Annotated in this window: 57 protein-coding genes and 1 pseudogene (1 of these 58 cut by a window edge); 30 read left to right on the plus strand and 28 right to left on the minus strand. The window is 60.8% G+C overall.

All coding sequences use genetic code 11. The annotated features are described in order from the left end of the window. Window positions 1–968 (minus strand): OprD family outer membrane porin (locus AAIL66_RS20095; protein ID WP_343497583.1); only part of this gene is annotated, 968 nt, incomplete at its 3' end. Between AAIL66_RS20095 and AAIL66_RS20100 the strand changes: the two genes are divergently transcribed. Both AAIL66_RS20100 and AAIL66_RS20105 read left to right on the plus strand, forming a co-directional pair. Next, window positions 958–2,055: a heparan-alpha-glucosaminide N-acetyltransferase domain-containing protein gene (locus AAIL66_RS20100; protein WP_034393006.1), complete on the plus strand. Its 1,098-nt coding sequence runs from the start codon at window positions 958–960 to the stop codon at window positions 2,053–2,055. The two genes, AAIL66_RS20095 and AAIL66_RS20100, sit on opposite strands and share 11 nt — an antisense overlap. 67 nt (window positions 2,056–2,122) lie before the next feature. After that, window positions 2,123–2,521, plus strand: a complete 399-nt coding sequence (locus AAIL66_RS20105) for a transcriptional repressor (protein ID WP_034385118.1) — start codon at window positions 2,123–2,125, stop codon at window positions 2,519–2,521. Window positions 2,522–2,761: 240 nt separating this feature from the next. Here AAIL66_RS20105 and AAIL66_RS20110 read toward each other — a convergent pair whose 3' ends face one another. Beyond that, a complete protein-coding gene (locus AAIL66_RS20110) occupies window positions 2,762–3,841 on the minus strand; it encodes an SDR family oxidoreductase (RefSeq protein WP_343497584.1) in 1,080 nt (359 codons plus the stop codon). 73 nt (window positions 3,842–3,914) lie between these two features. Here AAIL66_RS20110 and AAIL66_RS20115 point away from each other — a divergent pair, with 73 nt between their 5' ends. The 5 genes from AAIL66_RS20115 (at window position 3,915) to AAIL66_RS20135 (ending at window position 7,270) form a co-directional block, all read left to right on the plus strand. Beyond that, window positions 3,915–4,304 carry a MerR family transcriptional regulator gene (locus tag AAIL66_RS20115; RefSeq protein ID WP_012839044.1) on the plus strand — a complete coding sequence of 130 codons (390 nt, stop codon included), beginning with the start codon at window positions 3,915–3,917 and terminating at the stop codon, window positions 4,302–4,304. Between the two features lie 391 nt (window positions 4,305–4,695). After that, window positions 4,696–5,100, plus strand: a complete 405-nt coding sequence (locus AAIL66_RS20120) for a group III truncated hemoglobin (protein ID WP_343497585.1) — start codon at window positions 4,696–4,698, stop codon at window positions 5,098–5,100. Then, entirely contained in the window at window positions 5,093–6,358 is a 1,266-nt protein-coding gene (locus AAIL66_RS20125; RefSeq protein ID WP_063664213.1) for an NnrS family protein, read from the plus strand. Before AAIL66_RS20120 ends, AAIL66_RS20125 begins: the two co-directional genes overlap by 8 nt. A 13-nt stretch (window positions 6,359–6,371) precedes the next feature. Continuing rightward, window positions 6,372–6,833 (plus strand): Rrf2 family transcriptional regulator, encoded by a 462-nt coding sequence (locus AAIL66_RS20130; RefSeq protein WP_343497616.1) that lies wholly within the window; start codon window positions 6,372–6,374, stop codon window positions 6,831–6,833. After that, window positions 6,830–7,270, plus strand: a complete 441-nt coding sequence (locus AAIL66_RS20135) for a membrane protein (protein ID WP_034379846.1) — start codon at window positions 6,830–6,832, stop codon at window positions 7,268–7,270. The genes AAIL66_RS20130 and AAIL66_RS20135 overlap by 4 nt, the downstream gene beginning before the upstream one ends. 81 nt (window positions 7,271–7,351) lie before the next feature. Here the strand turns inward: AAIL66_RS20135 and AAIL66_RS20140 are convergent, their stop codons facing one another. The 4 genes and pseudogenes from AAIL66_RS20140 to AAIL66_RS20155 form a co-directional block, all read right to left on the minus strand. Further along, window positions 7,352–8,077, minus strand: a complete 726-nt coding sequence (locus AAIL66_RS20140) for an FAD-dependent oxidoreductase (RefSeq protein ID WP_034356273.1) — start codon at window positions 8,075–8,077, stop codon at window positions 7,352–7,354. A 275-nt stretch (window positions 8,078–8,352) separates the two neighbouring features. Beyond that, window positions 8,353–9,279 (minus strand): annotated as a pseudogene (locus tag AAIL66_RS20145) (IS5 family transposase). 65 nt (window positions 9,280–9,344) lie between these two features. Further along, window positions 9,345–10,508, minus strand: a complete 1,164-nt coding sequence (locus AAIL66_RS20150; protein WP_343497586.1) for a GGDEF domain-containing protein — start codon at window positions 10,506–10,508, stop codon at window positions 9,345–9,347. 341 nt (window positions 10,509–10,849) lie between these two features. After that, window positions 10,850–11,125 carry an oxidative damage protection protein gene (locus AAIL66_RS20155; RefSeq protein WP_003053502.1) on the minus strand — a complete coding sequence of 92 codons (276 nt, stop codon included), beginning with the start codon at window positions 11,123–11,125 and terminating at the stop codon, window positions 10,850–10,852. Window positions 11,126–11,269: 144 nt separating this feature from the next. On the opposite strand from AAIL66_RS20155, the gene AAIL66_RS20160 reads away from it, so the two are divergent. The 9 genes from AAIL66_RS20160 (at window position 11,270) to AAIL66_RS20200 (ending at window position 20,083) form a co-directional block, all read left to right on the plus strand. Further along, window positions 11,270–12,301 (plus strand): sulfate ABC transporter substrate-binding protein, encoded by a 1,032-nt coding sequence (locus tag AAIL66_RS20160; protein ID WP_003066547.1) that lies wholly within the window; start codon window positions 11,270–11,272, stop codon window positions 12,299–12,301. 68 nt (window positions 12,302–12,369) lie between these two features. After that, window positions 12,370–12,966: an NADPH-dependent FMN reductase gene (gene ssuE / locus AAIL66_RS20165; RefSeq protein WP_034392970.1), complete on the plus strand. Its 597-nt coding sequence runs from the start codon at window positions 12,370–12,372 to the stop codon at window positions 12,964–12,966. A 221-nt stretch (window positions 12,967–13,187) separates the two neighbouring features. Then, complete coding sequence (locus AAIL66_RS20170) at window positions 13,188–14,210, plus strand: sulfonate ABC transporter substrate-binding protein (protein ID WP_343497587.1); 1,023 nt, start codon at window positions 13,188–13,190, stop codon at window positions 14,208–14,210. 20 nt (window positions 14,211–14,230) lie between these two features. Continuing rightward, window positions 14,231–15,313, plus strand: a complete 1,083-nt coding sequence (locus AAIL66_RS20175; RefSeq protein WP_343497588.1) for a sulfonate ABC transporter substrate-binding protein — start codon at window positions 14,231–14,233, stop codon at window positions 15,311–15,313. Window positions 15,314–15,336: 23 nt separating this feature from the next. Then, a complete protein-coding gene (gene ssuD / locus AAIL66_RS20180) occupies window positions 15,337–16,560 on the plus strand; it encodes an FMNH2-dependent alkanesulfonate monooxygenase (RefSeq protein ID WP_034379833.1) in 1,224 nt (407 codons plus the stop codon). A 10-nt stretch (window positions 16,561–16,570) separates the two neighbouring features. After that, on the plus strand, window positions 16,571–17,416 hold the full coding sequence (gene ssuC, locus AAIL66_RS20185) for an aliphatic sulfonate ABC transporter permease SsuC (protein ID WP_343497589.1): 846 nt from the start codon (window positions 16,571–16,573) through the stop codon (window positions 17,414–17,416). 112 nt (window positions 17,417–17,528) lie between these two features. Next, entirely contained in the window at window positions 17,529–18,518 is a 990-nt protein-coding gene (locus AAIL66_RS20190) for an ATP-binding cassette domain-containing protein (protein ID WP_343497590.1), read from the plus strand. 69 nt (window positions 18,519–18,587) lie between these two features. Further along, window positions 18,588–19,520: a CysB family HTH-type transcriptional regulator gene (locus tag AAIL66_RS20195; protein WP_343497591.1), complete on the plus strand. Its 933-nt coding sequence runs from the start codon at window positions 18,588–18,590 to the stop codon at window positions 19,518–19,520. 347 nt (window positions 19,521–19,867) lie between these two features. Next, the gene (locus tag AAIL66_RS20200; RefSeq protein ID WP_003053517.1) at window positions 19,868–20,083 is read left to right on the plus strand and encodes a molybdopterin-binding protein; all 216 of its coding nucleotides are present in this window, start codon (window positions 19,868–19,870) and stop codon (window positions 20,081–20,083) included. Between the two features lie 300 nt (window positions 20,084–20,383). Here the strand turns inward: AAIL66_RS20200 and putA are convergent, their stop codons facing one another. Then, complete coding sequence (gene putA / locus AAIL66_RS20205; protein WP_343497592.1) at window positions 20,384–24,232, minus strand: trifunctional transcriptional regulator/proline dehydrogenase/L-glutamate gamma-semialdehyde dehydrogenase; 3,849 nt, start codon at window positions 24,230–24,232, stop codon at window positions 20,384–20,386. 115 nt (window positions 24,233–24,347) lie between these two features. On the opposite strand from putA, the gene AAIL66_RS20210 reads away from it, so the two are divergent. Together AAIL66_RS20210 and AAIL66_RS20215 are read left to right on the plus strand one after the other, a co-directional pair. After that, the gene (locus AAIL66_RS20210) at window positions 24,348–24,824 is read left to right on the plus strand and encodes an Lrp/AsnC ligand binding domain-containing protein (protein WP_343497593.1); all 477 of its coding nucleotides are present in this window, start codon (window positions 24,348–24,350) and stop codon (window positions 24,822–24,824) included. A gap of 196 nt (window positions 24,825–25,020) precedes the next feature. Further along, window positions 25,021–26,565: a methyl-accepting chemotaxis protein gene (locus AAIL66_RS20215; RefSeq protein ID WP_343497594.1), complete on the plus strand. Its 1,545-nt coding sequence runs from the start codon at window positions 25,021–25,023 to the stop codon at window positions 26,563–26,565. Between the two features lie 108 nt (window positions 26,566–26,673). Here the strand turns inward: AAIL66_RS20215 and AAIL66_RS20220 are convergent, their stop codons facing one another. From AAIL66_RS20220 to AAIL66_RS20235, 4 genes are read right to left on the minus strand one after another with little or no spacing between them, the layout of a single operon-like run. Next, window positions 26,674–27,150 (minus strand): DUF2269 domain-containing protein, encoded by a 477-nt coding sequence (locus AAIL66_RS20220; RefSeq protein ID WP_343497595.1) that lies wholly within the window; start codon window positions 27,148–27,150, stop codon window positions 26,674–26,676. Then, entirely contained in the window at window positions 27,147–27,584 is a 438-nt protein-coding gene (locus AAIL66_RS20225; protein ID WP_343497596.1) for a DoxX-like family protein, read from the minus strand. Before AAIL66_RS20225 ends, AAIL66_RS20220 begins: the two co-directional genes overlap by 4 nt. Further along, window positions 27,577–28,461: an NAD-dependent epimerase/dehydratase family protein gene (locus AAIL66_RS20230; protein WP_343497597.1), complete on the minus strand. Its 885-nt coding sequence runs from the start codon at window positions 28,459–28,461 to the stop codon at window positions 27,577–27,579. The genes AAIL66_RS20225 and AAIL66_RS20230 overlap by 8 nt, the downstream gene beginning before the upstream one ends. Window positions 28,462–28,508: 47 nt before the next feature. Next, window positions 28,509–29,060 carry a MarR family transcriptional regulator gene (locus tag AAIL66_RS20235; protein ID WP_003075187.1) on the minus strand — a complete coding sequence of 184 codons (552 nt, stop codon included), beginning with the start codon at window positions 29,058–29,060 and terminating at the stop codon, window positions 28,509–28,511. A 230-nt stretch (window positions 29,061–29,290) separates the two neighbouring features. Between AAIL66_RS20235 and AAIL66_RS20240 the strand changes: the two genes are divergently transcribed. Both AAIL66_RS20240 and rlmD read left to right on the plus strand, forming a co-directional pair. After that, window positions 29,291–29,602: a hypothetical protein gene (locus AAIL66_RS20240; protein ID WP_012838997.1), complete on the plus strand. Its 312-nt coding sequence runs from the start codon at window positions 29,291–29,293 to the stop codon at window positions 29,600–29,602. Between the two features lie 152 nt (window positions 29,603–29,754). Beyond that, window positions 29,755–31,254, plus strand: a complete 1,500-nt coding sequence (gene rlmD, locus AAIL66_RS20245) for a 23S rRNA (uracil(1939)-C(5))-methyltransferase RlmD (protein ID WP_034358953.1) — start codon at window positions 29,755–29,757, stop codon at window positions 31,252–31,254. Between the two features lie 36 nt (window positions 31,255–31,290). Here rlmD and AAIL66_RS20250 read toward each other — a convergent pair whose 3' ends face one another. The 6 genes from AAIL66_RS20250 to AAIL66_RS20275 all read right to left on the minus strand — a co-directional run bounded on the left by AAIL66_RS20250 (window position 31,291) and on the right by AAIL66_RS20275 (window position 35,393). Further along, the gene (locus AAIL66_RS20250; RefSeq protein ID WP_034407547.1) at window positions 31,291–32,208 is read right to left on the minus strand and encodes a ZIP family metal transporter; all 918 of its coding nucleotides are present in this window, start codon (window positions 32,206–32,208) and stop codon (window positions 31,291–31,293) included. Window positions 32,209–32,211: 3 nt separating this feature from the next. Continuing rightward, window positions 32,212–32,847: a superoxide dismutase gene (locus AAIL66_RS20255; RefSeq protein ID WP_343497598.1), complete on the minus strand. Its 636-nt coding sequence runs from the start codon at window positions 32,845–32,847 to the stop codon at window positions 32,212–32,214. A gap of 31 nt (window positions 32,848–32,878) precedes the next feature. Next, window positions 32,879–33,328 (minus strand): hypothetical protein, encoded by a 450-nt coding sequence (locus AAIL66_RS20260; protein WP_343497599.1) that lies wholly within the window; start codon window positions 33,326–33,328, stop codon window positions 32,879–32,881. A 62-nt stretch (window positions 33,329–33,390) separates the two neighbouring features. Further along, entirely contained in the window at window positions 33,391–33,891 is a 501-nt protein-coding gene (locus AAIL66_RS20265; protein WP_034379823.1) for a DUF2325 domain-containing protein, read from the minus strand. Between the two features lie 310 nt (window positions 33,892–34,201). Beyond that, window positions 34,202–34,555, minus strand: a complete 354-nt coding sequence (locus AAIL66_RS20270) for a hypothetical protein (protein WP_003064119.1) — start codon at window positions 34,553–34,555, stop codon at window positions 34,202–34,204. Window positions 34,556–34,700: 145 nt separating this feature from the next. After that, window positions 34,701–35,393 carry a Bax inhibitor-1/YccA family protein gene (locus AAIL66_RS20275; protein ID WP_003053535.1) on the minus strand — a complete coding sequence of 231 codons (693 nt, stop codon included), beginning with the start codon at window positions 35,391–35,393 and terminating at the stop codon, window positions 34,701–34,703. A gap of 192 nt (window positions 35,394–35,585) precedes the next feature. Between AAIL66_RS20275 and AAIL66_RS20280 the strand changes: the two genes are divergently transcribed. Beyond that, window positions 35,586–35,993, plus strand: a complete 408-nt coding sequence (locus AAIL66_RS20280) for a heme-binding protein (protein ID WP_343497600.1) — start codon at window positions 35,586–35,588, stop codon at window positions 35,991–35,993. 203 nt (window positions 35,994–36,196) lie between these two features. On the opposite strand, the gene AAIL66_RS20285 is transcribed toward AAIL66_RS20280, so the two are convergent. The 8 genes from AAIL66_RS20285 to AAIL66_RS20320 all read right to left on the minus strand — a co-directional run bounded on the left by AAIL66_RS20285 (window position 36,197) and on the right by AAIL66_RS20320 (window position 43,579). Then, on the minus strand, window positions 36,197–36,406 hold the full coding sequence (locus tag AAIL66_RS20285) for a hemin uptake protein HemP (RefSeq protein WP_003069932.1): 210 nt from the start codon (window positions 36,404–36,406) through the stop codon (window positions 36,197–36,199). Between the two features lie 250 nt (window positions 36,407–36,656). Beyond that, entirely contained in the window at window positions 36,657–37,073 is a 417-nt protein-coding gene (locus tag AAIL66_RS20290) for a biopolymer transporter ExbD (protein WP_034358920.1), read from the minus strand. A 3-nt stretch (window positions 37,074–37,076) separates the two neighbouring features. Beyond that, window positions 37,077–37,799, minus strand: coding sequence for a MotA/TolQ/ExbB proton channel family protein (locus tag AAIL66_RS20295; protein ID WP_003069935.1), 723 nt, complete (start codon window positions 37,797–37,799; stop codon window positions 37,077–37,079). A gap of 23 nt (window positions 37,800–37,822) precedes the next feature. Beyond that, entirely contained in the window at window positions 37,823–38,551 is a 729-nt protein-coding gene (locus tag AAIL66_RS20300; protein WP_034379817.1) for an energy transducer TonB, read from the minus strand. Window positions 38,552–38,695: 144 nt separating this feature from the next. Next, window positions 38,696–38,989: a (2Fe-2S)-binding protein gene (locus tag AAIL66_RS20305; RefSeq protein WP_034358951.1), complete on the minus strand. Its 294-nt coding sequence runs from the start codon at window positions 38,987–38,989 to the stop codon at window positions 38,696–38,698. A gap of 95 nt (window positions 38,990–39,084) precedes the next feature. After that, entirely contained in the window at window positions 39,085–40,212 is a 1,128-nt protein-coding gene (locus tag AAIL66_RS20310; RefSeq protein ID WP_034379816.1) for an alpha-hydroxy acid oxidase, read from the minus strand. A 121-nt stretch (window positions 40,213–40,333) separates the two neighbouring features. Next, on the minus strand, window positions 40,334–41,014 hold the full coding sequence (locus AAIL66_RS20315; RefSeq protein WP_343497602.1) for a Fe2+-dependent dioxygenase: 681 nt from the start codon (window positions 41,012–41,014) through the stop codon (window positions 40,334–40,336). A gap of 312 nt (window positions 41,015–41,326) precedes the next feature. Continuing rightward, a complete protein-coding gene (locus AAIL66_RS20320; protein WP_343497603.1) occupies window positions 41,327–43,579 on the minus strand; it encodes a TonB-dependent siderophore receptor in 2,253 nt (750 codons plus the stop codon). Between the two features lie 371 nt (window positions 43,580–43,950). Here AAIL66_RS20320 and AAIL66_RS20325 point away from each other — a divergent pair, with 371 nt between their 5' ends. The 5 genes from AAIL66_RS20325 (at window position 43,951) to AAIL66_RS20345 (ending at window position 48,708) form a co-directional block, all read left to right on the plus strand. Then, a complete protein-coding gene (locus AAIL66_RS20325; RefSeq protein WP_343497604.1) occupies window positions 43,951–44,601 on the plus strand; it encodes a PepSY-associated TM helix domain-containing protein in 651 nt (216 codons plus the stop codon). A 28-nt stretch (window positions 44,602–44,629) separates the two neighbouring features. Further along, a complete protein-coding gene (locus tag AAIL66_RS20330; RefSeq protein ID WP_012838986.1) occupies window positions 44,630–45,151 on the plus strand; it encodes a DUF2271 domain-containing protein in 522 nt (173 codons plus the stop codon). 150 nt (window positions 45,152–45,301) lie between these two features. Beyond that, complete coding sequence (locus tag AAIL66_RS20335) at window positions 45,302–46,102, plus strand: DUF4198 domain-containing protein (protein WP_003069955.1); 801 nt, start codon at window positions 45,302–45,304, stop codon at window positions 46,100–46,102. 87 nt (window positions 46,103–46,189) lie between these two features. Next, window positions 46,190–47,308: an FAD:protein FMN transferase gene (locus AAIL66_RS20340; RefSeq protein ID WP_343497605.1), complete on the plus strand. Its 1,119-nt coding sequence runs from the start codon at window positions 46,190–46,192 to the stop codon at window positions 47,306–47,308. Then, window positions 47,305–48,708, plus strand: a complete 1,404-nt coding sequence (locus tag AAIL66_RS20345; RefSeq protein ID WP_343497606.1) for a sulfite reductase subunit alpha — start codon at window positions 47,305–47,307, stop codon at window positions 48,706–48,708. The genes AAIL66_RS20340 and AAIL66_RS20345 overlap by 4 nt, the downstream gene beginning before the upstream one ends. A gap of 104 nt (window positions 48,709–48,812) precedes the next feature. Here the strand turns inward: AAIL66_RS20345 and AAIL66_RS20350 are convergent, their stop codons facing one another. After that, window positions 48,813–49,208: a helix-turn-helix domain-containing protein gene (locus AAIL66_RS20350; protein WP_343497607.1), complete on the minus strand. Its 396-nt coding sequence runs from the start codon at window positions 49,206–49,208 to the stop codon at window positions 48,813–48,815. Between the two features lie 105 nt (window positions 49,209–49,313). On the opposite strand from AAIL66_RS20350, the gene AAIL66_RS20355 reads away from it, so the two are divergent. Next, window positions 49,314–49,574 carry a helix-turn-helix domain-containing protein gene (locus tag AAIL66_RS20355; RefSeq protein ID WP_012838982.1) on the plus strand — a complete coding sequence of 87 codons (261 nt, stop codon included), beginning with the start codon at window positions 49,314–49,316 and terminating at the stop codon, window positions 49,572–49,574. 589 nt (window positions 49,575–50,163) lie between these two features. Here the strand turns inward: AAIL66_RS20355 and AAIL66_RS20360 are convergent. After that, on the minus strand, window positions 50,164–50,472 hold the full coding sequence (locus AAIL66_RS20360) for an SWIB/MDM2 domain-containing protein (protein ID WP_343497608.1): 309 nt from the start codon (window positions 50,470–50,472) through the stop codon (window positions 50,164–50,166). 278 nt (window positions 50,473–50,750) lie between these two features. On the opposite strand from AAIL66_RS20360, the gene rraA reads away from it, so the two are divergent. Beyond that, complete coding sequence (gene rraA / locus AAIL66_RS20365) at window positions 50,751–51,266, plus strand: ribonuclease E activity regulator RraA (protein ID WP_034379811.1); 516 nt, start codon at window positions 50,751–50,753, stop codon at window positions 51,264–51,266. A gap of 16 nt (window positions 51,267–51,282) precedes the next feature. Here the strand turns inward: rraA and AAIL66_RS20370 are convergent, their stop codons facing one another. Continuing rightward, window positions 51,283–52,194: a DMT family transporter gene (locus tag AAIL66_RS20370; protein ID WP_343497609.1), complete on the minus strand. Its 912-nt coding sequence runs from the start codon at window positions 52,192–52,194 to the stop codon at window positions 51,283–51,285. A gap of 521 nt (window positions 52,195–52,715) precedes the next feature. On the opposite strand from AAIL66_RS20370, the gene aceA reads away from it, so the two are divergent. Both aceA and thrS read left to right on the plus strand, forming a co-directional pair. Further along, the gene (gene aceA / locus AAIL66_RS20375) at window positions 52,716–54,047 is read left to right on the plus strand and encodes an isocitrate lyase (RefSeq protein ID WP_003053566.1); all 1,332 of its coding nucleotides are present in this window, start codon (window positions 52,716–52,718) and stop codon (window positions 54,045–54,047) included. Between the two features lie 320 nt (window positions 54,048–54,367). Continuing rightward, a protein-coding gene (gene thrS, locus AAIL66_RS20380) for a threonine--tRNA ligase (RefSeq protein WP_034396897.1) crosses the window boundary here: on the plus strand, window positions 54,368–54,496 show its beginning. It continues 1,791 nt past the right edge of the window; the window shows 129 of its 1,920 coding nt (coding positions 1–129); it begins with the start codon at window positions 54,368–54,370; its stop codon lies off the right edge, out of view.

The following is a 54,496-nucleotide window of genomic DNA, read 5'->3' on the forward strand; positions in this document are numbered from 1 at the left end:
GTGTTCCAGTTGTCCGCGTATTGCCCGTAGTAGCTGCTGAGCGTCAGGTGGGTGATGGGAGTGACCCATGTACCGCCTATAAAGCTGAAGGAGCTGCTGGTCACGCCCGAGTAGTTGGCCAGCAGGTCGGCACCGTTCTTGCGGGCGTTGCGGTCAGCCCAGCCGGTAAAGCGTCCGGCCTGCAGTGTGAGCGCAGGGATGTCTGTGCTGATGACTTGCCAGCCTCGATTGCTTTCAGGCAGCAGTCGAGTATCGGACGAACTGAAGAGCAGGGACCTGGTCCGCATCTCGCCCACTTTCAGTTCGGTGGCTGATATTCGGATTTTCAGCGCAGCGCCGGCGCGCCCAAAACGATCGGCAATCTCTTGTCCATTCCTGGCCATGTAGCGAGGTGTTGCGCGTGCATGGTTCGCTTCGGTGCCTAGATTGAGGGCCCCATAGGCATGCGCATCAAGCCCCACTCCAACAAGGCCACGTGTGTAGCCTGATTCGTAATTGAGCATGAGCCCGTAGGCCGATTCGCGAGCAAGGGTTTGGCCTCTCTGTCCGCTTGCGGCGCGAAAGCTGCTGCCATTTTGATAGTCGAGTTGCTCTGAAAGCATGCGGTTTTGCATGATGAGGGAACTGCCCTCGGCAAAGCCTTTGGCTTCGTCCTTTCCAATGGCGAAGGCCTTGCCGCTGGCCAGGAGCAAGGCCGCGACGATTGCAGGGCAGCAGAGGGTGGGGCGGGAGGTCTCGATAGGTTTTTCAGGGAAGACAGCGTGCATGTGCTCCTGCGTTCTTGGACACATGGTTTGCTTGTTGGAAGGGAAGAGCTGAAACCATGTGCGGGTAAACATAGAATTGATATGATAGTGATAATTCAATATCAATAAAGTAAGCAGCTTGTCACCTTCTCCATTTTCGCTAGCGAGTGCTGGCCGTCTGCAATCGATCGATGCGCTGCGTGGTCTCGTCATGCTGTTCATGCTGCTCGACCATGTCCGTGAAACCTTTTACCTGCATCTGCAAGTACCGGACCCGATGGTGGTGGCAGACACTGCGCCCGGCCTGTTCTTTCCGCGCATGCTGGCCCATTTGTGTGCGCCTGTGTTTGTGTTTCTGACAGGCTTGGGGGCATATCTGTATGCCAGCCGCCATGCCGAGGCGGGTCAGGCGAGTGCAGCGTCAGGCTTCCTTTGGCGGCGCGGCCTGTTCTTGGTGCTGCTGGAGGTGACGGTAGTCAACTTCGCCTGGACTTTCCAATTTCCCCCCGCCAAGATCTTCCTGCAAGTGATCTGGGCCATTGGTCTTTCCATGCTGGCCCTGTCGGTGCTGGTGTGGCTGCCACGCAAGGCCTTGCTGCTATTGGGCCTGGTGCTGGTAGCAGGCCACAACCTGTTCGACAGCCTGCATTTCCCGGCGGATCACGTGATGCATATTCCCTGGGCAATCTTGCATGATCGTGGCTGGCTGGAGCTGGCGGGCTTGCAACTGCGCACGTCCTATCCCTTGCTGCCCTGGATTGGTGTGATCGCCCTGGGCTACGGCATCGGACCGTGGTTTGGCAAAGCCTGTGACCCGGCACGGCGCAGACACCACCTGCTCGTTGCAGGCATTAGCTGCCTGCTGGGCTTTGCGCTGCTGCGCACGCTGAACCTGTATGGCGATGCACCTTGGCTGGCCGGTGCGGATACGCTGCGGACGGTCATGTCCTGGTTCAACGTCACCAAGTATCCGCCCTCACTGCTGTTCCTGCTGTTGACGCTCGGCATCGGATTGCTGCTGCTGGGAGCGTTCGAGAAAGCCACAGGCCGCCGCTGGCTGCTGCTTCTGGCCACGCTGGGGGCCGCGCCTATGTTTTTTTATGTGCTGCATCTGTACGTGCTCAAGTTCATGTACTTGAGCGCAATGGCGGTCTGGGGGGCCAACCAGGGACAACTGTTCGGGCTGAGCAGTTTGCTTTGGCTATGGGTGATCTCGGCGCTGCTGGCCGTGACCTTGTATCCCGTCGTTCGCTGGTTTGCTGCATTCAAGCAGCGTCGACGCGACATCACTTGGCTCAAGTACCTGTAGGGGCCGCTCAAGGGGCGAGCCAGGGCACAATATCGCATCCCCGCTTCCATGACATAGCCTCGCCACAATGACCCCCTCCAAGCAACGATCCACGAAGCAGCGCGCGGCTATTGAGCAGGCCATGACGAAGGCCGACAGGCCGCTTGCGCCACAGGAGGTGCTGGAGTTGGCGCAGGCAACGCTACCTGGGCTGGGGATTGCGACCGTGTACCGAGCGCTCAAAGCGATGGCTGAAGAGGGTTTTCTTCATGAAGTCCACTTGCCTGAGCGCACGCCCATGTACGAGGTAGCTCACCACGGCCACCACCACCATTTTCAGTGCACCGTCTGTCAGCGGGTTTTCGATGTACATGCCTGTCCCGGCAACCTGGCGGGCTTGGCGCCACCTGGTTTTCTGGTAGATAGCCATGAAATTACGCTGTATGGCCGCTGTCGTGAGTGCGCGTCCAATTTGTCGGGGGGATGACCTCTCTTGCCGGTAGCCGTCTTGTCGGTCAGCCTTGAATACCGATTCCATCCCAGACCGGCCATGCGATCTGTTGTCATGTCCGACATCATCTGGATGACTGCTTCTGCGTGTGCCGAAATGGTGCAGCAGACCCTTGCGGGCGTATGCAAGCGCATCTGCGACGAGCCCGAGACCGCGCCGTACTGCTCCGTACGACCACCTTGGATCTTGATGTTGTTTGCTGCCCCAAGGAATATGTCAGGCAGTCCTGTCCTTGGCCATGCAATATGAGTTGACGAACATTGCAGTGTGCTGCAAAGCCTGACGTATATCCGGTTTGGCTATTCCATGCCTATTGGCAAATTGCTCGACCGCCGCCGTATCAAAGCGAGTGGTCTGGATAAAGTCCAAGGCTTCAGCGTCTGTATTCAAGAACCGCGCGACGGGCGGAATACTCAGTAGCAACTTCAGCAATCGCAGTGAAATGTGATGCCTGGGAGGCTTCAGGCCCATGGGTTGTGCTACCTGTCCCAGGAGCTCCCGCAAGTTGGGACTTTGGTCATCAAGTGCCAGTAGTTCTTTGCCCACCATGGCAGGATCGAAAGCACAAGCCGCCACCAACTCAACCAGGTAATCCACGGTGACCAGTGGCAGCCAATGCTCGGCAGTGCCGGGCACTGCAGCCAGCTTTCCCTGCGCAAGATTGCGCATCAGTGCAACCAGCGGCTGACCGTCAAGGATATGTCCGGTACGGCTATGGCCGCAGACCGTCGCGGGGTGAACTACGGTAGCTTCCCCACCCTTGGTGGACATGACCTGCAGGGTCGCAAAGTGCGCTTCCAGCTTGCTCGCCTCGTAAGCACCGACGTGTCGGTAGACGGCAGGCCAATCGGTCAGCTCTGGATGACGAGGATCAATTCCGATGCGAAGCAGATGTTCATGATTCTTCAGCATGTAGCCGCCGATCATTACCAAGCGGCTATTTAGCTCAGCCGCCAACAGCGCCACGCGCTTTGCCCCTTCTACATTGACCGCACGAGAATGCTCCAATGAAAGCCCCCAAGCGAAGTGGGCACCCAGGTGGAATACGACTCTGGCCTGCCTTAGCACTGCTTGGTCGGCAGGATTCAGCCCGAGGTTGTCCCACTCAAGGTCGCCTGCAACGGCAAATATCCGGGTGGCAATTCCTCCCAGATTGTCGACTTGCTCTCGCAGTGCAGCCAGCCGTTCTGGGCGGCGCATCAACACCCGGACGGTGTGACCTTTGGCACTCAGGTTTGCCAGCAAATGTTGACCGATGAAGCCGGTCCCTCCCGTGACAAAGCACTCCACGTTCATTCTCCTGCTCCTTGGTAAGGTGAGAAATCAAATGTAGAGTGTCGACCTAACTCTATAGTCAAGCGGTATTTTGATGAGAATCGGCGAACTTGAAACCCGCAGCGGCGCCAGCCGTCATACTTTGCGTTACTACGAGCAAATCGGTCTGATCTCGCCGACGCGACGAACCAACAACTATCGCGTCTACACCGCACAAACCCTGCAGGATCTGACCTTTATCCAGCGCGCGCAAAGCATGGGTTTTTCGCTGGGGGAAATAGGCCAGATCCTGGATGCGCAGCGGAACAAGACGATCGATTGTGCTGACGGCGCCAAACTCATTGAAAAGAAGATGGCGGAGATCAGGCAGAAAATCGCCGACCTGAAAAGCATTTACCGCTATCTGGATGAAGAGCGTGCAAACCTCGAAGCCAGTGCTGCCAGGCAACTTGAGCTGCAGCAACTGGCCAAGGCTTCGAGCTGAGCTGTCGGTGCCCAGGAACGGAAGCTGCCGCCGGCTTCCGGTTTCAAGCCCCCGCGCAGGTATTTTCTGGAGCATAGCGGCCGGACCCTGTCTGGTTCAGTGCAGGCTTGCGCGTCCTCTCTACGAGATTTGAATGGAGCCCTGCTGCGCGGTTTGTTTCTGGGGGCACACACCTCATGCCTAACCCCGTCTGTAGATGGGCAGTCTGTTCCTCGTTTCAAGCACCTGGATCGTCTTGGCAGACAGGTCCGTCAAAAGTTACTGATCCGCGCTTGCATTGAAGGGAAGTCTCTGTAATGCAACAACACCATGCACCTAGAGACATGTCTAGCTATAAGATACATAATTAATGAATCTTATGTGCAGTAACGACAGCGAAAGGAATTGTGCAATGAGGATTCATGAGCTTTGCACTGAAGAGGAGGTCGTCAGCTTGGTGCACTCCTTCTATGCGCGAATACGCCAGGACGAGGTGCTCGGCCCCATCTTCGATGCACGTATAGAGGACTGGGACCATCATCTGACCAAGCTGGTGGATTTCTGGTCGGCCATTTTGCGACGCACAGCACGCTTTTCAGGGGCCCCTATGCCCAAGCATGCTGCGCTACCGGGTCTAAGCCTAGAGCTGTTTGAGCGCTGGCTGGGCCTGTTCGAGATCACGCTGGCAGAGCAACCCAACCGCGCCATGGCCGATCAAGCGTGGCAGGCGGCGCGCCGTATTGCACAGAGCCTGTGGTCGGGCTACCAGATGAGCCGTGATCCCAAGGCACTACCGGCGGTGGTGAGCCATGTCTGAGCTGCTGCAGATCGAGGAGCCGATGGGGTCTGTGCCCCAATCCAAGGATCCTGCCCCCCAGTGGAAAGCCTTACTGGAGCTTGGCTTCAGGCCCTTGTACATGGCCGGTTGTCTGTGGGCTGCGGTGTCGGTCACGTTGTGGGTGTTCGCGCCACAGTGGCTTGCGGGGCGTTTGGGCGGCGTGCAGTGGCATGCGCACGAGATGTTGTGGGCCTTTGTGGCGACGATTGCCGTGGGCTTTCTGCTCACGGCGGCTAGTAACTGGACTGGAAGCAACCCTATTCAGGGCCGGGCGCTGGGCGGGTTGTGCGTACTGTGGCTGCTGGCGCGCGTGGGTTTCCTGGTGGTGGGTGATACAGCTTTTGCTTTTGCCGTAGTGTGTGAACTGCTGTTTTTCGCCGCCGCTGCCGTAGTGCTGGGCCGGGTGATCTATGCAGCACGCAGCCGACGCAATTACGGCCTGCCGATGCTGGTGTCAGGTCTGGGCGTGGCCGATGCACTCTTTCTGCGCTCGGTATGGCAAGGCAGCGACTACGCAACGCTGATGCATTACCTTTATACAGGGCTGCTGTGCATGGCTGTGATTGCACTACTGGTTGCGCGGCGCGTTATTCCATTCTTCGCAATGCGGGCGGTGACGGATCTGCAGATTCCCATGCATACGGCCAGCGGGCAGTGGCAACTCTGGGCTGGCGTGCTTGGCATTGTCTGCCTGTTGCTGGGATGGGTGTCGGGTATGGTGACCGCATTGGCTGTCACGGGACTAATCACCCTATGGCAGGTGTTGGCCTGGAAACCCTGGGCTGTGCGTCAGGTGCCGTTGCTGTGGATTCTGTATCTGGGTCATGCGGCCTTGGGCACGGGCCTGCTGGTGGCAGCGTTCCAGGCGAGCGGCTGGGTACTGCGCTTGGCCTGGCCGGTCCATGTGATCGGTGTGGCCGGCTTTGCGGTGCTGATAATCGGCATGGTGACACGTACGGCTTTGGGCCATCTGGGGCGACCATTGCGCGCCGATGGGAGCATCGTGGTGATGTATGTGCTGGTGCTTGCCGCCGCTTTGCTGCGCCTGCTGGCACTTCTGCCTGCGGGGCTCCCTCAAGCCGCGCTGCATGCCTCGGCGCTTGCATGGGTGCTGGCCTTTGCTTTGTACCTATGGCGATTTGCGCCCTTGCTGATTCGGCCGCGCCTGCCACCAGCTGGACTCTCAGCGGCTCAACCATCAGGATATGTCGCCAGCAAGTCCAGAAAATCTGTTTGAACGAGATCACTCAATGCGTCTAACCCTGATGACCGACTATGCGCTGCGGCTGCTCATGCATGTGGCCCAGCGGCCAGAGCGCCTATGCACGATTTCCGAGGTGGCGCAGGCTTATAGCATTTCCGAGGCAAATCTGATGAAAGTGACGCATCAACTGGCCCTGCTGGGCTGGATAGAGACGGTACGTGGCAAAGGAGGCGGCATGCGCCTCGCCCGTGAACCTAAGCAGATCCATATCGGTACAGTGATACGTGGACTAGAGTCCGACTTCACGCTGGTGGAATGCTTTGGCAACGACAACCGGTGCACGCTGACCGGCGACTGCCGCCTCGCTGGCATGCTGCAAGGAGCTTTGCACAGCTTCATGGCGCATCTAGATGGCTTCACTCTTGCGGACCTGATACCGCCAACATCTGTCAGCGCAGTGCCGTTGGTTCCTGCCATACGACTGTCAAGAGAGAAGGCCCAGACATGAGCTATGGCCTGCTGATCACACTACACCTGCTGGCCGCCGTGGCGTTTGCAGGCACAGTGTTCTTCGAAGTCGTGCTGCTGGCCAACGTGCACAGCCGAGTGCCGAAGCAGCACATGCTCCCCGTGGAGCAGGCGCTGGGGACACGCGCCACCGCCGTCATGCCCTGGGTGTTGCTAGTGCTGTATTTTGCGGGAGCGGGCTTGGCCTGGCAGCACCGCTCGGTACTGGCGCACCCATTGGCCAGCAGTACAGGCATGCTGATGGTGCTCAAGATTGCGCTTGCGCTTAGCGTGCTTGCGCACTTCGCCAGCGCCATGTGGTGGCGCCGCCAAGGACAACTTAATGGGCGACGCTCGCACCGATTGCATCTGAGCGTGTTCTGCCATGTGCTGGTCATTGTCTTGCTGGCCAAGGCCATGTTCTATCTGCACTGGTAAGAGTCTGGCCAGGTATGCCAAGCGGCTGCATCCAAATGCGTCATGGCAGACTTTCCCCTTGATCAGGGTGAGTCTGCCAAATCAATATCCAAAGAACTCCTCACTACGCACATCGTCCTCATCAATGCCGGCTGATAACAGCAACTGCTGCATTGCCGCCACCATGGAAGGTGGGCCAGCAACATAAAAGATCGGATTAGCCAAGCCCTCAATGGCCTGTTGGAGCCACTCTCTATCGATCGTTTGTGTATCACCACTCCAATCCACGGCAGAGTGCTCCATATCCGTCATGGTGGCTTTGAGCCGGAATTTTGGATTCTTCTTTTCGAGAGCTTGAAGCTCAGAGAGAAACGCCGAATCTTCTGGACGACGATTGGAATACAGCAGAAGCAAATCCTGCTGTGACTGCTGCACTGCAGCGTTTCGCAGCATGCTCATGAACGGCGTCACGCCAATCCCACCGGCGATGAGCACACCCGCTCGCGCCGTGTTTTTATGCAAGGTCAGCGAACCAAATGGTCCATCAATATCCAACTCTGCACCTACGGGTAGAGCTCCCAAAGCGCGTTTGTAAACGCTGTCCCTCATCCGCGTGGCAAACACCAATTCACTCTCGTGTGGCGCGCTGACAATGGAGAATGCGTGACATCGCTCCTCTTTGCTTTCCCCTGGGAGCGCGCCCGGCAGCTGGATTTCAAACGCCTGTCCAGGGCGGAAATCAAACCCCGCCGGTTTGGCGAGATGGAATGCCATCGTACCCTGTGCAACCTCTTCGCACTCGAGGATTTTGCTGTGCTCTATGCCCATGATTCACTCCTTCGCAATCGATGGATCTACACATTGGATGTGTCCAATGGAGCAAATATTCCCGCCAATCGATACCCACCGTGAGAAACGGGTCGAATTGGGTGTTCTCATTGAACCGACCACCTCAGCCTGTTATGGCGGCGTTTGGCCAGAAGCAGCCCCGTTCAGCACAAGGCCGCGAACGGGAGGTCTAGGCTGGCTGTAGCCGTTTAACTCAAAGAGGCGTTGTTGCATAAATCCAGTTTGAGGCGAGTGACCCCATACCCCGGCCGTGGCTATGCCACGGCTGCCGTCTGAGGACGGCCCAGTTCAGTAAATCGATTCAATATGGCTGCTCGGATGTGCAGCTCGTTGACTTGGCGTTCAAAGGTGCGAGACATCACTCGCTCACCCAGTCTTTTGATGCAGTTCATCTTCGTTTCCACCAGACTTCGCCGGTGGTAGCCAATCCAGCGTTTCCAGGTACTGCGTCCCAAGCGCCTGCACACAGCAATAGCTGCATTGCGGTGTTCAAAAACTGTTCCCCTGCGCACTCGTGCATTCTTGCGTGGAGGAATGAGGGGTATAGCCCCGCGCCTGATGATCGCTTCGTAGGCGGGCTGTGTATCGTAAGCACCATCACCAGTAAGACTTTTAAGTGCTTCATCTGGTGGCAATTGTTCCAACAAATCGCAGAGCACTGAGGCATCGCTGACGTTGTTGCTCGTCACACAGATTGCCCGAATCTGCAAGGTGTCGGCATCGATGCCTATGTGCAACTTACGCCACTGACGGCGATATTCGGCACCGTGCTTTTTGCACTTCCATTCGCCTTCACCCAGAAACTTGATTCCTGTTGAGTCAACCAGAAGATGCAAGCCTGCTTTGCTGCGAGAGTACGGAATCTGGACATTCAAATCTCGCTGTCGCCTGCACAGGGTGCTGAAGTCGGGCACTGGCCATGCAAGGCCGCACAGTTGAAGCACCGACTCCACCAAACCAGTGGTTTGCCTCAGCGCCAAGCCAAACAAGTTTTGAAGGGTCAAGCAAAACTGGATGGCAGCATCAGAGAACTTCGGACTACGTCCGCGTTTGCCGCTGCCAGCGGCAAACCAGGCCATGTGCTTGTCCAATCAAACTGACAGTGAACCACGTGCCTTGAGTGCCGCGTTGTACTGTTTCCAGTTCGTGGTTTGGTAGCGAGGTTTGTTGGCTGGGATCATGCAGCAAGCCGACGGCTGGCGGCATAGCTATTTATGCAACAACGCCCTGTCGAGGCTAGGGTGCATCATTGCGACCGCCCTGGCGGAAGCGGGGCGAGTTCCATCCGGTCCCGTCCCTTGCGCTTCGATGCGTAGAGGGCTTCGTCGGCCCGCTTGAGCCAATGTGACAGCTCGGTCTCGGGCTGGTCGAACAAGGTTGCACCGATGCTCAGGGACACTGGCTCCGGCGTTGCGAACATGGCGCGCGCCTGCTGCGCGAACGACTCGCGCAGGTTCTGTCCCAGCTCCTGTGCGACGGTGCCGGAGACACTGCGCAGCAGAATCACGAACTCGTCCCCGCCCAGTCGCGCGGCCTGTGCGCCGTGGGGCAGCAAGCCTCGGATGAGGTCGCTCAGGGTCACCAGCAGGCGGTCGCCGGCATCGTGACCGTGCAGGTCGTTGACCTGCTTGAAGTGGTCAATGTCGATCAGCAGCAGGGCGCCTGGGCTGGCTGGCGAGGCCTGCCGCAGCAGCTCGGGTGCGCGCAGATAGAGCGCTCGGCGGTTGTCCAGGGCTGTCAGCGGATCGCGGGCGGCGATCTGTGCGATGCGCTCTTCGCGGCGATGGCGCTCGGTGCCGGTCATGGACATCGCGAGCAGCATGATCGCCATTACGCCTTCTACCAGCGAGACCAGAATCACCGCGCCTCGGAAACTGGCCAGGTTGACGAAAGCGTCCGGTGCCACGGCCGAACCGGCCTTGGCCAGGTAGAACAGGCCGTGTGCCAGCAGGACGAAGCGCAGCTGCGCCGCACCCACACTCAGTGCTGCGCCATGCGGGCGCAGCAGCAGGCCGGCGCGCAAGGTGATGATGGCAATCATCAGCGACTGGATGCCCAGCATCGTCTTGGACCACCAGGGCCCGTCGGGCAGAAACAGCATCGCCAGCCAAACGACGGCCAGCAGCCACCAGGTGCGCGGCAGCCTAGTGCGTGTGAATCCGGCAACGCCAACCAGGAACAGCCAGTGGGCTGAGATCAGCAAGCCGTTCGGGAACCAGATGCCGAACAACACATAGCCACTGGAACGCAGCAGGGCCAGCACGCTGCCCACGGCGATGATCGCAAACCCCGCGCTCCAGAGCAGCAGCGATCGTTCGCGGACGCTGCTCCATTCCGCAGCCAGGTACAGCGCCGAGGCTGCGGCCATGGCCGCGGAGAGGACGAGCAGGGTGAAGGGATCGAGAACCATGGACGATGGATGTGTCAGCGGGGGAGCCGATCAGCTGCTCGGGGGCGACGGTCGGGGCCGTGGCATTGATTGAAATGGAACGGGCCGCACGCGAGGCGAATTGTCGCAGGATGCGGATTTTCAAGTATCTCTTGTGGGCTGGGTCACCGGGAGGAATTAACGGATGGAGCCGGGCATAAGGAGAGGATGTCCGACGCAGCTCCCGCCGCGATCGGCAGGCCGTCCTCGGTGACCCGGGCACACGCGGAGCGGCCGTGCGACATCGCCGCTACGGCTGCGAATTCACACATGAAAAAGCCCCGGGGCAGGGCCACGGGGCTTGGTGTCCGAGTCAGAAGAACTTACTCGGCGCTGGGAGGCACATAGCCGGCAGCAGCATCGGCTCCGCCGCCAAAGAAATGGTTTTCCATCTGACGAGCCAGATACTGGCGGGCGCGGGCATCGGCTAGGTTCAGACGGTTTTCATTGATCAGCATGGTCTGGTGCTTGAGCCAGTCGGCCCAGGCCTGCTTGCTCACGCTTTCATAGATACGCTTGCCCAGCTCGCCAGGGGCAGGAGGGAAATCCAGGCCTTCAGCGTCTTGACCAAGCTTGATGCAGTGAACGGTACGTGCCATGTGTAGGGTCCTCTTGGTTGATTTCAGATGTTTAGGTAATAACAAACTGAAATCTTAGTAGTTTGAGTTTTAAGAATGCGGCTCAAGAATGCACAGCAACGGGGGCAGAAGCCCGTTAACCATTCACTCCAAGAACACAGTCCAATGAAAAATCGTCGCAACTTTATCAAGTTTCCTCTGGCTGCCGGTCTGATTGCTGGCTTGACCCTCTCGGCTCTGCCCACATTGCCTGCTTTTGCACAAACCGGCGTGCAGCTGCTCAACGTTTCTTACGACCCCACACGCGAGCTGTATGTGAACTACAACCAGGCGTTTGCCAAGCACTGGAAGGCTGCGCAGAACCAGGATGTGACCATCAAGCAGTCGCATGGCGGCTCGGGCAAGCAGGCGCGTTCCATCATCGACGGCATTGAGGCCGATGTGGCCACGCTGGCCCTTGCAGGCGATATCGACGCCCTGGTCAAGAACGGCAATGTCAAGGCCGACTGGCAAAAGCGCCTGCCGCACAACAGCGCGCCCTACAGCTCCACCATCGTGTTCCTGGTCAAAAAGGGCAATCCCAAGGGCATCAAGGACTGGGACGATCTGGTCAAGCCCGGCATCCAGGTGATCACGCCCAACCCCAAGACCTCGGGTGGTGCACGCTGGAACTATCTGGCGGCCTGGGAATTTGCCAAGCGCAAATACGGCGGCGATGCACAGGCCAAGGATTTCATCACCAAGCTCTACAAGAACGTGCCCGTGCTGGATACGGGCGCGCGTGGCTCCACCGTGACCTTTGTGCAGCGCGGTCTGGGCGATGTGCTGCTGGCCTGGGAGAACGAGGCCTATCTGGCGCTCAAGGAGTTCGGCCCAGAAAAGTTCCAGATCGTCGCACCTTCGCTGTCCATCCTGGCCGAGCCTTCGGTGGCCGTGGTCGACAAGGTGGTCGATAAAAAGGGCACGCGCACCGTGGCCGAGGCCTATCTGAAGTATCTGTACTCCGAGGAGGCCCAGCGCATCGCCGGCAAGAACTTCTACCGTCCGACCGATGCCAAGGTGGCCGCCGAGTTTGCCGGCCAGTTCCCCAAGCTGGAGCTGTTCACCATCGACAAGGCCTTTGGCGGCTGGGCAGCGGCAGACAAGGCTCACTTCGCCGATGGCGGCAGCTTCGACCAGATCTACACCAAGAAATAAGCGAAACGCAGGATGGGAGCGCGATGAGTGCTCCTGTCTTTGCAATGACAAAAAGATAGAGCCAAGCCATGTCGATTTTGCTGATTGCCGGTAGTCCCTCGCAGCCTTCGCGCTCCAGTGCCTTGCTCAATGCCGTGGCTGCCCGCCTGCAGGCACAGGGCCTGAGCACCGAGCCCGTGCTGCAGCTCAACCAGCTGGACCCCGCAGCCCTGTTGCATGCCCGCTTCGATCACTCCGAGATTCGTGCCGTGACCGATAGAGTGGCCCGTGCCGACGCGGTGGTGGTGGCCACACCCGTTTACAAGGCTGCCTACAGCGGCCTGCTCAAAGTGTTTCTCGATGTGCTGCCACAGACGGCGCTCAAGGGCAAGCTGGTCCTGCCTCTGGCCACTGGCGGCAGCCCTCACCATATGCTGGCGCTGGACTACGCGCTGCGCCCCGTGCTGCAGTCGCTTGGCGCGCGCCACATACTGCCGGGCATCTATGCCACCGATCAGGGGGTGCCACTGCTGCCTGAAGGCGGTTATGGCCTGGCCCCCGAGATTGCCGAGCGCGTCGAGGATGCCGCCCAGTTGCTGGCCACCGATCTGCGCCGCAGTGCCCAATGGGCCGCAGCCAATGACTTTGAAAGCATCGCGTTTGCCGACGTGCGATGTAGCGTTTGAACTAGCGCCCCCCTGAGCCGCTACGCGGCTTCCCCCGAGGGGACGGCAGCATCGCTGCGGGGCGCCCCTTGCTTGCTGCCTCACTGATGGGGCGGTGCCCATTTCTCCATGTCTCTGTTTTTGATAGCAGTTCCCGCACTGCGAAGGCTGAGTTGCGCCTGAAATCAGGCCAAAGGTGCGCCTGAAGTGTGTGGACTGCAAGCTCCAAGGATTGATTTCTCATGACCGATCGCAACAACACTTCTGTCGTCATTTCGTCGCAATTGCTGAACACCACACGCCGTCAGTGGCTGGCGGGTACGGCAGCTTCGGCGCTGGCGCTGGCCTCGGGCGGACTGCATGCGCAGCAGAGCAATGGCACGGCAGGCGGGCAGCGCGTGCTGCGCGTGGGCCATCAAAAAGGCTGGCTGTCGATTCTCAAGAATCGCGGCACCCTGGAAAAGCGCCTGAGCCCGCTGGGCGTGGCCGTGCGCTGGGTTGAATTCAATGCCGGACCTGTGCAATTGGAAGCGCTCAATGTCGGCTCGATCGACTTTGGCGATGTGGGCGAGGCACCGCCCATCTTTGCCCAGGCCGCCGGTGCGCCCCTGGTCTATGCGGGTGCCACGGTGGCGCGCCCCGGCCTGGAAGCGGTGATCGTGCCCAAGGGCTCGGCGATCCGCAGCGTGGCCGACCTCAAGGGCAAGCGCATTGCCTACAACAAGGGCTCCAACGTTCAATACTTCCTGGTCAAGCTGCTGGAAAAGCATGGCCTCAAGTACGGCGATGTGCAGTCGGTCTTTCTGGCCCCTCCCGATGCGCGGGCCGCGTTCGAGAAGGGCTCGGTCGATGCCTGGGTGATCTGGGACCCGTTCCTGGCCTCAGCCCAGAAGGCTCTGGATGCACGCCTGCTGGCCGATGCCAAGGGCGTGGTCAACAACCGTGCCTACTACTTCACCTCGCGTGACTATGCGAGCCGCAATGCCGATGTGCTGCGCATCGCGATCGAGGAAATTGCCGCCATCGATGCCTGGGCCAGCAAGAACAAGAGCGCAGCAGCGGCCGAGCTGTCTCAGATCCTGGGCCTGGACACCGCGGTGACCGAGCTGTACCTGAGCCGTACCGAGTTCGGCACCAAGGCCGTGAATGCCGAAATCCTGGGTGAGCAGCAAAAGATTGCAGACACCTTCTTCGATCTCAAGCTGATCCCCAAGAAGCTCAATTTGCTGCATGCCGCGCCTGTGGACTTGCTGGCCAGCCGCTGATTCATGAAAAGGTCATTGCCATGAGTTCAGCATCCTCTTCACCCCGTTTCCATCGCGGCCGTCGCCAGGCACTGCAACTGCTGGGCACCACGGCTTTCAGCTGGACCCTTGCCGCGCATTACGCCAACGATGCACTGGCCCAGCCTGGGCCGGTTATTGCGGCTCCGGCCCAGTTGCGCATCGGCTATCAGAAGTCGGCCGTCAATCTGGTCGTGCTCAAGCAGCATGGCATTCTGGAAAAGCGCTTTCCAGGCACCAAGATCAGCTGGCTGGAGTTTCCAGCCGGGCCGCAGTTGCTGGAGGCGCTGTCGGCCGGAAGCCTGGACTTTGGCCTGACCGGCGATTCGCCGCCCGTGTTTGCCCAGGCCGCGGGCAAGGATCTGCGCTATGTAGGGGCCGAGCCGCCCAAGCCTGAAAGCTCGGCCATTCTGGTGCTCGCCGATTCGCCGCTGAAAACCCTGGCCGACCTCAAAGGCAGGCGCGTGGCGCTGCAAAAAGGCTCAAGCGCCCATTACCTGCTGGTGCGTGCGCTGGACAAGGCAGGTATTGCCTGGGCCGACATTCAGCCCGTGTATCTGGCACCGGCCGATGCGCGTGCCGCTTTCGAACGCGGCAGCGTCGATGCCTGGGCCATCTGGGACCCGTTCTATGCGGCCACCGAGCTGAGCATCCGGCCGCGCGTGCTGACCAGCGGTGAAGGGCTGTCGGGCAACAACTCTTTCTATCTGGCCTCGCGCGGCCTGGTTGAGCACCATCCCCAGCTCATCAAGGCCTTGTTCGACGAGCTCACGCGCGCCGATCAGCTGGTGCAGACCTCGCGCAAAGAGGCCGTGCAACTGCTGGCTGCTTTCAGCGGGCTGGATGCGAATGTGGTCAGCCGCTTTATCGGCCGCAGGCCCAGCTCGCCGACCACGCTGCTCAATCCCGCCATCGTGGTCGAGCAGCAGCGCGTGGCCGATACCTTTTTTCGTCTGGGCGTGATTCCACGCCAGGTGAAGGTGGCCGACATCGTCTGGCAGCCCACGGCGGCTGAATACGCCGGCCATGGCCAGGCGAGCCCCGCCGCTTCATCCATCACGCCCTCCGTGGCATCCAGGTTCTAAGTCAGGTTCAAGGAGATTTCGTCATGCAAGTGTTCTGGTTCATTCCCACCCATGGTGATGCCCGCTACCTGGGTAGCAGCGAAGGCGCACGCCAGCTGAGCCATGACTATGTCAAGCAGGTGGCCGTGGCGGCCGACAGCCTGGGCTACGAAGGCGTGCTGATTCCCACGGGCCGCTCCTGCGAAGATCCCTGGGTGGTGGCGTCCAGCCTGTTGCCCGTCACCAAGCGCCTCAAGTTCCTGGTGGCCGTGCGTCCCGGCCTGCATCAGCCCAGCCTGGCTGCTCGCATGGCAGCCAGCTTCGACCGGCTTTCCGGCGGGCGGCTGCTGATCAATCTGGTCACCGGCGGCGATCAGGCCGAGCTGGAGGGCGATGGCGTGTTTCTCGATCATGCGACGCGCTATGAACAATCGGCCGAGTTCATCGAGATCTGGCGCGAGATTCTGGCACGCAGCCATGAGGGAAAGTCGCTGGATTTCGAAGGTCGGCATCTGCAGGTCAAGGGTGCCAAGCTGCTGTTCCCGCCACTGCAAAAACCCTATCCACCTGTCTATTTCGGCGGTTCTTCGCCTGCCGCCCACGAGCTGGCGGCAGAGCAGGTCGATGCCTATCTGACCTGGGGCGAGCCACCGGCCGAAGTCGCCAAAAAGATTGCCGATGTGCGCGAGAAGGCCGATCGCCGTGGCCGCCAGGTCAAGTTCGGCATCCGTCTGCATGTGATCGTGCGCGAGACCGATGAAGAGGCATGGGCCGACGCCGAACGATTGATCAGCCGCCTCAAGGACGAGACCGTGGTGCAGGCCCAGGCTGCGTTTGCACGCATGGATTCCGAAGGCCAGCGCCGCATGGCCCAGCTGCATGCGGGCGGCACCAAGCGCAGCCGCAAGGACCTGGAGATCAGCCCCAATCTGTGGGCCGGTGTGGGTCTGGTGCGTGGCGGTGCGGGCACGGCCCTGGTGGGCAGCGCCCAGGCTGTGGCCGACCGTATCAAGGAATATGCCGATCTGGGCATAGACACCTTTGTGCTCTCGGGCTACCCGCATCTCGAGGAAGCCTATCGCTTTGCCGAGCTGGTCTTCCCGTTGCTGCCCGTCAACGTGCAGGAAAAGCTCGGCGGTGGCAACCCCGGCGGCCCGTTTGGAGAAACCGTGGCCAATCTGTACTCGCCGCGAGCCGCCGCTTCGGAAGCCGCTGCTTCGGGAGCCGCCGCTCCAGAGCGCGAGCAGGTCCGAGTGTCGCAAAGCTGAAGGAGAGTGTATGAGTGATGTTCAAACGCTGACCTTGCAATCCGCTGCCCAGCCTGCAAGCCCGCCGGTGCCGCGCCTTGAGTTGCTGGCGCGTCAGTTCGCTTTGCGGCTGCTGCCCTGGCTGTTGCCGGTCGCGCTGATCGCTGCCTGGCAGGCCGCATCGGCTTATGGCTGGCTGTCCACACGGGTGCTGCCCGCACCGCTGGATGTGTTGCGTGCAGCCTGGGCTCTGGCAGAGTCGGGCGAGTTATGGACCCATGTCAAGGTCAGTGCCGGGCGTGCGCTGGCGGGGCTGGCCATTGGTGGCAGCCTGGGCTTGCTGCTGGGGCTGCTCACAGGCTCGCTGCGCTGGGCCGAGACGCTGCTCGATTCCACGATCCAGATGGTGCGCAACATCCCTGCGCTGGCGCTGATTCCGCTGGTCATTCTGTGGTTCGGCATCGACGAATCGGCCAAGCTGTTTCTGATCAGCGTCTCGGTGTTCTTTCCCATCTATCTGAACACCTTTCACGGCATTCGCAACGTGGACCTTGGTCTGATCGAGATGGGCCGCAGCTACGGCCTCACGCGCTGGCAGCTGTATCGCGACATCGTCTTGCCGGGAGCGCTGTCTTCCATCCTCGTGGGCTTGCGTTTTTCGCTGGGGCTGATGTGGGTGATTCTGATCGTGGCCGAGACCATCTCGGCCCAGGCGGGCATCGGCTACCTGACCATGAATGCGCGTGAATTTCTGCAGACCGATGTGGTGCTTGTGGGCATCTTGCTCTACGCAATTCTGGGCAAGCTGGCCGATGTGTTTGCCCGTTCGCTGGAGCGCTGGTGGCTGCGCTGGCATCCGAGCTATGGAGCCCCCTGAGCCGCATTGCGGCTTCCCCCAGGGGACGACAGCCTCGCTGCGCGGCGGCGCTTGCTCGCTGTCACGCGCATGTGCTGCGCCAGTTTTGAACAGACAAAGACGGGAGTTGGTGATGAGCAGTTTGTGGAGTCGTTTGACGCAGTCGCTGGTGGGTGCAGGTGCGCTGAATGCGCGTCAGCCGCTGGTGGCCTGGGAGGCTTCCTGGGACGAGGCCGAGGCCTTGCAGGCGAGTGGAAAGCTGTGGCAGCGGACCAAGGATGTAGAAGAAGAGCAGCAGGGCAGCAGCAAGCAGCCGGATGTGCAGCAGAAAGCGGCCCAGGGTGTGCATCTGCAGACGCTGCAGCTGACCAAGCGCTATGGCGAGCGGGAAGTGCTCAAACAGGTGCAGCTCGATGTCCGGCCCGGCGAGTTCATCGCCATCGTTGGGCGCAGCGGCTGCGGCAAGTCCACCTTGCTGCGCCTTGTGGCCGGGCTGGAAGAGGCCAGTGCCGGGCAGCTACTGATCGATGCGCGCGAGCAGCGCCGGCAGAACAGGGATACGCGCATCATGTTTCAGGACGCGCGTCTGCTGCCCTGGAAGCGGGTGCTGGACAACGTGATTCTTGGGTTGCCCGATTCGGCACGCGAGCGCGGCCGCAAGGTGCTGGCGCAGGTAGGACTGGCTGACCGCGAAAACGAATGGCCGGCGCGGCTGTCTGGCGGCCAGCGCCAGCGCGTAGCCCTGGCCCGAGCCCTGGTTCACCAGCCACGGCTGCTGCTGCTCGATGAACCGCTGGGCGCTCTCGATGCGCTGACGCGCATCGAGATGCACCGCCTTATCGAAGGTCTGTGGCGCAGCCATGGCTTCACGGCCTTGCTGGTCACTCACGATGTGCAGGAAGCCGTGGCCCTGGCCGACCGCGTGGTGCTGATCGAGGATGGGCGCATTGCGCTCGACGAGCGTATCGATTTGCCGCGCCCGCGTGTGCATGGCGATGCCCGCTTTGCTGCGCTGGAGACGCGCATTCTGGATCGCGTGCTGCAAAAGCCCGAGTCAGAACAGGCAACCGGACTGCCGAGCTGGCCTGGCGTGCCGGCTACGGGCCTGCGCTGGGCGATTTGAGCATCCAACGAAAACCAAGAGAAACAGGCGGCTGGCGCAGCCACAAGCTGTGCCGCCTGCCATCAAGATATGAATTTTCAGCAACTGCGTTCGGTCCGGGAAACGGCAAGGCGTGGCTTCAATCTGACCGAAGTGGCGGCCATGCTCCACACCTCGCAGCCCGGTGTGAGCCGGCAGATTCGCGAGCTCGAGGAGGAGTTGGGCATCGATATCTTTGTGCGCGCCGGCAAGCGCCTGACGGGGCTGACGCCGCCCGGCACGGCCTTGCTGCCTATTGTCGAGCGCATGCTGCTCGAGGCCGACAATCTGCGTCGCGCGGGCGAGGACTTCCACGCCAGCGAGCGTGGTGGCCTGTCGATTGCTGCCACGCATTCCCAGGCACGCTATGCCTTGCCCCAGGTGGTGCGCGATTTCCGCAGGCTCTACCCCCAGGTTTCGCTGCATCTGCATCAGGGCTCGCCACGCCAGGTGGCCGAGATGCTGCTCTCGGGTGAGGCCGATATCGGCGTGGCCACCGAGGCGCTGGGCAGCTATGAGAATCTGGTGACCCTGCCTTGCTACCGCTGGTCGCACAGCGTGGTCGTGCCGCCCGGCCATGAACTGCTCGATACGGACGGAGCACTGACATTGGAGGCGCTGGCGCGCCATCCCATCATCACCTACGAGCAGGGTTACACGGGGCGTGCCCATATCGACAAGGCGTTTGCGGCGACCGGGCTGGTGCCCGATGTGGTGCTCACCGCCATGGATGCCGATGTGATCAAGACCTATGCGGAGTTGGGCATGGGCGTGGGCATCATTGCCTCCATCGCTTTCGATGTCGAGCGCGACCGCCATCTACGCGCTATCGATGCCCGCCATCTGTTCGAGGTCAATCTCACGCGCCTGGCTCTGCGCCGCGATGCCTGGCTGCGTGGCTATGCCTATGCCTTCATCGAGAGCTTTGTGCCTACGCTGACCCCCGAGGTGGTGCGTGCGGCACTGCAATCTGCCGAAGACTGAATTTCAACTCGAATCTCCCGCAAGAGCTTCAAGCCCCTGATATTGCACTACATGGGGCGACTGTGCAGCAGGGGCTGGCACAGGTGGTGCTCAATGCCTCGAACTTTTTGCGCAGCCATATCGTAGTGCAGGGCGTCCTCGTCATTCGCGCGATTGGACTGCTGCGCGAGGCATGGCCGCGCAGGCTTGTGCCACGCTACGGTCGCTTATTTTCATAAGATGTTTTTGATATAAAAATTTTTGTTTTTATTCTTTTGAGTTTTTTGGAGAAGGTTTCAGAATTGTTTTCGTGCAGTGCAGCAAACACTGTTTTTCAGAACCTTCATGACTTCTCAGGAGAATTTTGTATGTCCATTCAAGCCATCAACGTACGCAATCAGTTCAAGGGCAAGGTCAAGGAAATCATCCGCGGTGACGTGGTCTCGGAAGTGGATGTGGAAACGCCCTGGGGCATCGTCACTTCGGTGATCACCACGCGCTCGGTCAATGATCTGGGTTTGGCGGTGGGCTCGGAGGTTGTCGCTCTGGTCAAGTCCACAGAGGTGTCCATCGCCAAGCTGTAAATCTCATTTGCTCTCAAAAGAGCACCCAGCGCAGGTACTGCTTGCGCTGGGTGTTTTCTTTCTTGGACCCGCTAATACCGCCCTTGATATGTCGTTGCTTCGCCTTGCGGCTTCGCGCCTGGTCTCAATGGCAAGCCTGCGGTTTGCTCGGTGGTGTTGGCGGTTCTGAGGGACATGGTGAGCATCGGGCGCACAGTGCCAAACAGGCATGGCCTAAGCAGTGGACAGCAAGCAAGGGCCTCGGCGGCCCCGCCGCGAAGCAGAGAGGGGGGAAGGCGCAAAGCGCCTCAGGGGGCTTGCCTATTCCAGCGTCATCAATGCCGCATTGCCGCCCGCTGCCGCCGTGTTGTGCGATAGAGCGCGTTCATGCCAGAGCCGCTCCAGCCGGACGGGTTGGCCTGTCACACAGCGTGTGGGCAGTACCAACGGGCCTGGACGTCTTGCCAATGCCTGCGCCCAGCGCAGAAATTGGGGGGCGTCGCATTCCAGCAGTGCTGCATCCATGGGCTCGGTTTCTGCAATTTCCTCGACGCTGAGCTCGGCAGGCAGCAGCCGCACATGGAGGCGCAGTGCATCTGGCAGCTTGCCGTGAACTGCGGTGCCTAGCGGGCCGGGTAGCCACAGCGCTTGCGAGCCGCAGGCCAGTGCGGCAGCCAGTTGCTGCAGCAGCATGGTTCTTTCCTGCGCCAGGCACAGTGTGCGCGGCTTGCCAAGCAGCTGGTAGAGATTGCGCTCGCCTGTGGGGCCGGGCAGCAGGCGCGCAGCATGCAGATCGGGCAGGGCCGATTGCAGGCGCTCGCAATCGTGGCTGACGATGGCTTCGCCATGCTGCCTGGCCCAGTGGCCCAGTTGCTGCAAGGCGGTCGCCGCTGCTGCCGTGACGGGCGCGGCGCTTGCCTGTGCCTCTCCGCATTGATGCAGCAGCAGACTGAGCAAACGCAGGGGCGAGCCGGGTGTCTGCTGCAGGCGCGGCAGATACAGGGGGCCGCCGGCCTTGGGGCCGGTGCCCGACAGCCCCTCGCCGCCAAAGGGCTGAACACCGACCACGGCCCCCACCATATTGCGATTCACATACAGATTGCCAACATGTGCCGCCTGGGCGACCTGCTGCACGGTTTCGTCGATGCGCGTGTGCAATCCCATGGTCAGGCCGTAGCCCAGGGCATTGATGCGCTCCAGCAACTGCGGCAACTCGCGCCTTTGATAGCGCAGTACATGGAGTACGGGGCCGAAGACTTCGCGCTTGAGCTGATGCAGATCGGGCAGCTCGATCAGCGTGGGCGCCACAAAATGCCCTTGTGCGGCAGTTTCTGGGCTCAGCGGCGATTGATAGATGCGCAGACCCAGAGCCCTGAGTCTGGCGATATGTCGCTCGATACCAGTCTTGGCATCGGCATCGATCACGGGTCCCACATCGGTGGCCAGCTCGGCCGGGTTGCCGCAATGCAGCTCTTGCATGGCACCGCGCAGCATGGCCAGCAGCCGGTCGGCGCAGTCGTTTTGCACGCACAGCAGGCGCAGAGCCGAGCAGCGCTGGCCCGCGCTGTCAAAGGCGGATGCAGCAATGTCCTGCACGGCTTGCTCGACCAGGGCGGATGAGTCGACCAGCATGGCGTTCTGGCCGCCGGTCTCGGCCACCAGCACCACAGGCTGGCCGTCGGGGCGCAGCCTGGCGGCGGTCTGCAGAGCCAGCAGTCGCGCCACCTCGGTGGAGCCGGTGAACAGCACGCCTGCCACGCGCACATCGGCCACCAGCGCGGCGCCCACGGTCTCGCCCCGGCCGGGCAGCAATTGCAGCACGTCTGGCGCAATGCCGGCCTGATACAGCAGGCGCACGGCTTCAAGGGCGATCAGCGGGGTTTGCTCGGCGGGCTTGGCCAGCACCACATTGCCAGCGCCCAGGGCGGCTGCGACCTGGCCAGTGAAGATGGCCAGTGGAAAATTCCAGGGGCTGATGCAGACCACAGGGCCTATGCCGGGGGCGAGCAGATCCGCATCGGCCTGCCGCAGAATCTGAGCCGCGTAATAGCGCAGAAAGTCCACGGCCTCGCGCACCTCGGACACGGCATTGGCCGCAGTCTTGCCGGCTTCGCGCATCAGCAGGCTCATCAGCGGCTGCATCTGCGTTTCAAAGAGCTCGGCTGCGGTCTGCAGCAGACTGGCGCGCAGCTCGGCCGGGCTGGCTTGCCAGGCGGGCTGGGCCTGTGCGGCCGCCTGCATTGCCTGCTGAATCTGCGCGGGCCCGGCATCGCTGACATAGCCCAGCAACTCCTGATGGCTGGCCGGGTTGATTATGGCTGTGCCGATGGCGTCGGCGGCATGCACGGCATGGACACCCTGGCGAAGTTGTGCGGGCCGGCTTTGCGCAAGCGCTTGAGTCAGAGCGCCCAACACACCGTCATCGCTCAGGTCCAGACCAGAGGAGTTGCGGCGCTGTTTGCCCAGCAGCTCGCGCGGCAGCACTATACGCGGGTGGGGCAGGCCTATGTCATCGACCGCAATCAGTGTCTCCACCCCGGCTCGGGTTTGGGGATTCGGTTGACCCTCAGCCCACGTTTGGTCTGCAGGGGCTGCTATCAAATCAGAGATGGGCCAGTCGGGGTTGGCGATGCGGTGCACGAATGAGCTGTTGGCGCCGTTTTCCAGCAGGCGGCGAACCAGATAGGCCAGCAGTGTCTCGTGCGTACCCACGGGAGCATAGATGCGGCAGGGGCGGCGTGCGGCCTTGTCCTCGGCCTCGACCACATGCAGGTAGAGCTGCTCGCCCATGCCGTGCAGGCATTGAAACTCGTAACGTCCGGCGCTGTAGGGCTGGGCACCGGCCAGGGATTCGATGCTGGCCACTGTCTGGGCGTTATGGGTGGCGAATTGCGGGTAGATGGCGCTGGATGCTGCCAGCAGCTTGCGAGCGCAGGCAATATAGGCCACATCGGTGTGGTGCTTGCGGGTGTAGACCGGGTAGTCGCTCAGACCGTCGACCTGGGCGCGCTTGATTTCGCTGTCCCAGTAAGCGCCCTTGACCAGGCGCACCATCAGACGGCGCTCGCTGCGACGGGCCAGGTCGATCAGATAGTCGATCACATAGGGACAACGTTTTTGATAGGCCTGAATCACAAAGCCCAGGCCGTTCCAGCCTGCCAGGCCAGGGGCGTGGGCCAATTGTTCCAGCAGGTCCAGCGACAGCTCTAGGCGGTCGGCTTCTTCGGCGTCGATATTGAGTCCTATGTCGTAGCTGCGTGCCAGCTCGCACAGTTGCAGCACGCGTGGCAGCAGCTCGCTCATCACGCGCTGCCATTGCGCGCGGCTGTAGCGCGGGTGCAGGGCGCTGAGCTTGATGGAAATGCCCGGCCGTTCATAGACGCCCTCGCCGCCAGCGGCCTTGCCGATCGCATGAATCGCATTCACATAGGACCGCATGTAGCGCTGCGCATCCTCTGCGGTGAGTGCGGCCTCGCCGAGCATGTCGTAGGAATAGCGAAAGCCTCTGGCCTGCAGTTCGCGAGCGCGCTCCAGAGCCTGGGAAATGGTCTCGCCCATCACAAACTGCTCGCCCATCAGGCGCATGGCCATGTCCACGCCCTTGCGCACCAGCGGCTCGCCGCCCCTGGCTGTGATGCGTTTGAGCGCCGCGAGCAGGCCTGACTCGCTATGCGTATCGACCAGCTTTCCGGTGACCACCAGTCCCCAGGCGGCAGCATTGACAAAGAGCGAGGGGCTCTTGCCCAGATGAGCCTGCCAGTCGCCGCCGCGCAGCTTGTCGCGAATCAGTGCATCACGGGTGGCCGCATCGGGGATGCGCAGCAAGGCTTCGGCCAAGCACATCAGCGCCACGCCTTCCTGCGAGGACAGCGAAAACTCCTGCAGCAGACCTTGCACCAGTCCCTGGCGCCCGGCGCTGGCGGGTTGGGCGCGCAGCTGCTCGACCAACTTTTGCGCATGGGCAGCGACCTGGGCAGCCTCGGCGGGCGGCAGCGTGGCTGCAGGCAGCAGCCGGGCCACGGCATCGGACTCGGCCATGCGGGTGGCGCAACTGATGGCTTGACGCAGTTCATCGGCAGGGCGGCTGGAATCTGGCAGCGCAGTGAAAGTCGGCATGTCTGTGCAGGTGTCGTAGAGCCTGGACGCGAGCGGGTGCGCGGCCTTCACCATGTTCACAGCTGCATTGCAAGCGGCGCGGACGCGGCTGTCTACATAGGGAAAATCATTGCTGGTTTGTCGAAAAATGAATCACTATATTGAGTGAATTAAAAAGAGGAATTCACCAATGATCGGTGCTTCGGAAGTGGATATCGACAGGATTGATCGAAAAATACTGGCAATTCTGCAAACTGATGGGCGCATCTCCAATCTGCGTCTGGCAGAGCAGGTGGCGCTGTCGCCCACAGCCGTACAGGCCCGTGTGGCCCGGCTTACGCGCGATGGTTACATCCTGGGCTACGAAGCGCGGCTGAACCCGCAGAAGCTGGGCGTGGGCATGACGGTGTTTGTCGAGGTGCTGCTGGACCGCACCACGCCCCATGTGTTTGACGAATTCAAGGCCGCCGTGCTGGCTTACCCGGCCATCATGGAGTGCCATATGGTGGCAGGGGGGTTTGACTATCTGCTCAAGACCCGCATGGCCGATATGGCGGCCTACCGTGACTTCGCGGGCCGGGTGCTGTGGCAGCTCCCGGGCGTGCGCGAGACCAGAACCTATGCGGTGATGGAGGAGATCAAGGATGATGCGCGGCTGCCTCTGTAGGAGAAAAGCGCGTTTGCATGAAGAGTTCAGGACTCTGTATCTGCGTTGACGCAGGTTAGCAACAACTGCTTTTTCAGGAATAGATGGGCCGCAAAAAACATGTAAATAATTGATACACACAGAGGTGGTTGCCGCAGTGAAGGCTGCGGCACAAGCTGTGCAGTTTTTCTCGATTAATGACCAAAAAGCGGCATCTATGAGAGTCAATGCACCAGTAACTCAGCGGGAGTACAGCTTTGATGAGCACGCGACTCTGATGTCCACCACGGACACGAAGAGCTACATCAAATATGCCAATCAGGCGTTCATGGAGGTCAGCGGCTTCGAGCCGCAAGAGATCCTCGGCCAGACGCACAATCTGGTGCGCCACCCGGACATGCCACCGGCCGCTTTTGCCGACATGTGGGCCACCCTCAAAAGCGGCGAGCCCTGGAGCGCACTGGTCAAGAACCGGCGCAAGAACGGGGACCACTACTGGGTTCGGGCCAATGCCATTCCCATCATCCGCAATGACAAGGCCAAGGGCTATATGTCGGTGCGCACCCAGCCCGAGCGCAAGGAGGTCGAGGCGGCGCAAAAGCTGTATGAGTCCATGCACGACAAGGGCGGTTCAGCCCCCGAACTGCACAAAGGCATAGTCTCCAAGAAGGGGCTGGGGAAGCTGCTGTCGATCTGGCGGCACATGGGGGTGCGCCGGCGCATTCGCCTGAACTCGCTGGCCTTGTGGGCCGTCCTGGTGCTTGGGGCCTGGCTGCTGGGTCAAAGCCAGATGCAGTTTTTGTCGATGGCGGCCTTCATGACGGTGGCCCTGATGGTGATGACGCTGTTGCTCGAGAGTCAGTTCGCCACGCCGCTGGAGCTGCTCAAGCGTCAGTCGCTGAACGTGGCAACCGGCAACAACCGGCAGACGGAATACTTGCAGCGCTCGGATGAAATCGGCACCACGCTGCGCACGGTCAACCAGATCGGTCTCATGTTCCGCTGGCTGGTGGACGATGTGAATCAGCAGGCGCTCAATGTTCAGCAGGCTTGTAACGAAATCGAGCAGGGCAACAGCTATCTGCACGGGCAGACGGAGCAGCTGGCGGTGAATGTGGCCCAGACCTCGGCCTCCATGGAGCAGATCACGGCCCGGGTTCAGTCCAGCGCCGATACGGCACAAAAAGCCGGTGTGCTGGCCAGCGAAGCCAGCGCGGCGGCCTTGCGCGGGGGCCAGTCCATGGATCAGATCGTCTCCACCATGGAGTCGATCACGACCAACTCCCGCCGCATTGCCGACATCGTCGGCGTGATTGACAGCATTGCCTTTCAGACCAATTTGCTGGCGCTGAATGCGGCCGTGGAGGCTGCCCGCGCGGGCGAGCATGGCAGGGGGTTTGCCGTCGTTGCCGGCGAGGTGAGGGCCCTGGCGCAGCGCAGCGCCGATGCGGCCAAGGAGATCAAGGCGCTGATTCAGGCCAGCACGGCCACCATCGAGGCCGGCTCTCTGGTGGTCAGCGATGCGGGGCGCAACATTGGGGATATCGTCTCCCAGGCCCGCAGCGTGGCGGACTTCATTGCCGAGATCAGCAAGGCCACGCGAGAACAAAGCGAGGAGATCAGCCAGGTCGGGAAGTCGGTGGCGGACATGGACTATCTGACGCAGCAGAACGCGCAGCTGGTGACCCAGGGGGCGCAGGCGTCGAGCAGCATGCAATGGCAGGTGAAGAATCTTGTGGAAGCGATTGGTGTGTTTCGATAGCTGACGAGTCGCAAAAGGTTGAGACGGCATGGCCGCTATCGCTGCAATGAGCGGGCTGCCGTCCTTCCTGATGAGCGAGGTGTGGACGAGCCGATCATGGCAGGCGCCTCAGCCCCAGAGCTGTGGCTTGTTCACCATCAAATAATAGGTGCCGGCCATGGCCACAAAGGCGGGATAGCCCAGGGCCTCCCAGCGCAACTGGTATTGCCGAAAAAGCGGCGGCAGGGCCTGGCTCTGGCTATGCGCCTGGGTCGCCATCGCCGCCATGCGGATCTGCAGCCAGACCACGGGCAGCCAGCAGATGCCGGCCAGCACATACAGGCCGAGCGAAAGCGCGAGCCAGGGGGTGGTGAGCGGCCAGCCTGCGAGATAGGCCATGGCAATGCCCGTGACCGGCTGAATGAAGACGCAGGGAGTAGTGAACCACCAGTCGGCCCGTACCACCAGGCGGCTGACCACTGCCTGGGCGGCGACCGAGCCGCTGCGGTTGGCAAAGAACATGTAGAAGGCCGAGCCGAGGCCGGTGCCGACCAGCAGCACGCTGGAGAGGATGTGCAGTGTCTTGAGCAACAGATAGGTATTCATGATTCAAGCCTGTTGTACGAGTTGTCTGTTTGCAGCAAGAACCACAGCATGGCGGCGATGGGCAGGTTCTTGAGCAGCGGCCCCAGAGGGTGCAGCCACAGCGTGGGTTGAAGAGCCGTGCCGATCACGGTCATGGCCGTCATCAGCAGCAGGGCGCTCAGGTAGATGGCGCGGCCGGGGCGCAGCAGCAAGGCCAGACCCAGAGCCAAATCGGCCAGCAAGCCGGACCAGATGAGCAGTGCCTGCCAGTGTGCATCGCCAATGCCGCCCTGGTCCAGCAAGCGGGCTCCTTCGTGGTTGAGCCCCGATAGTCCGAAATAGTCCAGTGCGCTGACCAAAGCCGTGCCCAGCCAGACGACGACCAGACTGGCGTGCATGAGTCTGGCAGCTTGCTTCTGCGGGTCGGGTCTGCTGCCGTTTTGCAACTCAGGCATGGCGGCGGCCTTCCTTGGGCAAGGTGGCCAGCATGGCATCCGGAGCCACGGGGGGGCGCCCCAGCAGCGAGGCCAGGGTCTGAGGATCGGTGACGTTGTCGTTTTCCAGCAAGGCCATGGTTTCACTGCACCAGGGCAGGGCTGGTATCTGGTCGCCGACTCTGGCACTGCCCTTGCTCATCCAGTCGGGCAGGGCATACACCGATGCCGGGCCGTAACCCATCTGACTGCGCAGGCTGGCGATGAAGGCCTCTGTCGAAAGCGGCTGGGGGCCGCCGATTTCGACGATACCTTCGGAGGTGTCCGATGTCGCCATATGCGCGAGCACTTCGGCGAGGTCGCGCACGGCCACGGGCTGTATCTGGCTGCTGCGCATGAGTTCGGGCAGCAGCAAAACGGGCAGTCTGGCCAGATTGAGAAACAACTGGCTGCTGGCCCCCCCCGCACCGAAGATGATGCTGGGGCGCACGACAACGGGCTTGAGCAGGCCCTGCCTGCCCAGCGCCAGCAGATGCTCGTCGGCCGCGCGCTTGGTAGTTGCGTACTGGGTGCCGCTCTGGCCGGCACCCAGAGCCGAGACCTGAACCACGCGGCGCACACCGGCCTGGGCGCAGGCATCAAACAGCGCAATGGGAGCCAGAGAGTGCAGGGTCTGCAGATCCTGGCCGGGCTTGTCGCGCAGAGCACCGACGGCATTGATGACGGCATCGATGCCCTGCAGATGCTCAAGCCATGCCTCGGCCGTGGTGCAGGCGCCAAAGTCCACAGGCGGCTGGCTGTGGCGGCTGCGCACCACGGGGTCGTGGTCCAGCAGGGCCAGCGCATTCACGATATGTCGGCCCAGAAAGCCTGTGCCGCCGCAGATCAGAACTCGCATACGCTACTCCTTTGCAACTTTCTGCCTTGACAGAATTCAGTTCGGCTTCAATCGTTGCCGCTCTCTCGGCCGCCATCCTTGCCTCGGACAAAGCGCTGGACGCTGGCGCCAAGGCGCAGGATCTTGTCCAGCGTGGCTGGAGACAGGCGCAGCATTTCGTCGGTCCAGATACCCAGCGAATCCATGAGGCGCAGCGTCTCGTGCACGCGGTCCTGGGCATCGGGCGTTTCCTGCTCGAATTCGGGCTGCGCGATCAATTCGCGCAGCAGTGCGCTGGTGGGGTCGAACTCGCGCTGCTTGCGCTCACGCACAATGGTGCGCAGCAGCTCCCAGACATCGGCCGAGGTCTCGAAATACTCGCGCCGGTCGCCGCTCTTGCGACTGCTGCGAATCAGGTTCCAGTTCAGCAGCTCCTTGAGGCTGTTGCTGACGTTGGAGCGTGCCGCGCCCAGGGTTTCGCAGATTTCGTCGGCATTGAGGGGACGGCCATGAAAGAACAGCAGTGCATGAATTTGCGCCACCGTGCGGTTCACGCCCCAGGCGTTGCCCATATCTCCCCAGTGGTGCACAAAGCGTTCAGCGATAGGACTCAGTTGCATGAGGTGAAGTGTGGTCCTGCTTGAAATTTCTGTCAATACAGAAATTTATATTCGTGCGAATGCCCGAGCGGGGTCCACAAGGTGTTTGTGCAGGCTGTGCGCATAGGGAGCATGGCGGAAAGCAATTTTCTTGCAATGAAGAAATTTCGCATCGACCTGGTCGCTGCGTCGCTACTCGTAAAATAGCCGCATTACAGGGGCATGGAGCCCCGTCAGGGAAGGGAGAGTTCATGACCGCTGCATCCGTCCTGCGTGCCGCCTTGGTTCTGTCGGCCTGTGCTGGGGCCCAGGTCGCATCGGCTGCCTGCTATTTTGTCTATGCACCCAATAACGAGCTGATCTATCGCTCCAATGTGGCGCCGGTCGACCTGTCTCTGCCCCTGCATCAGACGGTGTCGCAACTCGCCCCCGGAGCCCGCATGTTTTTTTCGCTCGACGAGTACAACTGTGCCACTGAGGTCAACCTGATCGCCGAGCGCGCCCAGATTGCTGCGGCGCGCAATAGCCGCGAGCGCCGGCTGCGTGAAGAGCAACGCTTCTGATTGCATAGCTGTCAGACAAGCTTCGGCGGCACATTGAGGCTTGATTTTGCCTTGCAGAGGGCCTATCGGCTGGGCGCTTGATATGGGCGCCCATGCAGTTTTTTGCCGTGGTCGGCTCTCGGGTATGGGGCGGCCTGAGACAATCGGGCACCATGAGTGAATCCCGCGACAACAAAATTCCCGAAAACCTGCCCGAAGTCCCGTCTGATGCCCCGGCGCTGCCCGAGGGCTGGCTGGAAGTGCTGTCCATGGACATGGATGCCCAGGGCGTAGCCCGCAAGCCCGACGGCAAGGTGGTCTTCATCGACGGCGCCCTGACCGGTGAAATCGTCAGCGCCAACACCCATCGCAAGAAGAACAACTGGGAAGCAGCCACGCTGACTGAAATCCACCGCGAATCCTCGCAGCGCGTGACGCCCGGCTGCCCTAATTTCGGGCTGCACGCCGGCGCCTGTGGTGGCTGCAAGATGCAGCATCTGCATGTGGCGGCCCAGGTCGCCATCAAGCAGCGTGTACTGGAGGACAACCTCTGGCATCTGGCCAAGGTCAAGCCTGAGACGCTGCTGCGCCCCATCGAAGGCCCGGCCTGGGGCTATCGCTTCCGTTCGCGCCTGTCGGTGCGCTATGTGGCCAAGAAGGGCAAGGTGCTGGTGGGCTTCCACGAGCGCAAGAGCCGCTACATCGCCGACATGGAGGTCTGCAAGATTTTGCCGCCCCATGTGGACGCCATGCTCATGCCCATGCGCGCACTGATCGCCAGCATGGATGCGCGCGAAACCTGTCCTCAGATCGAAGTGGCTTGCGGCGACCATGTCACCGCCCTGGTGCTGCGCCATCTGGAGCCTCTGTCGGATGCCGACAAGCAGCGCCTGCGCGACTTTGCTGCCGAGCAGAACGTCCAGTGGTGGCTGCAGCCCAAGGGTCCGGATACCGTGCACCTGATGGAAGAAGGCGGCACACAGCTGTCCTATGGTCTGCCGGACTTCGGCATCACCATGCCGTTCAAGCCCACCGACTTCACCCAGGTCAATCCGCATATCAACCGAGTGCTGGTCACGCGCTCGCTGCGTCTGCTGGATGCGAAAAAGGACGAACGCGTCATCGACTGGTTCTGCGGTCTTGGCAACTTCACGCTGCCCATTGCCACCATGGCGCGCGAGGTGCTGGGCATCGAAGGCTCGGAAACCCTGGTCAAGCGCTCGCACGAGAACTACGCGGGCAACAATGCCACTCGCAGCGAAGACGACAAGCTGGCTCCCACCAGCTTCGTGGCGCGCAATCTGTTCGAGATGACGCCTGCCATGCTGATTGCCGACGGCAACTCCGACAAGTGGCTGGTCGATCCCCCGCGTGAAGGGGCGTTTGCCCTGTCCAAGGCACTGGCCGATATTCACCAGATCCGCATCGGTGCCAAGCAGACCGGTGTGGCCAGCGAAGAGCAGCCCGATTTGCTGCCTCCGCTGCCCGAGGGGCAGGAAAGCTGGCAGTTCCCCAAGCGCATTGTCTATGTGAGCTGCAACCCGGCCACGCTGGCGCGTGATGCAGGCTTGCTGGTGCACCAGGCCGGCTATCGCTGCGTGGCAGCAGGTGTGGTGAACATGTTCCCGCATACGGCGCATGTGGAATCCATGGCCGTTTTCGAGCGCGCATAAGCGAGCATGACCTGAACTGCGCCTGCGCGGCGCAGTTCAGCCGCCAAGGGACGTATCCAGAATCATCATCAGCACAAAGCCCAGCATGAGTCCCGTGGTGGCCCAGGCTTCATGGCCCTTGCGGTGGGATTCCGGAATGATCTCGTGGCTGATGACAAACAGCATCGCCCCGGCTGCAAAGCCCAGGCCCCAGGGCAGCAGCATGGTGGAGCTGCTGACCACGATGGCGCCGATCACGGCGCCCAGAGGCTCGATCAACCCTGTCAGTGCGCCCAGCACTACCGCAAAGCCTCGGGTATAGCCGGCAGCCAGCAAAGAGGCTGCGACGACAAAACCTTCGGGCACGTCCTGTATGGCAATGCCCAGCGTCAGCGAGCTGGCGCGCAGCCCCTCGTTGGCGGCATAGCCCACGCCGATGGCCAGACCTTCGGGCAGGTTGTGAAGGGTGATGGCAATCACAAACAGCCAGGTGCGTCGCAACTGGCGGGCATGGTTGCCTTCGCGGCCTTTGATGAAGTGCTCGTGCGGCAGCAGACGGTCCATGGCCAGCAGAGCGGCACCGCCGAGCAAAATGGCGACGCCGATCATGGCGCCGCCCAGCCATTCGCTGCTCCCGCTCGGGGTGGCCGCCCTGGCGGCTTCCAGTCCGGGCAGAATCAATGAAAAGGCGCAGGCAGCCAGCATGACGCCTGCGCCAAAGCCGAATAGAGTGTCCTGCGTGCGCTCCGATGGATGTTGGGTCAGCAGCACAGGCAGAGCGCCCAGCGCGGTTGCCAGCGCCGCCACGCTGCCGCCCAGCAGTGCATTCAGTGCTGCGGGATTGGTCTGCAGCTGCTTCCAGACCATGGATGCAAGCACCAGAGCCCCAGCTGCGGAGATCAGCAGCCCGAGCCGGGTTCTGAGCGGCAGGGGCGATTGGCTTGAAGATGCGCTCTGCAGTCCGTCCGGGCCCATGGTTCAGCTCCTGACAGCCTGGGTGGCGGCAGCGAAGCGGCGTGCCACTTCGTTCCAGTCCACCACGTTGTAGAAAGCAGCGATGTATTCGGGACGGCGATTCTGGTATTTCAGGTAATAGGCGTGTTCCCAGACATCCAGGGTCAGGATTGGTGTGTTGCCGCTGCCAATGCCAGGCATCAGAGGGCTGTCCTGATTGGCGCTGCTCTCCACATGCAGCTTGCCGCTGTAGTCCACGCTGAGCCAGGCCCAGCCGCTGCCGAAGCGACTGATGGCGGCCTTGGTGAACTCGGTCTTGAAGTTCTCGAAGCCGCCCAGGTCCCTGTCAATGGCTGTCGCAAGAGCGCCCTGCGGCAGGCCGCCCCCTTTGGGAGACATGACTTGCCAGAACAAGCTGTGATTGGCATGGCCGCCGCCATTGTTGCGCACGGCCTGGCGCAGCGGCTGAGGCAGCGATTCGATCTTGACGAGCAGATCGTCCAGCGGCCATTGCGCGTATTCGCTGCCTTCGAGCGCCGTGTTGAGGTTGTTGACATAGGTCTGGTGATGCCTGGAGTAGTGAATCTCCATGGTTTGCGCATCGATATGCGGCTCCAGCGCCGCGTAGTCGTAGGCCAGTGGGGGCAGGGTGTAGCTCATGAGTAAAAGCCTTGGCAGTGAGAGAAGGGAGTCAGTGCAGTGATGAATGCACGGACTCGAAGCTGGCAAGGCGAGAGTGCCTGTTGCTGGCGGGGTGAACGACAAGATGGGTGGGTGCTGGGGTGCCGGCACCGGAGGAGGTATGGGGCCATGCTGCCGCGTGCTCAGCCTGCGCGGCCAGGAGCTGCGGTAAATGACGGTATATCGCCAGACTCAGGGACTGGCTGGTGGAGTCCTGCTGCAGAAATGGCATCAGGGCTTGCTGTGCCTCATGCAGGCATTCAAATGCAGCTCCTGCCCGGTCCGCTTCGACGAGAGCATCTGCCAGATTCAGGTGAGCAACGACATAAGCGGCGATACGGTCATCGTCGGCAATATCGCCGGACTCCGCGACCAGCAACTGCAAGCCAAGCTGTTGTGCATGTCGGTAGTGTCCGAGTGCTGAGAGATGGCGATGCTCCAGCGTTGCGGCCAGCGCCATGCGAGTGTGCTGCTTCCAGGCAGATAGCAAATCTGCAGCCCAGGTTTTTCCTGTGCCGTGGCTCATGAAGCACCCTCGATGCAGGCTTGGGCTGCAACGACTTTTCCGTCCTCTCCCGATGGATGAATGCGCACCACCCGCAAGGCGGTCGGCTGGTCCACCAGCAGGCAGGTCTTGCCGGTGCGCTTGCAGTGATCCTTCACGCGCCAGTAGGCGCCATCGCTGATGCAGCCCGTCTGGCAGATCACCAGATCGGCAGCGTGCAGACTGTCCTCCAGCAACTGCTGCTCGGCCAGGGCCTGGGTGTCGGTATCCTCAACCAAAGGCCAGTCGACGCCGGACACTGTCTGTTCAGCTGTAGGTTGAGGTGTTTCCCGCAGCAGATCCAGTGCCATCGCCTGGGCCAGGGCGTGGCGCTGCTCACGTTCCCAGGCAAGCGCGCTGTCGCGGACAATGACCTTGGCCCTGAGCTGTACGAGCTGCTGCCTGAGTGCTTCGACTTCCCGTGCCAGCGACTGCATCTGTGCCGTGCAGCGGGTCTGTACTTCCATGTAGGTCAGCATGAGGGCCTCATGCTCAAGGCGTATTTGGTTGAAGTCATCATCTGGCACGGCAGTCTTGTCCCCATGGTTGAGAGCACAACAGAACTCGTCGCTGGGATGCGCGTATGTGCGGCTAAGAATGGAATCAATAGTCAATGAATATAAATGAGAATTGTTTGTATTCAAAGTCCGTAAAAGAAATATGACATCCGAAAAGCTTGGCGTGAGAGATGTCGAGCATGAAAAAGGCCGTAGCAGTGTTGCTACGGCCTGTGCGGGCGTTGGCTGGCACTGGCCCGGAACTCATGATCCGGGCCTGGCACAAGCGACTTCAGCTGCGGTTGCGACTGGCGCTGTTTTCGGGCTCCGCAGTGCTGCGTTTTTCGGCTGCGCTCTGACCCAGTACGGAAGGCACGCCTTCGATCTTGTTGGAGCGCATGTATTCATCCATGTCCTTCCAGCCCGCAAACACAAGCGCCTTGGGCGCCTTGGGGTTGAGGACGTAGCAATCCTCCAGCCCGCGCATGGCATGCCGACAGGCACCACCAATGGCCTTGGCTTCGGACTCGCGCGCCACGGTGCGTGGGTCTGGACCCAGGCCCGGAATGTCTTCAATCTTGCAGCCTGCCAGTACCAGAGGCAGCAGGGCAATGGCAAGTGCGCGGGGAAGGTGGTTTGGCTTCATCTTGTCTGCTTATCGGCAGCGGCAGTCGGAAATTTAGGCCATGACTGAAATATCCATCAATGCGATGACTGCGCTTGGCGCCAAGGTTACTGGAAACAAAAAGGAGTGCGCAAGGCACTCCTTTCTGCTTGGGTGGTGGCGAGGTTTAGTCGCGGTCGCCGCCCATGATGCCCAGCAGGGCCAGCAGGCTCTGGAACACGTTGAACAGGTCCAGATACAGGGCCAGGGTGGCGCTGATGTAGTTAGTCTCGCCGCCGTCGATGATCTGCTTGAGGTCATACAGCATGTAGGCGGAGAAGATGCCGATGGCCAGCATGGAGATGGCCATCATGCCAGCCGTGGAGCCCACGAAGACGTTGATGATGGCGCCTACCATCAGCACCAGAGCGCCCACGAACAGGAACTTGCCCATGCCCGACAGGTCGCGCTTGATCACGGTGGCCAGCATGGCCATCACGAAGAACACGCCAGCGGTACCGGCAAAGGCCGTCATGATCAGTTGGGTGCCATTGGAGAAGCCCAGAATCATGCCGATCAGGCGCGATAGCATCAGGCCCATGAAGAAGGTGAAGGCCAGCAGCACGGGCACGCCAGCGGCGCTGTGCTTGGTCTTTTCGATCGCGAACATGAAGCCGAAGGCGCCGACCATGAACACGATCAGGCCCACGCCGCCAGTCAGCGCGCGAGTCATGCCAGTGGCTACGCCCAGCCAAGCGCCCAGCACGGTGGGGATCAGGCTGAGTGCCAGCAGCCAGTAGGTATTGCGCAAGACACGGTTGCGCTCTTGCTGCGAGACACCGTAGCCCGCAGATCCCAGTGTGGTGACTTGTTCGTTCATGTAGCCATTCCTCCTTCAGGAATTGTGGGTTGAAACATTGTCATTCTAGGTGGGGGTCTTGAGAAGCCTTTGCAATACCCCGTTGCAATGCGGCAGTTTTAGGATGGAATGTTTTTCACATCGCATCTACTTTTGCCTGCAAAGTACAGAATATGCTTGCTGCATTGACAATCCAACGGAGCTTTTTATCTTATGAAGACCAAGCACGAACTCGAACTGGCCGATGTGAAAGCCATCGCTGCGGCTGCCGAAGCTGAAGCACTGAAGAACAACTGGCCCGTGACGATCTCCATCGTGGACGACGGCGGCCATCTGCTGCTGTTGCAGCGTATGGATGGTGCTGCTCCCATCTCTTCGCATATCGCCCCCGCCAAGGCACGCTCTGCAGCCGTGGGCCGCAAGGACACCAAGGCTTTTGAAGACATGATCAACAATGGCCGTACCGCTTTCCTGAGCGCTCCGTTTGTGGACGGTCTGCTCGAAGGCGGCGTGGCCATCGTCAAGGGCGGTCAGGTGCTGGGCGCTGTGGGTGTCTCGGGTGTGAAGGCCAACGAAGACGCACAGGTTGCCAAGGCCGGCATCGCAGCCCTGGGCCTGTAATGGCTTGATTTCTGCCGCTGCAGCGGCAGAGTCCAAAACAAAACCCCTGCCGCTTGATGCGCGCAGGGGTTTTGTTTTGGCGGGTTGCGAATGAGGAAAAAACGCGTGGCTATGTGAAGTGTGAGAACAAGAGAGGGCAGGTGCTCTACAACGACTATGGCTGGCGAATCGACACTTGCGGTGTCGCCCCACGATGAAACGGTTTATTTGGTCAGAATGAGCTTGCCCAGCTTGGTGGCCTGCAGGCGATAAGGAGTGCCGTTGTGCAGGATGGTGACTGCCTTCTGGCCGTTGAGCAGCAGGGCACTGTCCAGGCCCAGGCTGGAGCCGGAAGCGGCTGAGGGGGTTGCAGCAGCCATGGAGGGGGTGCTACGGTTGTTGGGCTGTGAGGTCGCAACAAGCGGTGCAGACATGCCGTGATTCCTTAAGATCAAAAACTGGTGTAATGATAACAATTCTCAATTGAAAAGCAAGTGATACTTAATCTCATTCGCAAAAAAACTGCCATTTATTTTTCATGTGGAATCTGTCCAGCCGCATCTGAGGACTTTTGCCTGCGGTCCATCAGCAGTTTGTGCCTGTGCCGGGCGGCTTGAGTGCTGTTTTGATGCAGGTTCCACAATAAAAAACGGCCCCTGAGGGCCGTTTTTTGCAAGCACGGGCTTATTTGGATGGGTCGGTCACAAAGCCTATTTTCTTGACGCCAGCGCGCTGGGCGGCGGCCATGGCCTGGGCCACGCGCTCGTAGCGCACTTCCTTGTCGCCGCGGATATGCAGGTCGGGCTGCGGCTCCTTGACGGCCTCGGTCTGAAGATTGGTCTCCAGTTGCTCATCACTGATTTCCTGGCCGTTCCAGGAATATTTACCGTCGGCCGTGATGCCCAGTTGCACGGTGGCAGGCTTGGTGTCCTCGGGCTGGTTGGTGGCGCGAGGCAGGTCCACGTTGACCGAGTGTTTCATCACGGGCACGGTGATGATGAAGATGATGAGCAGAACCAGCATGACGTCCACCAGAGGCGTCATATTGATCTCGTTCATCACATCATCGCTGTCCCCATCGTCCATGGTTCCGAATGACATGGCTTAGGCGCCTTTCTTCAGGGGCAGCACATTGCCAGAGACCTGGCCGTCCACGGAAACGCGGGCACCGGTCACGAAGTAGGCGTGCACGTCGTGGGCGAAGCTGTTGAGGGCGTTCAAAATGCCCTTGTTGCCACGTACCAGAGCGTTATAGCCCAGCACGGCGGGGATGGCGACGGCCAGGCCCAGAGCGGTCATGATCAGCGCTTCGCCGATGGGGCCGGCCACCTTGTCGATGGATGACTGGCCGGACATGCCGATGGCCACCAGAGCGTGGTAGATGCCCCAGACGGTGCCGAACAGGCCGATGAAGGGGGCGGTCGAGCCCACGGAGGCCAGAATGGCCAGGCCGGATTGCAGGCGGGCCGTGAATTCGTTGATGCCGTTGCGCAGGCAGCGGGTCACCCAGTCGCTGATGTCCAGCGTGTCATGCAGGTGGACGCTGGTCTTGCGGTGGTGGGCGGAGGCTTCGCGGCCTTCGAGCACCATGAAGCGGAAGGGGTTCTGCTTGTCGTCACCCAGCTTTTCCAGGCCGGTGGCCAGATCGGGGCTGTGCCAGAAGTCCTGCGCCTGGGTGGCGAACTTCTTGAATTTCACAATATCCAGCGCCTTGAGAATGATGACCAGCCAAGAGGCCACCGACATGACCAGCAAGATGATGGCCACGCCTTTGGTCACGAAGTCGCCCTGTGTCCAGACGTGGGCAATGCCGAATTGGGATTCCATGGGTACTCCTGAGAACTGCAGATTTATTTGAGAACAAAGTTGATGGGCACGATGTGCCACATGGGTTCGGCCACGCCGTTGCGCTTGCCGGGGACAAACTTCCACTGGCGCACGGTGTTGACGGCGGCGTCATCCAGGCGGTCAAACCCGCTGGACTGCTTGATTTCGATTTTCTCGGGCTGGCCCTGCTCGTTGATATAGACGCGCAGCAGCACCTTGCCTTGTTCCCCCATGCGCTTGCTGACCGAAGGATAAGCGGGAGCTGGGTTGTTCAGATAGGCAGCATTGCTTGATGGCTGCTCGATCTTGGGCGGAGCTGGTGGTGCGGGAGGCGCAGGCGGAGCCGGAGGTGCCGGGGGCGCGGGTGGTGCCGGCGGTGTCTTGTCCGGTTTGCTGTCGCTGTCCTCCAATGCCCCCTGAGGTGCAGCCGGTGCCGGTGTCGGGTCCTTGATGGCCTTGGGCAGCGGAGCCTTCTTGACCTCGGGCTTGGGCTGCGGTTTGGTCTCGGGCTTGGGCGCTGGCGCAGGAGGCTTGGGTGGAGGGGGAGGGGCCGGCGGGGCAGGTTCGGCAGCCGGCGGTGCCACAAACTGGGCAATCACGCTGGCGGGAATCACTATCTCTGGCGGCTTTTGCTGTGCCAGGCCATGCTGCATGGCCCACAGGGCGGCAGCGTGCACGACAACCACAGCACCAGCAACTGCCATATTGCGGCTCGGGCCGCTGGCAGGTGCAAATCGATCAGACTGGGACATAAGAACGAGAAGAGCAACCAGCGCAGGCTGGGATCAGAAAGGAAAAGCGCTGGTCAACCGGCAATAGCAGGCACAGGAAGCAGGGCACGCAGACAGGATTGCATCATTCACGCAGGATCCACCAGGTGCATACCATCACGAGAATCAGACTGCCAAAGACGGCTGAGAGGACGGAGAGGTGGGCCATGCTTTGCTTTCCAGAATATTGGTGGCAAGCTGAACCGTCTGCACCGACGCGCAGGATTGCGCTTCGTTGTGGATGGCCGCGATCGGATGGCTTGCACTGCACTGGGCGACGACATCACGTGCGCAGCCTTCGCAGCGCCCGCATTGTGTGGCAACACCCAATTCAAACTGGATTTCGTCAAAGCTCATCCCCGCATGCGCGTGGCGTGCTATTTCTCGGTCAGAAACCCGGCGGCATACACAGACGATCATGGCTACAGGCAGTTGTTGCTGGCTATTGATGTAATAGGCGGAGTATAAATGAGAATCCATCGCATTTGCAATGCATGCCGCCAAATTACGCACAATCAGCAAGTGGTTAAAAGCCGGGGCCCGACCTGATCGAGGCTGGCGCAGCCGGTCTGGGCCATGGCCAGCTCCAGCTCGGCGCGCAATAAATACAGCATATGTGCCACCCCCAGCATGCCGGCCACCGCCAGGGCATGCATTTGCGGCCGGCCCAGCAGTACGGCACTGGCACCCAGGGCGATGGCCTTGAGCACATCGGTGCCCTGGCGCACGCCGCCATCCATCAGCAGCGGAATATGGGCAGGCGTGGCCGCGCGAATGGCAGGCAGCACTTCGAGGGGGGAGACGGCGGTGTCCAGCACTCGCCCGCCATGGTTGGAGACCACGATGGCATCAGCCCCCAGTTCCACGGCTTGCGCGGCGGCACGGGCCGAGAGCAGACCTTTGATGATCAGCGGCAACCGGGTTTGCTGACGCAGCCAGACCAGGTCGTCCCAGGTGGGCGCGCCTCGGGCCAGCTCGCTGCCGAACAGAATGTGCTCGCTCATCAGATCGCCGGTCTGCCGTTGCTGGGGCATGCCACGCAGATTGACGGCCTCCACGCCTGGCGGCAGCGGGTAGCTGGAGCGCTTGATATGGGCGTCCACCGTCCAGACCAGGGCCTGATAACCGGCATCTTCGGCGCGGCGAATCAGCTGCAGCGTGTGCTCGCGCGTTGGCTGCTGGTAGAGCTGGAACCACAGCGGGCCGCTGCGCCCCAGCTCCTGCGCTGCAGCTTGCGCGGCCTGGGCGATTTCTTCGAGCGTGCAACTGGATAGAGTGCTGACCACCATGCCGGTGCGCATGGCCATGGCCGCGCGCACCGTGGCGAGCTCGCCTTCGGGATGCGCCAGCTGTTGATAGGCAACTGGTGCCAGCAGCAACGGCCAGTCCAGACTCTGGCCTAGCAGGCTTTGCCGCGTATGCGCGGCCGACAGATCGGCCAGCGGTTCAGGGCAGAGACGGATGCGGTCGAAGGCCTGGCGGTTGTGGGCCAGAGTCAGACCCTGGTCCGCACCGCTTTCCAGGTGGGCCCAGGCCTGAGCCTCCATATGCTCGCGGGCCAGCCGGGCGTAGTCCGCCAGGGAGCCTATCTGCGCGGAAATCTGCGTCAGTGGCGGTTTGACGGGCTGGCCAGCGGCATTCAAAGGTTCAACAGTCATAAATCAAGCCGGTTGGATGGGGGCGAGGCAGCAAAGCAGGCGCAGTGTAGGGGGGAGACAGCCGGCGAGGGCTACCCAGCAGCGCAGGCTGTCGTCTCCAAGGAAGCTAGCTTTCAGACCACATGCGCAAGAGATTGTGATAGGTGCCCGAGAGGGCGGCGATGCGCGGATGCTCGGGCTGCTCTTGCGTGAGTTGCTGAATGCTCTGGTCCAGATCAAACAGCAGACGGCGCTGCTCCGCCGACTTGACCAGGCTGTGCGTCCAGAAGAATGAGGCATAGCGCGTGCCGCGCGTCACGGGGTTGACGCGGTGCAAGCTGGTGCCAGGGTAGACGATGGCATCGCCGGCCGCGAGCTTCACGCTTTGCTGGCCGAAAGTGTCTTCCACCATCAGCTCGCCGCCTTCGTATTCGTCGGGGTCGCTGAAGAACACCGTGGTGGAGACATCGGTTCTGACCTTGATGGCCGTGCCCGGAATGGTGAAGAAGGCGTTGTCGATATGGTTGCCATAGGTACCTCCACCTTCATAGCGATTGAAGCGCGGCGGCAGGACCTTGAGCGGCAGGGCTGCCGACATGAACAGCGGGTTGCGGCCCAGCCGGTTCAGGATCAGATCGCCTATCTGCTGGCCGGTCTTGCTGTCCAGCGGCAGCTGTAGATTGCTCTTGACCTGAGCGGCCACGTGGCCGGCCGTGGTCTTTCCGTCCTGCCAGCTGGCGGCTTCCAGCGCCTGACGGCAGTGGCGTACTTCATCGGGGGTGAGCAGGCAGGGGATGCGTAGCAACATGGCGGGAGTGAGGCGATATCTATCAGTTGATGATCCGGGTTACATCATTAACCATAGCTGGTAGCGCTTGATGTCTATAGCTTTCAATGACTTATTGGGTTGAAAGCATTTATGGAAAGGCGCTATCAGCTATGGTTTTGATGGCGAAGATCAGGCTTTGCGAGCCAGCGACAATGCGTTTGATCCGCCAAGTGTGCATGTAAAAAGCCCCGCTGGCATCAGGAGCCTGCGGGGCTTTGGGGCATGGTTTGCAGCCAGGCTGCGCCAGATCAAGCGCAGGCAGGACTGTCATTGCTCCTGTCAGTACATGAATTAGTACGTGAACTTGAGCGAAGCCACGGCCGAGCGGCCGGCGCCCATATTGGCGTAATGAGGCGAGCGCACGCCGGTGTAGTAAACCTTGTTGCCCAGGTTGTAGACGTTCAGCTGGAAGCTCAGGTTCTTGTCGATCTGGTAGGCCATCATCGCGTCATAACGGGCATAGCCGGAAGCACCCTTGGTCACGATGCCCCCCTTGCCTTGAATGTAGCTGGCAGCAACGTCGCTCTGAGCATAGATACCCAGACCCAAGGTCAGCTTGGCCATGGGCTTGTAGCTGGTCCACAGGCTGTAGCTGTGCTTGGGCGTGTTGTAGAAGGGCAGGCCATTGCGAACATCGTCCTTGCCCATGTTCTTGAACTCGCTATCCATAAAGGTATAGCCGCCGAACACGCTCAGATTGGACAGGATCTGGCCGGTAAAGCCCAGTTCGATGCCATTGACTTCCTTGTTGCCGCCCATGTACGTGCCGGTTGCATCGCTGATGCGCACATTGGTCACTTCATTGCGGAAGACTGCGGCAGTCAGGTTCAGCTTCTTGTCCAGCAGGTCCCACTTGGTGCCCAGTTCGATGGACTTGGTCTTTTCCGGCTTCAGGCTGATCAGCGCATCGGTGGTTGTGGTCAGGTCCTCGCTGCCGTTGCCCAGAGTCGAGCCACCGGGGCGAGAAGAGGTACCGATGTTGGCGTAGATGCTGCCATTGGATGCAGGCTTGTAGACCACACCCAGCTGGTAGTTGAACATCGTATCGCTACGGCTCAGGTCATACGCCGGGTAGGCGCTGGCGCCACGGCCGCCGGCAGGGCCGGAGGCGTTGAGCTTGTAGTGGTCCACGCGCAGACCGGCATTCACCAGCCATTGATCGTTGAGCTTCAGAGTATCAAAGCCGTAGACGGCAATGGTGTCGATTTTGTTGACGGTGGATTGCGCAGGCAGTGACCAGGCAAAGTTCCAGGGGGCATTGGCGCCGCTGGGGTTGCTCAAAGTGGTGCACCAAGGATCGGAAACGCCTGTGCAGGTGCCACCACTCTGGATGGCGCCCGAGCTGCCGTCAGCCTTTTCCTTGGACAGTTCCAGACCGAAGGCATAGCTGTGGCCGATGGAGCCGGTCTGTTCCTTGCCGGTAAATTCGGTCACGTTCTGCAGTGTGGTGGTGTCATAGACGCGGTAGTTGCCGCGGCGCCAGACATAGCCATTTATGGCATTGCCCTTGGAGTCGTCGGGCTGGGTCCAGACGTAGTCCTGCTTGGTCTTGCTGTAGCGCAGGCTGTTGCGGATCTTGTTGGTGTCAGTGAACTTGTGCGTGACCGAAGCAGTGAACAGATCGCTCTTTTCCTTCTCGAAATCACGGTTGTGCAGGCCGTACCAGTTGGCACGGTCGTTGCCATAGGTGGGACGCACGGTGCTGCCGCCGGGCAGAGTGGCCATGGCGGCATTGCTGTACAGATAAGGCACGCCGCCGTCGGGGGTATTGTCGGTCTGCAGATGCTGCCAGGACAGGGTCACTTCGGTGGCTGTGCCCATGCCGAAGGTCACGGTGGGGGCAATGCCCCAGCGCTTGTTGTCAGGACCGTTGCGGCCGGGAACGTCGGCACTGTGGCCCATGGCGTTCAGGCGAATGCCGGTGGTCTCGTTGATCTTGCGGTTGATGTCCAGCGTGCCGCGCAGATAGTTGTCGGTGCCCAGGCCCACGTCGCCGGAGATGAAGTTCTCGTTCTTGGCCTTCTTGGTGGAGATATTGATGGAGCCACCAGCGCCGCCACGACCGGCATAGGCCGAGTCGGCGCCCTTGATGACTTCCACGGCTTCGACGTTGAACAGTTCGCGGGTGCCGGAGGCGATGTCGCGCATGCCGTCCACAAAGGTGCTGGACTGGGCGTCCATGCCGCGAATGAACGGCTGGTCTCCGGTGGGGTTGCCGCCTTCGCCGTTGCCGAAGGTGATGCCGGGGGTGGAGCGCAGAGCGTCTTGCAGGCTGGTGGCGCCGGTCTGCTTGATGATCTCTTCATTGATGACCTGAACGGTCTTGGGCGTGTCCAGCAGGGGAGCGGTGAACTTGCCTTGAGGGCTGGCTTCGGTCTTGAAGCTGGACTCGGCAGCGGCTTCCACATTCACGGTGGACAAGGTGGTTTCCTGCTGAGCCATCGCGCTGGCGCCAATCAGGCACAGGCCTGCGGCAATCACGATTTGCTTGAGCTCGCAGCGCAAGCCGTTGGAGTCGGTCGGGGTCAGATGGTTGTTGGACATGCTTTTGATGAAGAGTCGATTTTTTGAAAAGCGTGCGGATTCTAGGTGATATTGATAATAATTCTCGATACCATTCAATAATGAGTATCGGTAATCTACGTTTTGTTGCAGTGAGGCAACAGATTGTTGAGCGGAGGGCGTGCAGCGGATCGCTGGAATCGGTCGAGCCACGGGTTTGCTGAGCTGGCAAAAGCCCTGGGCGCGAGGGCGCTTTGTTTACGTCAAGTAAAGTAAATAAAAGTGAGATGCATTTAGAATTTGCGCAACTAGAATGCCGCCTTGCTGCGCAAGCAAGGACTGGCCTTGTGGCGCTATGTCCCAAAGGTCGGCTCGGCCCGGCCCGGCGGCAACGCAATCCCAGAAAGTTCTGAATGACCGCGGCTTCCTCCAACGCCCCGCAGCGGGCGTACTGGCTCAAAAAATTACATGAGTGGCACTGGATCAGCTCCGCCATCTGCCTGATCGGCATGCTGCTGTTTGCCGTGACGGGATTCACCTTGAATCACGCCGGGCAGATCGAGTCCAAGCCCAAGGTCGAATCGCGTGATGCGCAACTGCCCCCGGATCTGCTCGAAAAACTGCAGCAAGCCCAGAAGAAGGGCGTGGAAGCGGCGGACAAGAATGCCGTGGGCTTGCCTGCCGAGGTGGATGGCTGGCTGGCTCAGCAGATCAAGGTCAGTGCCAAGGATTTTGCCGTGGAGTGGAGCGAAGATGAGGCCTATGTGCCCATGCCGCGCCCGGGTGGCGATGCCTGGCTGCGTGTGGACCTGAAGGAGGGCTCGGTCGAGTACGAGAAGACCGACCGGGGCTGGATCTCCTACCTCAACGACTTGCACAAGGGGCGCAATGCGGGCGGAGCCTGGAGCCTGTTCATAGACGTCTTTGCGATTGGCTGCCTGGTGTTCTGCATCACGGGTCTGCTGATCCTAAAGATGCATGCGCAGCGCCGCCCCATGACCTGGCCCATGGTGGGCCTGGGTCTGGTGCTGCCCGCCTTGCTGGTGTTGCTGCTCGTGCATTGAGCCCAAGAATTTTGTGAAGGAAGAAAAAATGGCGAAGCGGATTTTCAAGACCACGGTGGCGCTGAGCGCCGTGGTGGGCCTGCCGGCAATCGCGGGCGGCATGAATGTGGCTGTGACCGTGCCCCAGTTGCAGGTGGCCGAATACCACAAGCCCTATGTCGCCGTGTGGCTGGAAAAGGCCGACGGCGGTGTGGCTGCCAATCTGTCCGTCTGGTATGACGTGAAGATGAAGAATGCCGAGGGCACCAAGTGGCTCAAGGACATGCGCCAGTGGTGGCGTCGTACCGGCCGCGAGCTGAGCTTTCCCATCGATGGTGTGACCCAGCCGACCAAGCCCGTGGGCACCCATGCGCTGTCTTTTGCGGAAGGCAAGAACCCGCTGCCCCAGCTGGCTCCCGGCCAGTACAAGCTGATGGTGGAAGCTGCGCGTGAAGTTGGTGGCCGCGAGCTGGTGTCCATTCCCTTCGAGTGGCCCGTCAAGCAGGCCACCAGCCTGAGCGCCAATGGCAGTACCGAGCTGGGCGCGATCAAGCTGGAATTGAAGCCTTGATCACCCCCTGAGGCGCTCCGCGCCTTCCCCCTCTCTGCTTCGCGGAGGGGGACAACACCTTCGCTGCGAGGCGGCTCTTGCTTGGTGTTCCTGGCTTGGGCCTCGCCTCATTTTCGGATTTGTCACCCTTTCTGTTTTCAAGGACCTGATATGAAGTTCCAAACTCGTGCCATCGTCGCTGCAACTCTGGCTCTGGCTGCCCTGGGCGCCCAGGCACATGATCTGTGGTTCAAGCCTTCCAGCACCGTGCTGTCCAAGTCCGACTGGGTGACGGTGGATGCGGCCGTGTCCAACGATGTGTTCTTCTTCAACCACCGTCCGCTGGGTCTGGAAGCCGTCAAGGTGACCGCACCCGATGGCGCGGCCGTGGAAATGAAGAATGTCGCCAAGGGCGAGTTGCGCAGCATGTTCGACTTCAAGCCAGAAAAGACCGGTACCTACCGCGTCACCATGCTGATGACCGGCGTGATGGGCGGCTACAAGGATGCCAACGGCCAGCCCAAGCGCCTGCGCGGTTCGGTGGAAGAAGTGCTCAAGCAGATTCCTGCCGATGCCAAGGAAGTGCGCGTGACCGAGAATTTGCGTCGCATGGAGACCTTTGTGTCTCTGGGCAAGCCTTCGGCGCTGGCGCTGACCGGCAAGGGTCTGGAGCTCAAGCCCGTGACTCACCCCAATGACCTGGTGGCCAGCGAAGAGGCGACTTTCGAATTCCATCTTGACGGCAAGCCCGCAGCTGATCTGGAGCTGGAGCTGGTGGCCGACGGTATTCGCTATCGCGACGGTGTGGACGCCATGAAGCTCAAGACCGATGCCAAGGGTCAGGTCAAGATCAAGTTCCCCCGTGCAGGTCTGTTCTGGCTGAATGCCGATGCTACGGACAAGAAGACCAGCATTGCCAAGGCAACGGAGCGCCGCCTGGGCTATATCGCGACTCTGGAAGTCCTGCCTTAAGCGTTGGCGCTTGATGGACTGAATACGCGCGCCCGCTACGGGCGCGTCGTTGTTTTTGCTGCTGTTTTCGTCTTTGTCTGGATGCCCATGCCCACCCCCCCCCGCGTACGCTTTGATGCCAGTCTCTGGCAACTGCCCTCGTCGGCGGCACAGAGTCAGGCTTGTCCCCGGACGCCGGCGCTTGACTTTGGCGTGCAGCGCTGGAGACCTGCAAGCCTGCAGCACCAGCAGGACGGGCGTATTCACCGCCTGTCCGGCCAGACCATGGGCACGCACTGGTCGCTGCGCCTGCTCAATCCTGATTACCTGCCCACGGAGCCGGTGCAGGCCCTGCTGGAGCAGGTGTTTGAGGATGTCATTGCCCAGATGAGCAACTGGGAGGCGGATTCGCTGATCACCCGGTTCAATCGTTCAAGTCCCGGTGAAATGCATGTAGTTCCGGCGGAGTTTGCTCAGGTTCTGGAAGCGGCCTTGCATTGGGCAAGGCTTTCAGGCGCGGCGATGGACCCCGGCATGGGAGCGCTGGTCTCACTGTGGGGGTTCGGGCCGCGTCAGAACCCGTTGCAGCCGCATTCAGGGCAGGCACCTGCCGGCGATGAGATCGAACGCTTGCTGAAGACCAGCGGCCATGGCCATCTGCGCTGGAATGCACAGACCCGGCAGTTGCAGCAGAGCGGTGGTCTTGAGCTGGATTTTTGCGGCATTGCCAAGGGCTTTGCCGTGGATTGGGCGGTGCAAAAGCTGCAGGCGGCTGGCTGGGCTGCGGGCATGTTCGAAATCGGCGGTGAGCTGCGCAGCTGGGGGGAGCGCCCTGATGGGCGGCCCTGGCAGGTGCAACTGGGCACGGGCGGTTCTGTCGAGGCCGAGTCGCTGGTCGTGGCCTGCAGGGAGGGTGCTTTTGCCACCTCGGGCGATTTCTGGCATCAGTTCACGCAGGCTGGCAGGCGCTATTCGCACACGCTGGATCCGCGCACGGGCTGGCCGGTGACGCATGATCTGGCCAGCGTGACCGTGTTCCATGAGGAATGCATGCACGCCGATGCGCTGGCCACCGTGCTCACGGTGCTGGGTCCGCAGCAAGGCATGGACTTTGCCCGTCAACATGAGATTGCGGCCGTGCTCACATCGCATCTCGCATCCGATGGCAATGAGGTCCGCAGACAGGTGCTCAAGACACCGGCCTGGATCAACCAATTTGAGGCATGACAGTGGAATGGATTTTGACGCCCGAGCGCATTTATGGGGCTATGGGTTTGGTAGCCGCCTACGCAGGCATGTGCTGGGGTATTGGCACCAAGGTACGCAGGCAGCGCCTGGCCGATGAGGCCGAGAGCAATGCCTCGCAGGGCGATGCCGCTGCGCCTGCCGTCCTGGTCGCCTATGCCAGCCAGACGGGGCAGGCCGAGGCGCTGGCACGCGCCACGGGCAAGATGCTGGTCGACGGCGGTCTGCAGGTGCGTCTGCTGCCCGTGGAAAAACTGACGGCCGTGCTGCTGCAGCAATTCGAGCACAGCCTGTGGCTGCTATCCACTACAGGCGAGGGCGATGCGCCCGACCATGCGCTGGGCTTTGTGCAGCAGCTCATGGCCATGCAGCCTGCGCTGACCCGGCACCAAAGCCTGGTGCTGGCGTTGGGTGATCGTGAATACCAGGAGTTCTGTGCGTTTGGTGTGAAAGTGCACGAATGGTTGCAGACCAGCGGCGCGCGCAGCGATCTGGCCTGCGTGGACAATATGGATGCCTCGAGCTTGCAGAGCTGGCAGACTCAGGTCGCTCAGATGCGACAGGACTTGCTGGGCGAGTCTGCGCCCGCCCAGGAACCGGATTCGGACTGGCTGCAGGCGCCGGTCAGCATACCCTTTGTGCTTGGTCGGCGGCGTTTGCTCAATCCCGGCAGCCAGGGCGGGGCGCTATACCTGCTGGAGTGGACGCAGCAGTCCGGCGAGCTGCCGCACTGGGAGTCGGGCGATCTGGTGTCTCTGTGCGTGCCCGCCGACCCTGAGCGCGCGCGCGACTATTCGATCGCCTCGATCACGGCCGACGGCAGCCTGCAACTGCTGGTGCGCGAGAGCACGCGCGCCGATGGTTCGCCGGGCCTTGCGTCGCACTGGTTGTGCTGCGGCATGGCCGAGGGAGATGTGCTGCCGTTGACCTTGCGCGAGCACCGCGGCTTCAGACTCGGTGACAACGCCGGGCGGCCGCTGATTCTGATCGGCAATGGCTCGGGCCTGGCGGGCCTTCTCAGCCATATCAAGGCGCGTGTGCAGCAGGAGCTAAGTGATCAATGGCTGTTGTTCGGAGAGCGCAGTCCACAGCATGACGCGCTATTTGCCGATCAATTGGGCGCATGGTTCAGACAGGGCCGACTGGCACGGCTCGATCAGGCCTGGTCGCGCAACGGCAAGGATTCGCGCTATGTGCAGGATTTGCTGCGCAGCCATGCAGAGGAAGTCCGGCAATGGGTGGAGCGTGGTGCGGCCATCTATGTTTGCGGCAGCCTGAACGGCATGGGCCAAGGCGTGCATCTGACGCTGCAGGCCATTCTGGGCGAGGCCAAGGTGGCCGAGCTGTTGGGCTCGGGTCGCTACCGGCGCGATGTGTACTGAGCACGTCCAGGCGGAGGGATGGCAGCAGGCCCTGTCACCGTCTTGGAGCAGGGCTGCACCGCATCCTATAGGTGCCGCACCGCTCGGACATCGGGCAGGACGGATCAGAGGGCGTCTTCACCCGATCGATGTGGCCGATCCTGGAGGGCCTGCTTGCGGTCTTCGGCGGACATGGCATGTGCCGCAGACAGCAGTTCTGCGGATCGTATGAGGTGCTGCCTTCCATCCGCATTGCACCTGCGATACCCGTGAAGGAGGCGGAGTTCATCGTCTGACAGAGCCTCTGCAGGGTGAACTGCCGGTGTGCGGTGTCCTGCCAGCACATACAACAGGTCCACTCCGTGTGCGCTCAGCGCGGTCATCTGAAAGCCATCCGGCGCTGTCTTGCCGGATTCCCAGGAAAAAAGAGTTTGCTTCGTAGTGCCAGCAAGTGCAGCGAAGGCTGGCTGGCTCATGCCCAGCCGGTTTCTTTCTTCGCGCAGCCGTTCCCCTAGGGTCATAAAAATTTGTCCAAGGTGTATTGCATGGGAAAGAAATCTTTCCCATAATTCGCCAAAAGCACGACGACGTGCTTTAACCTAAATAATTAGGCGAAAGGCTACCAGATGCATCCCGAGCAAATCAAAGCGGCGCTGCGCATGAAAGGCATTTCCCCCACGGCATTGGCGTCCGAAATGCGCGTGGCCAACAGCAGCGTGTCGCAAGTCATCAGCGGTCGTGCGGTATCGGCCCGCATTCGACAGCGCATTGCAGAAATCACAGGCATGCCCGTCGACATGCTCTGGCCGCCTGTCAACGAGCGCCATGCACTGCACAGCACACGCCCAGAAGGAGCGGACGCGCGTATCGCAAGGGGGGCGCCATGAGTCGCACGGCGTGCCGCAATCACACGGCCCTGCGCGGCAGGAGAGGCGTTCAATGAGCTTTGGAATTGCAACACTGATTTTCTTGGCCGGTCTCCTCTGCGGATGTCTCATGGGCATTGCCGGCGTCGTGACGGCTTTGGACGGTTACTGAGGGACAGCGCTCAAGCTTGTGCACCTCCCATGGCCGAGGCTGCCGGGGAGGCGTTCGCCGCACCGAGACCCGAACGTGCGCACGCGTCTCCATGCCTGTGGAGCCCATGTCCTGGCTGCCCGGCAGTTGCAGTTTTGCAGGAATGTGCGGTTCAGGGTGCAAGCATGGCGGGGCACGATGGCGGAGATAGCCCGGGGTCAGCTTCGTGAGGGCCGCGCCAATCGGTGGGCCGCGCGGTTGTCGGAAAGATCTGCCGGCCGGTTCCGTCCTGACCAGCGTTCGCGGCCGTGATTCCGTCGGCGTCGAGACCGAGGCATGCACGCATGCATTGCTGCGGTAAAGCCGTCCCAGTCGCGTCGGCCTGTACGCGACACTTGCCTCAGAAATACAAAAAGCTGGCTCGGGCCAGCTTTTTTGTGGTCAGCGCAAGCGCAGTGCTTACTTGACGTGCTTGCCGATCAGGCCGGCCATCTCGAACATGGAGACTTGGGGCTTGCCGAAGACTTCCTTGAGCTTGGCGTCGGCGTTGATCATGCGCTTGTTGGCAGCGTCTTGCAGGTTGTTGGCCTTGATGTAGACCCACAGCTTGCTGATGATTTCAGTACGGGGCAGGGGATCCTTGCCAACCACGGCAGCCAGAGCGGCGCTGGGGGTCAGGGGTTTCATGAAGGCAGCGTTGGGAGTGCGCTTCTTAGCGGCGGGAGCTGCTGCCGATGCTGCAGCGGGTGCCTTCTTTGCAGTTGCCATATTGCTTATTCCTAATTGGGTAGTGGACTTATCACCAGCGAAATACAGCTGCAATCCACTGGCTGAGTCTGATGCTAATGGCAAAAAATCGCTCTTCCAAGCTAGTGGGCTGTTTTTTTGCCTCGATTTGTTGCTCTCAGGCCCTTTAGTGTCCGTTTTCACGGGTTTTTCCCCGAGAGTGTTGTGAAAAAGTTGCTCTCTGTGTGTGTCCGCTGGTGCTTGTGCTATGTCAGGTGCTCAGGGCAAGATGCGGGAGACTTGGTTCTATGGAGATTTTCATGAGTGATTCCTCGGCTTCTCTTGGCTTCAGCACCTGCGATTTGTGCGATGCGCATATCAGCGATGACAGCAGCGACTTTCGTGTGCTGCCGCCCGTGTTCCACAGCTATGGCGGGAATGTCGGCTTTATGGGGGAGGTCAGCACCGTGCAGTGTCTGGACGACAACAGCCTGGTGCGAGCGGCGCTGGCCGAGCCGGGAGGTGGTCGTGTGCTGGTGGTCGATGGCGGCGGCTCGCTACGCCGGGCTCTGGTGGGGGGGAATGTGGCGACATCGGCGGCCCAGAACGGCTGGGCCGGGGTGCTTGTCTATGGCTGCGTGCGCGACGTGGCCGAGCTGAAATCCACCCCCGTGGGTCTGTATGCGCTGGCGCTCAACCCCATGCCTACCGTCAAGCAAGGCCAGGGACTGCGCGATGTCTATGTGCAGATCGCCGGCCTGTGGATTCGCCCAGGCGACTGGCTGTATGCCGACTCCGACGGCATTGTGCTGAGCCGCCGCAATCTGCTTTCCTGATTGGAATCGACGGCGCCTAGCGCCTGAACTGCAATGAACCGGGCCAGGTTGCGATCACCACGCTGGTCAGGGCAATGCCGAAGGCCAGCAATTGCATGCTGCCGACGCGCTCGCCCAGGGCCAGCATGCCCACCACGGCGGCGCTGATGGGCAGCAGCACGGTAAAAATGCCGGCCCGCGATGCGGGCACGGCGCGCAATCCCGTCATCCACAGCCACACCGTCCAGACGCAGGCGGCCAGGGCGTAAAACAGCAACAGACCCCATGCGGGCACCGAAACCCGGGAAAAATCAAACTGCCAGGCCAGATAGAGCCCGGCGGGTGCGGAAAGCACAAACCCCCAGAGATTGATCAGCGCCGTAATGCGTTTGGGGCTTACGCTGGCGGTGAGCTTTTTGCCGATCACGGCATATGCGGCCTCGCACAGCACTGCGGCAATCAGCAGCAACTGGCCCAGGCCTTGCTGGGGATGTGCGGCAAGGCTGCTGCTTTCGGTCTTGCTCAAGGCATTCAGCCCTATGCCGGCCACTGCGAAAGCAATGGCTGTCCATGTGCGCGCGCCAACGGCTTCGCGCAGAAAAAGCCAGCTCATGATGGCGACTGCGGCAGGAATTGCGGCCATGGTCACGCCCGCCGTGACCGCACTGGTCAAGGCCACGCCGCTGATCATGCAGAGCGTGAAAAGGAAATTGCCGAAGAAGGACTCAAAAAACAGCAGCCACTTGGTCTGCCTGGTCAGAGTTGTCTCGTGCGCTGGTGGCTTGAGCCAGCCCAGCATGGCCACGGCACCGATGCCAAAGCGCAGCCAAGCCAGCAGCATGACCGGAAAGATGGCAGCCAGAGGCTTGGACAAGGCCACATAGCTTCCTACCAAAGACATGCTGAGTGCCAGGCAGAGATAGGCGATGGGGCGGCTGGGCGTGTGCATGGCGAAATGAATTTCAATGACAAGAGAAGGTGATGCAAAGCAGTGTGGCAGGGCTGTTGCATGCATTTGACCCAGGGGAGGGAACTGTTGTTTTTTTGGTTCCCGCCGCCTTGGGCGCCATGTCTTTGTCGTGTCACCTGTTTTTGTTCAAGTGGCTTGGCCTGTCTCGTGCCGGATAAATGAGCAGATCAAGGATGAGCAGATCAAGGCATGCGCCGGGACTTTTTTCGTACTGCGTTCAAAGGATGCGGACTCCGGAAGTCGTGCTTCTGCAAATTTTTCATGAAGCAAGAATTCAATTTTGCATTATGAAAAATTGAAATGTTGCGCTGCCGCAAAATTTCTCAATACGAGAAATGCGTTTTCTTATTGTGAAAAATAAAAATAAGCAATTGATTTTATTGAATATAAATTGCAGTCTTTTATAAGACATAAGACTCTGTAAAAGAGTGCTGCAGACATAAAGTAGATCCCAAGGACGAACACCAATTCATCTTGTTTTAACCGCTAAGGAGTGCACCATGCCCCAATCCCTGACTCAGCAACTGAGCCGTGAACAGCAAATCGCAGCCCTCGAAAAAGACTGGGCACAGAACCCACGCTGGAAGAGCGTCAAGCGCGGCTACAGCGCTGCCGATGTGGTGCGTCTGCGTGGCAGCCTGCAGCCAGAGTACACCCTGGCCCAGCGCGGTGCCGAAGTGCTGTGGGACAAGATCAACGGCAGCTCGAAGAAGGGCTATGTGAACGCCTTCGGTGCCATCTCCGCAGGCCAGGCCATGCAGCAGGCCAAGGCCGGTCTGGAAGCCGTGTACCTGTCGGGCTGGCAAGTAGCCGCCGACGGCAACACCTCCGAGACCATGTACCCCGACCAGTCGCTGTACGCCTATGACTCCGTGCCCACCATGGTGCGCCGCATCAACAACACCTTCAAGCGTGCCGATGAAATCCAATGGGGCAAGGGCATCAACCCCGGCGACAAGGAGTTCATCGACTACTTCCTGCCCATCGTGGCTGATGCGGAAGCCGGCTTCGGCGGCGTGCTCAACGCGTTCGAGCTGATGAAGAACATGATTCAGGCAGGTGCTGCCGGCGTGCACTTCGAAGACCAGCTGGCTGCGGTCAAGAAGTGCGGTCACATGGGCGGCAAGGTGCTGGTGCCCACTCGCGAAGCGGTCGAAAAGCTGATTGCCGCCCGTTTTGCAGCCGATGTGATGGGCGTGCCCACCATTGTGCTGGCCCGTACCGATGCCGAAGCGGCCAACCTGATCACCAGCAACCATGACGAGAACGACATCCCGTTCCTGACAGGCGAGCGTACTCAGGAAGGCTTCTACCGCGTCAAGAACGGTCTGGAGCAATCCATCAGCCGCGGCGTGGCCTACGCTCCCTACGCGGATCTGGTGTGGTGCGAAACCGGTGTGCCCGATATCGGCTTTGCCCGCGAATTCGCCCAGGCCGTGCATGCAGCCTGCCCAGGCAAGCTGCTGAGCTACAACTGCTCGCCTTCGTTCAACTGGAAGAAGAACCTCAACGACAGCCAGATCGCTTCCTTCCAGGAAGACCTGTCCGCACTGGGTTACAAGTTCCAGTTCATCACGCTGGCCGGCATCCACAGCAACTGGTACAACACCTTCAAGTTCGCCCACGAGTACGCTCGCGGCGAGGGCATGAAGCACTACGTGGAAATGATCCAGGAGCCCGAATTCGCGGCACGTGACAAGGGCTACACCTTTGTCTCGCACCAGCAGGAAGTGGGCGCAGGTTACTTCGACGACGTGACCACCGTGATCCAGGGCGGCTCATCCAGCGTCAAGGCGCTGACCGGCTCCACCGAGGAAGAGCAGTTCCATTGAGCCACGATGAATCGTGATTCTGTCTAGGTAAAAAAGGGGTTATGCGCCCGGGGCGAAAGTCTCGGGCGCTTTTTTGTTTGCCGGGTTAAAATGGCGCGACTTCAATTCACAAGGGCGAGAAAGGCATCAACGGTTATGACACCGCGAACTACATCGGAGATGTACTTCGGCTGCTGATGGCAGCTGGCGGTTCGCGCCTGCCCGAGATTTCTCGACACCCTCATCAAAGCGCGGACTGGTTCCGCGCTTTTTGCTTTCAGGCAACTCCAAAGCTCTGGCGCTGGCCCTCACCCACACAAATTTGGTTTGACAAGGAATTTATGATCAACATCACGCTCCCCGATGGCTCCAAGCGCGAATACTCAGGCCCGGTTTCGGTTGCCGAAGTCGCTGCTTCGATTGGCTCCGGCCTGGCCAAGGCCGCATTGGCCGGCAAGATCAACGGCAAG

Source organism: Comamonas sp. F1-6, from assembly GCF_039581415.1.
GTDB classification, from domain to species: Bacteria; Pseudomonadota; Gammaproteobacteria; order Burkholderiales; family Burkholderiaceae_C; genus Comamonas; species Comamonas thiooxydans.

Bases quoted from the DNA above. Each gene is read 5' to 3' on its own strand.
- AAIL66_RS20100 (WP_034393006.1), top strand. From the start codon at position 958: ATGCTGTTCATGCTGCTCGACCATGTCCGTGAAACCTTTTACCTGCAT.
- AAIL66_RS20105 (WP_034385118.1), top strand. From the start codon at position 2,123: ATGACCCCCTCCAAGCAACGATCCACGAAGCAGCGCGCGGCTATTGAG.
- AAIL66_RS20110 (WP_343497584.1), bottom strand. From the start codon at position 3,841: ATGAACGTGGAGTGCTTTGTCACGGGAGGGACCGGCTTCATCGGTCAA.
- AAIL66_RS20115 (WP_012839044.1), top strand. From the start codon at position 3,915: ATGAGAATCGGCGAACTTGAAACCCGCAGCGGCGCCAGCCGTCATACT.
- AAIL66_RS20120 (WP_343497585.1), top strand. From the start codon at position 4,696: ATGAGGATTCATGAGCTTTGCACTGAAGAGGAGGTCGTCAGCTTGGTG.
- AAIL66_RS20125 (WP_063664213.1), top strand. From the start codon at position 5,093: ATGTCTGAGCTGCTGCAGATCGAGGAGCCGATGGGGTCTGTGCCCCAA.
- AAIL66_RS20130 (WP_343497616.1), top strand. From the start codon at position 6,372: ATGCGTCTAACCCTGATGACCGACTATGCGCTGCGGCTGCTCATGCAT.
- AAIL66_RS20135 (WP_034379846.1), top strand. From the start codon at position 6,830: ATGAGCTATGGCCTGCTGATCACACTACACCTGCTGGCCGCCGTGGCG.
- AAIL66_RS20140 (WP_034356273.1), bottom strand. From the start codon at position 8,077: ATGGGCATAGAGCACAGCAAAATCCTCGAGTGCGAAGAGGTTGCACAG.
- AAIL66_RS20150 (WP_343497586.1), bottom strand. From the start codon at position 10,508: ATGGTTCTCGATCCCTTCACCCTGCTCGTCCTCTCCGCGGCCATGGCC.
- AAIL66_RS20155 (WP_003053502.1), bottom strand. From the start codon at position 11,125: ATGGCACGTACCGTTCACTGCATCAAGCTTGGTCAAGACGCTGAAGGC.
- AAIL66_RS20160 (WP_003066547.1), top strand. From the start codon at position 11,270: ATGAAAAATCGTCGCAACTTTATCAAGTTTCCTCTGGCTGCCGGTCTG.
- ssuE (WP_034392970.1), top strand. From the start codon at position 12,370: ATGTCGATTTTGCTGATTGCCGGTAGTCCCTCGCAGCCTTCGCGCTCC.
- AAIL66_RS20170 (WP_343497587.1), top strand. From the start codon at position 13,188: ATGACCGATCGCAACAACACTTCTGTCGTCATTTCGTCGCAATTGCTG.
- AAIL66_RS20175 (WP_343497588.1), top strand. From the start codon at position 14,231: ATGAGTTCAGCATCCTCTTCACCCCGTTTCCATCGCGGCCGTCGCCAG.
- ssuD (WP_034379833.1), top strand. From the start codon at position 15,337: ATGCAAGTGTTCTGGTTCATTCCCACCCATGGTGATGCCCGCTACCTG.
- ssuC (WP_343497589.1), top strand. From the start codon at position 16,571: ATGAGTGATGTTCAAACGCTGACCTTGCAATCCGCTGCCCAGCCTGCA.
- AAIL66_RS20190 (WP_343497590.1), top strand. From the start codon at position 17,529: ATGAGCAGTTTGTGGAGTCGTTTGACGCAGTCGCTGGTGGGTGCAGGT.
- AAIL66_RS20195 (WP_343497591.1), top strand. From the start codon at position 18,588: ATGAATTTTCAGCAACTGCGTTCGGTCCGGGAAACGGCAAGGCGTGGC.
- AAIL66_RS20200 (WP_003053517.1), top strand. From the start codon at position 19,868: ATGTCCATTCAAGCCATCAACGTACGCAATCAGTTCAAGGGCAAGGTC.
- putA (WP_343497592.1), bottom strand. From the start codon at position 24,232: ATGGTGAAGGCCGCGCACCCGCTCGCGTCCAGGCTCTACGACACCTGC.
- AAIL66_RS20210 (WP_343497593.1), top strand. From the start codon at position 24,348: ATGATCGGTGCTTCGGAAGTGGATATCGACAGGATTGATCGAAAAATA.
- AAIL66_RS20215 (WP_343497594.1), top strand. From the start codon at position 25,021: ATGAGAGTCAATGCACCAGTAACTCAGCGGGAGTACAGCTTTGATGAG.
- AAIL66_RS20220 (WP_343497595.1), bottom strand. From the start codon at position 27,150: ATGAATACCTATCTGTTGCTCAAGACACTGCACATCCTCTCCAGCGTG.
- AAIL66_RS20225 (WP_343497596.1), bottom strand. From the start codon at position 27,584: ATGCCTGAGTTGCAAAACGGCAGCAGACCCGACCCGCAGAAGCAAGCT.
- AAIL66_RS20230 (WP_343497597.1), bottom strand. From the start codon at position 28,461: ATGCGAGTTCTGATCTGCGGCGGCACAGGCTTTCTGGGCCGACATATC.
- AAIL66_RS20235 (WP_003075187.1), bottom strand. From the start codon at position 29,060: ATGCAACTGAGTCCTATCGCTGAACGCTTTGTGCACCACTGGGGAGAT.
- AAIL66_RS20240 (WP_012838997.1), top strand. From the start codon at position 29,291: ATGACCGCTGCATCCGTCCTGCGTGCCGCCTTGGTTCTGTCGGCCTGT.
- rlmD (WP_034358953.1), top strand. From the start codon at position 29,755: ATGAGTGAATCCCGCGACAACAAAATTCCCGAAAACCTGCCCGAAGTC.
- AAIL66_RS20250 (WP_034407547.1), bottom strand. From the start codon at position 32,208: ATGGGCCCGGACGGACTGCAGAGCGCATCTTCAAGCCAATCGCCCCTG.
- AAIL66_RS20255 (WP_343497598.1), bottom strand. From the start codon at position 32,847: ATGAGCTACACCCTGCCCCCACTGGCCTACGACTACGCGGCGCTGGAG.
- AAIL66_RS20260 (WP_343497599.1), bottom strand. From the start codon at position 33,328: ATGGCGCTGGCCGCAACGCTGGAGCATCGCCATCTCTCAGCACTCGGA.
- AAIL66_RS20265 (WP_034379823.1), bottom strand. From the start codon at position 33,891: ATGCTGACCTACATGGAAGTACAGACCCGCTGCACGGCACAGATGCAG.
- AAIL66_RS20270 (WP_003064119.1), bottom strand. From the start codon at position 34,555: ATGAAGCCAAACCACCTTCCCCGCGCACTTGCCATTGCCCTGCTGCCT.
- AAIL66_RS20275 (WP_003053535.1), bottom strand. From the start codon at position 35,393: ATGAACGAACAAGTCACCACACTGGGATCTGCGGGCTACGGTGTCTCG.
- AAIL66_RS20280 (WP_343497600.1), top strand. From the start codon at position 35,586: ATGAAGACCAAGCACGAACTCGAACTGGCCGATGTGAAAGCCATCGCT.
- AAIL66_RS20285 (WP_003069932.1), bottom strand. From the start codon at position 36,406: ATGTCTGCACCGCTTGTTGCGACCTCACAGCCCAACAACCGTAGCACC.
- AAIL66_RS20290 (WP_034358920.1), bottom strand. From the start codon at position 37,073: ATGTCATTCGGAACCATGGACGATGGGGACAGCGATGATGTGATGAAC.
- AAIL66_RS20295 (WP_003069935.1), bottom strand. From the start codon at position 37,799: ATGGAATCCCAATTCGGCATTGCCCACGTCTGGACACAGGGCGACTTC.
- AAIL66_RS20300 (WP_034379817.1), bottom strand. From the start codon at position 38,551: ATGTCCCAGTCTGATCGATTTGCACCTGCCAGCGGCCCGAGCCGCAAT.
- AAIL66_RS20305 (WP_034358951.1), bottom strand. From the start codon at position 38,989: ATGATCGTCTGTGTATGCCGCCGGGTTTCTGACCGAGAAATAGCACGC.
- AAIL66_RS20315 (WP_343497602.1), bottom strand. From the start codon at position 41,014: ATGTTGCTACGCATCCCCTGCCTGCTCACCCCCGATGAAGTACGCCAC.
- AAIL66_RS20320 (WP_343497603.1), bottom strand. From the start codon at position 43,579: ATGTCCAACAACCATCTGACCCCGACCGACTCCAACGGCTTGCGCTGC.
- AAIL66_RS20325 (WP_343497604.1), top strand. From the start codon at position 43,951: ATGACCGCGGCTTCCTCCAACGCCCCGCAGCGGGCGTACTGGCTCAAA.
- AAIL66_RS20330 (WP_012838986.1), top strand. From the start codon at position 44,630: ATGGCGAAGCGGATTTTCAAGACCACGGTGGCGCTGAGCGCCGTGGTG.
- AAIL66_RS20335 (WP_003069955.1), top strand. From the start codon at position 45,302: ATGAAGTTCCAAACTCGTGCCATCGTCGCTGCAACTCTGGCTCTGGCT.
- AAIL66_RS20340 (WP_343497605.1), top strand. From the start codon at position 46,190: ATGCCCACCCCCCCCCGCGTACGCTTTGATGCCAGTCTCTGGCAACTG.
- AAIL66_RS20345 (WP_343497606.1), top strand. From the start codon at position 47,305: ATGACAGTGGAATGGATTTTGACGCCCGAGCGCATTTATGGGGCTATG.
- AAIL66_RS20350 (WP_343497607.1), bottom strand. From the start codon at position 49,208: ATGACCCTAGGGGAACGGCTGCGCGAAGAAAGAAACCGGCTGGGCATG.
- AAIL66_RS20355 (WP_012838982.1), top strand. From the start codon at position 49,314: ATGCATCCCGAGCAAATCAAAGCGGCGCTGCGCATGAAAGGCATTTCC.
- AAIL66_RS20360 (WP_343497608.1), bottom strand. From the start codon at position 50,472: ATGGCAACTGCAAAGAAGGCACCCGCTGCAGCATCGGCAGCAGCTCCC.
- rraA (WP_034379811.1), top strand. From the start codon at position 50,751: ATGAGTGATTCCTCGGCTTCTCTTGGCTTCAGCACCTGCGATTTGTGC.
- AAIL66_RS20370 (WP_343497609.1), bottom strand. From the start codon at position 52,194: ATGCACACGCCCAGCCGCCCCATCGCCTATCTCTGCCTGGCACTCAGC.
- aceA (WP_003053566.1), top strand. From the start codon at position 52,716: ATGCCCCAATCCCTGACTCAGCAACTGAGCCGTGAACAGCAAATCGCA.